This is a genomic window from Rhodococcus sp. PSBB066 (genome assembly GCF_017068255.1).
GTDB classification, from domain to species: Bacteria; Actinomycetota; Actinomycetes; order Mycobacteriales; family Mycobacteriaceae; genus Rhodococcus; species Rhodococcus aetherivorans.
In genome coordinates this window covers 1,821,961-1,879,631 of record NZ_CP070859.1, presented here as the reverse complement: position 1 = coordinate 1,879,631, position 57,671 = coordinate 1,821,961, and the positions used below count along the sequence as shown (strand labels likewise).

The 57,671-nt window shown below is 72.8% G+C and carries 46 protein-coding genes and 1 pseudogene (2 of these 47 only partly in view); 26 read left to right on the top strand and 21 right to left on the bottom strand.

Translation table 11 applies throughout. The features are described 5' to 3' along the window. The 3 genes from JYA75_RS08785 to JYA75_RS08775 form a co-directional block, all read left to right on the top strand. A protein-coding gene (locus JYA75_RS08785; protein ID WP_006940273.1) for an isochorismate synthase crosses the window boundary here: on the top strand, positions 1–676 show its 3' portion. 407 nt of this gene lie to the left of the window's left edge; only the last 676 of its 1,083 coding nucleotides appear in the window; its start codon lies off the left edge, out of view; the stop codon is at positions 674–676. 149 nt (positions 677–825) lie between these two features. Then, a complete protein-coding gene (locus tag JYA75_RS08780; RefSeq protein ID WP_006940271.1) occupies positions 826–999 on the top strand; it encodes a DUF2613 domain-containing protein in 174 nt (57 codons plus the stop codon). Positions 1,000–1,108: 109 nt separating this feature from the next. Next, entirely contained in the window at positions 1,109–5,305 is a 4,197-nt protein-coding gene (locus tag JYA75_RS08775) for an alpha-(1->3)-arabinofuranosyltransferase (RefSeq protein WP_239010550.1), read from the top strand. On the opposite strand, the gene JYA75_RS08770 is transcribed toward JYA75_RS08775, so the two are convergent. Further along, positions 5,241–6,410 carry an acyltransferase gene (locus JYA75_RS08770; RefSeq protein ID WP_029546051.1) on the bottom strand — a complete coding sequence of 390 codons (1,170 nt, stop codon included), beginning with the start codon at positions 6,408–6,410 and terminating at the stop codon, positions 5,241–5,243. The genes JYA75_RS08775 and JYA75_RS08770 overlap by 65 nt on opposite strands. A 191-nt stretch (positions 6,411–6,601) precedes the next feature. Here JYA75_RS08770 and JYA75_RS08765 point away from each other — a divergent pair, with 191 nt between their 5' ends. Further along, positions 6,602–7,822, top strand: coding sequence for a DUF3068 domain-containing protein (locus JYA75_RS08765; protein WP_029546053.1), 1,221 nt, complete (start codon positions 6,602–6,604; stop codon positions 7,820–7,822). A 100-nt stretch (positions 7,823–7,922) separates the two neighbouring features. Here JYA75_RS08765 and JYA75_RS08760 read toward each other — a convergent pair whose 3' ends face one another. Further along, positions 7,923–9,158, bottom strand: coding sequence for a polysaccharide biosynthesis protein (locus tag JYA75_RS08760; protein WP_029546055.1), 1,236 nt, complete (start codon positions 9,156–9,158; stop codon positions 7,923–7,925). Positions 9,159–9,245: 87 nt separating this feature from the next. On the opposite strand from JYA75_RS08760, the gene JYA75_RS08755 reads away from it, so the two are divergent. Beyond that, on the top strand, positions 9,246–11,003 hold the full coding sequence (locus JYA75_RS08755) for a hypothetical protein (RefSeq protein WP_203329884.1): 1,758 nt from the start codon (positions 9,246–9,248) through the stop codon (positions 11,001–11,003). Here the strand turns inward: JYA75_RS08755 and JYA75_RS08750 are convergent. Further along, a complete protein-coding gene (locus JYA75_RS08750) occupies positions 10,908–12,143 on the bottom strand; it encodes a glycosyltransferase family 4 protein (RefSeq protein ID WP_029546059.1) in 1,236 nt (411 codons plus the stop codon). The genes JYA75_RS08755 and JYA75_RS08750 overlap by 96 nt on opposite strands. 155 nt (positions 12,144–12,298) lie before the next feature. On the opposite strand from JYA75_RS08750, the gene JYA75_RS08745 reads away from it, so the two are divergent. From JYA75_RS08745 to JYA75_RS08720, 6 genes are all read left to right on the top strand, one after another. After that, the gene (locus JYA75_RS08745) at positions 12,299–13,054 is read left to right on the top strand and encodes a class I SAM-dependent methyltransferase (RefSeq protein ID WP_029546061.1); all 756 of its coding nucleotides are present in this window, start codon (positions 12,299–12,301) and stop codon (positions 13,052–13,054) included. Continuing rightward, positions 13,054–13,938 (top strand): ROK family protein, encoded by an 885-nt coding sequence (locus JYA75_RS08740; RefSeq protein WP_203329883.1) that lies wholly within the window; start codon positions 13,054–13,056, stop codon positions 13,936–13,938. The genes JYA75_RS08745 and JYA75_RS08740 overlap by 1 nt, the downstream gene beginning before the upstream one ends. Before the next feature lie 78 nt (positions 13,939–14,016). Further along, a complete protein-coding gene (locus JYA75_RS08735; protein ID WP_029546065.1) occupies positions 14,017–14,943 on the top strand; it encodes a dienelactone hydrolase family protein in 927 nt (308 codons plus the stop codon). A 69-nt stretch (positions 14,944–15,012) separates the two neighbouring features. Then, positions 15,013–16,167, top strand: a complete 1,155-nt coding sequence (locus JYA75_RS08730) for a phosphotransferase family protein (RefSeq protein WP_203329882.1) — start codon at positions 15,013–15,015, stop codon at positions 16,165–16,167. Next, positions 16,164–17,321: a hypothetical protein gene (locus tag JYA75_RS08725; RefSeq protein WP_203329881.1), complete on the top strand. Its 1,158-nt coding sequence runs from the start codon at positions 16,164–16,166 to the stop codon at positions 17,319–17,321. The genes JYA75_RS08730 and JYA75_RS08725 overlap by 4 nt, the downstream gene beginning before the upstream one ends. Positions 17,322–17,348: 27 nt before the next feature. Next, positions 17,349–18,797 carry an aldehyde dehydrogenase gene (locus JYA75_RS08720; RefSeq protein WP_203329880.1) on the top strand — a complete coding sequence of 483 codons (1,449 nt, stop codon included), beginning with the start codon at positions 17,349–17,351 and terminating at the stop codon, positions 18,795–18,797. An 88-nt stretch (positions 18,798–18,885) separates the two neighbouring features. Here JYA75_RS08720 and epsC read toward each other — a convergent pair whose 3' ends face one another. Continuing rightward, the gene (epsC, locus tag JYA75_RS08715; RefSeq protein ID WP_006940242.1) at positions 18,886–19,464 is read right to left on the bottom strand and encodes a serine O-acetyltransferase EpsC; all 579 of its coding nucleotides are present in this window, start codon (positions 19,462–19,464) and stop codon (positions 18,886–18,888) included. A gap of 7 nt (positions 19,465–19,471) precedes the next feature. After that, entirely contained in the window at positions 19,472–20,407 is a 936-nt protein-coding gene (cysK, locus tag JYA75_RS08710; RefSeq protein ID WP_203329879.1) for a cysteine synthase A, read from the bottom strand. 73 nt (positions 20,408–20,480) lie between these two features. On the opposite strand from cysK, the gene JYA75_RS08705 reads away from it, so the two are divergent. The 4 genes from JYA75_RS08705 (at position 20,481) to JYA75_RS08690 (ending at position 23,136) form a co-directional block, all read left to right on the top strand. Next, positions 20,481–20,648 (top strand): hypothetical protein, encoded by a 168-nt coding sequence (locus JYA75_RS08705; RefSeq protein ID WP_157127555.1) that lies wholly within the window; start codon positions 20,481–20,483, stop codon positions 20,646–20,648. 59 nt (positions 20,649–20,707) lie between these two features. Then, a complete protein-coding gene (locus JYA75_RS08700; protein ID WP_203329878.1) occupies positions 20,708–21,307 on the top strand; it encodes a hypothetical protein in 600 nt (199 codons plus the stop codon). After that, positions 21,307–22,473 (top strand): zinc-dependent alcohol dehydrogenase, encoded by a 1,167-nt coding sequence (locus JYA75_RS08695; RefSeq protein ID WP_006940237.1) that lies wholly within the window; start codon positions 21,307–21,309, stop codon positions 22,471–22,473. Before JYA75_RS08700 ends, JYA75_RS08695 begins: the two co-directional genes overlap by 1 nt. Before the next feature lie 186 nt (positions 22,474–22,659). Beyond that, positions 22,660–23,136: a VOC family protein gene (locus JYA75_RS08690; protein WP_203329877.1), complete on the top strand. Its 477-nt coding sequence runs from the start codon at positions 22,660–22,662 to the stop codon at positions 23,134–23,136. A 73-nt stretch (positions 23,137–23,209) separates the two neighbouring features. Here the strand turns inward: JYA75_RS08690 and JYA75_RS08685 are convergent, their stop codons facing one another. The 4 genes from JYA75_RS08685 to JYA75_RS08670 form a co-directional block, all read right to left on the bottom strand. Further along, complete coding sequence (locus JYA75_RS08685; RefSeq protein WP_029546116.1) at positions 23,210–25,039, bottom strand: phosphoenolpyruvate carboxykinase (GTP); 1,830 nt, start codon at positions 25,037–25,039, stop codon at positions 23,210–23,212. 278 nt (positions 25,040–25,317) lie between these two features. Beyond that, positions 25,318–25,668: a DUF6802 family protein gene (locus JYA75_RS08680; RefSeq protein WP_050035917.1), complete on the bottom strand. Its 351-nt coding sequence runs from the start codon at positions 25,666–25,668 to the stop codon at positions 25,318–25,320. Positions 25,669–25,678: 10 nt separating this feature from the next. Then, positions 25,679–27,118, bottom strand: a complete 1,440-nt coding sequence (locus JYA75_RS08675; RefSeq protein ID WP_203329876.1) for a hypothetical protein — start codon at positions 27,116–27,118, stop codon at positions 25,679–25,681. After that, positions 27,115–27,759: a hypothetical protein gene (locus JYA75_RS08670; RefSeq protein ID WP_185713095.1), complete on the bottom strand. Its 645-nt coding sequence runs from the start codon at positions 27,757–27,759 to the stop codon at positions 27,115–27,117. Before JYA75_RS08670 ends, JYA75_RS08675 begins: the two co-directional genes overlap by 4 nt. A 118-nt stretch (positions 27,760–27,877) precedes the next feature. On the opposite strand from JYA75_RS08670, the gene trmB reads away from it, so the two are divergent. From trmB to JYA75_RS08655, 3 genes are read left to right on the top strand one after another with little or no spacing between them, the layout of a single operon-like run. After that, complete coding sequence (trmB, locus tag JYA75_RS08665; RefSeq protein WP_170914039.1) at positions 27,878–28,660, top strand: tRNA (guanosine(46)-N7)-methyltransferase TrmB; 783 nt, start codon at positions 27,878–27,880, stop codon at positions 28,658–28,660. Continuing rightward, positions 28,657–29,349: an NYN domain-containing protein gene (locus JYA75_RS08660; RefSeq protein WP_006940232.1), complete on the top strand. Its 693-nt coding sequence runs from the start codon at positions 28,657–28,659 to the stop codon at positions 29,347–29,349. Before trmB ends, JYA75_RS08660 begins: the two co-directional genes overlap by 4 nt. A 9-nt stretch (positions 29,350–29,358) precedes the next feature. After that, complete coding sequence (locus tag JYA75_RS08655; protein ID WP_006940231.1) at positions 29,359–32,490, top strand: MMPL family transporter; 3,132 nt, start codon at positions 29,359–29,361, stop codon at positions 32,488–32,490. Positions 32,491–32,499: 9 nt separating this feature from the next. Here JYA75_RS08655 and JYA75_RS08650 read toward each other — a convergent pair whose 3' ends face one another. The 7 genes and pseudogenes from JYA75_RS08650 to JYA75_RS08620 form a co-directional block, all read right to left on the bottom strand. After that, positions 32,500–34,347 (bottom strand): DUF2339 domain-containing protein, encoded by a 1,848-nt coding sequence (locus JYA75_RS08650; RefSeq protein ID WP_006940228.1) that lies wholly within the window; start codon positions 34,345–34,347, stop codon positions 32,500–32,502. Between the two features lie 106 nt (positions 34,348–34,453). Further along, positions 34,454–35,739: pseudogene (locus JYA75_RS08645) on the bottom strand (VWA domain-containing protein). 116 nt (positions 35,740–35,855) lie between these two features. After that, entirely contained in the window at positions 35,856–36,500 is a 645-nt protein-coding gene (locus JYA75_RS08640) for a DUF1707 domain-containing protein (RefSeq protein WP_203329875.1), read from the bottom strand. A gap of 158 nt (positions 36,501–36,658) precedes the next feature. Further along, positions 36,659–38,068: an FAD-binding oxidoreductase gene (locus JYA75_RS08635; protein ID WP_203329874.1), complete on the bottom strand. Its 1,410-nt coding sequence runs from the start codon at positions 38,066–38,068 to the stop codon at positions 36,659–36,661. Positions 38,069–38,132: 64 nt separating this feature from the next. Continuing rightward, positions 38,133–41,006, bottom strand: coding sequence for a BTAD domain-containing putative transcriptional regulator (locus tag JYA75_RS08630; protein ID WP_239010549.1), 2,874 nt, complete (start codon positions 41,004–41,006; stop codon positions 38,133–38,135). Between the two features lie 120 nt (positions 41,007–41,126). Then, positions 41,127–41,756, bottom strand: coding sequence for a response regulator transcription factor (locus JYA75_RS08625; protein WP_203330164.1), 630 nt, complete (start codon positions 41,754–41,756; stop codon positions 41,127–41,129). A gap of 40 nt (positions 41,757–41,796) precedes the next feature. After that, positions 41,797–43,014 carry a DUF5931 domain-containing protein gene (locus JYA75_RS08620; RefSeq protein ID WP_203329873.1) on the bottom strand — a complete coding sequence of 406 codons (1,218 nt, stop codon included), beginning with the start codon at positions 43,012–43,014 and terminating at the stop codon, positions 41,797–41,799. A gap of 168 nt (positions 43,015–43,182) precedes the next feature. Here JYA75_RS08620 and JYA75_RS08615 point away from each other — a divergent pair, with 168 nt between their 5' ends. The 5 genes from JYA75_RS08615 to JYA75_RS08595 all read left to right on the top strand — a co-directional run bounded on the left by JYA75_RS08615 (position 43,183) and on the right by JYA75_RS08595 (position 48,528). Then, on the top strand, positions 43,183–44,655 hold the full coding sequence (locus JYA75_RS08615; RefSeq protein ID WP_029546144.1) for an adenylate/guanylate cyclase domain-containing protein: 1,473 nt from the start codon (positions 43,183–43,185) through the stop codon (positions 44,653–44,655). 70 nt (positions 44,656–44,725) lie between these two features. Beyond that, positions 44,726–45,859: a YbhN family protein gene (locus tag JYA75_RS08610; RefSeq protein ID WP_185713098.1), complete on the top strand. Its 1,134-nt coding sequence runs from the start codon at positions 44,726–44,728 to the stop codon at positions 45,857–45,859. 112 nt (positions 45,860–45,971) lie between these two features. Next, positions 45,972–46,526: a YceI family protein gene (locus tag JYA75_RS08605; RefSeq protein ID WP_006941512.1), complete on the top strand. Its 555-nt coding sequence runs from the start codon at positions 45,972–45,974 to the stop codon at positions 46,524–46,526. 79 nt (positions 46,527–46,605) lie between these two features. Next, positions 46,606–46,983, top strand: coding sequence for a DUF3054 domain-containing protein (locus JYA75_RS08600; RefSeq protein ID WP_185713099.1), 378 nt, complete (start codon positions 46,606–46,608; stop codon positions 46,981–46,983). Between the two features lie 78 nt (positions 46,984–47,061). Continuing rightward, positions 47,062–48,528 carry a peptide MFS transporter gene (locus JYA75_RS08595; RefSeq protein ID WP_006941500.1) on the top strand — a complete coding sequence of 489 codons (1,467 nt, stop codon included), beginning with the start codon at positions 47,062–47,064 and terminating at the stop codon, positions 48,526–48,528. Positions 48,529–48,535: 7 nt separating this feature from the next. Here the strand turns inward: JYA75_RS08595 and JYA75_RS08590 are convergent, their stop codons facing one another. The 3 genes from JYA75_RS08590 to JYA75_RS08580 form a co-directional block, all read right to left on the bottom strand. Next, positions 48,536–49,273, bottom strand: a complete 738-nt coding sequence (locus JYA75_RS08590) for a sulfite exporter TauE/SafE family protein (protein WP_006941495.1) — start codon at positions 49,271–49,273, stop codon at positions 48,536–48,538. Positions 49,274–49,327: 54 nt separating this feature from the next. Next, positions 49,328–50,968: an NTF2-like N-terminal transpeptidase domain-containing protein gene (locus tag JYA75_RS08585; RefSeq protein ID WP_082120283.1), complete on the bottom strand. Its 1,641-nt coding sequence runs from the start codon at positions 50,966–50,968 to the stop codon at positions 49,328–49,330. A 119-nt stretch (positions 50,969–51,087) separates the two neighbouring features. Beyond that, entirely contained in the window at positions 51,088–52,863 is a 1,776-nt protein-coding gene (locus JYA75_RS08580) for a penicillin-binding transpeptidase domain-containing protein (protein ID WP_185713101.1), read from the bottom strand. A gap of 230 nt (positions 52,864–53,093) precedes the next feature. Here JYA75_RS08580 and JYA75_RS08575 point away from each other — a divergent pair, with 230 nt between their 5' ends. Together JYA75_RS08575 and JYA75_RS08570 are read left to right on the top strand one after the other, a co-directional pair. Next, entirely contained in the window at positions 53,094–54,641 is a 1,548-nt protein-coding gene (locus tag JYA75_RS08575; RefSeq protein WP_185713102.1) for an ATP-binding cassette domain-containing protein, read from the top strand. Next, positions 54,638–55,459: an alpha/beta hydrolase gene (locus JYA75_RS08570; RefSeq protein ID WP_161996466.1), complete on the top strand. Its 822-nt coding sequence runs from the start codon at positions 54,638–54,640 to the stop codon at positions 55,457–55,459. The genes JYA75_RS08575 and JYA75_RS08570 overlap by 4 nt, the downstream gene beginning before the upstream one ends. On the opposite strand, the gene JYA75_RS08565 is transcribed toward JYA75_RS08570, so the two are convergent. Next, positions 55,456–55,854, bottom strand: coding sequence for a VOC family protein (locus JYA75_RS08565; RefSeq protein ID WP_006941490.1), 399 nt, complete (start codon positions 55,852–55,854; stop codon positions 55,456–55,458). The genes JYA75_RS08570 and JYA75_RS08565 overlap by 4 nt on opposite strands. A gap of 191 nt (positions 55,855–56,045) precedes the next feature. On the opposite strand from JYA75_RS08565, the gene JYA75_RS08560 reads away from it, so the two are divergent. Continuing rightward, on the top strand, positions 56,046–57,116 hold the full coding sequence (locus JYA75_RS08560) for a methyltransferase domain-containing protein (protein WP_185713103.1): 1,071 nt from the start codon (positions 56,046–56,048) through the stop codon (positions 57,114–57,116). Positions 57,117–57,122: 6 nt separating this feature from the next. On the opposite strand, the gene JYA75_RS08555 is transcribed toward JYA75_RS08560, so the two are convergent. Further along, positions 57,123–57,671: the 3' portion of a TetR/AcrR family transcriptional regulator gene (locus JYA75_RS08555; RefSeq protein WP_203329872.1), read on the bottom strand. It continues 57 nt past the right edge of the window; the window shows 549 of its 606 coding nt (coding positions 58–606); its start codon lies beyond the right edge, outside the window; the stop codon is at positions 57,123–57,125.

The following is a 57,671-nucleotide window of genomic DNA, read 5'->3' as shown; positions in this document are numbered from 1 at the left end:
CCACCCCACCGCCCACGTCTACGCGGCGGACCTGAGCGCCGCCGGCGAGCGGTACCGCGGCCACACCCTGGTCGGCGCGACGCCCGAACTGCTGGTCAGCCGCCGCGGCGACGCCGTCACGTGCCGTCCGCTCGCGGGCACCGCCGCCCGCTGCGCCGACCCCGGCGCCGACCGTGAGGCGGGCCGGCAGCTGCTCGCCTCGGCGAAGAACCTCGCCGAGCACGCGTTCGTCATCGACTGGATCCGCTCCCGCCTGACCCCGCTGTGCAGCGAACTGGAGATCCCGGGCACGCCCGTGCTGACCGCCACGAGCGACGTGTGGCACCTGGCCACCCCGATCACCGCCACCCTGCGCGACCCCCGCACGGACGCCCTGACGCTGGCAGCGGCACTGCACCCGACCCCGGCCGTGGCCGGCACGCCCACCGAGGCCGCACTCGCGGCGATCCGCAGCACGGAGGGCGACCGTCGCTTCTACGGCGGCGCCGTGGGGTGGTGCGACGGGGACGGCGACGGGGACTGGCTGGTGGCGATCCGCTGCGCCGAGCTCAGCGCCGACGGCAGGCGGGCCCTCGCGTGGGGCGGCGGGGGCATCGTCGCGGCGTCCGATCCGCAGGCCGAACTCGACGAGACCACCGCGAAGCTGCGCACGCTGCTCGGCGTGCTCGGCCTCTAGGCCGCCGCGAGTGGAGCAGGCCACAGTCGCACCCGTGCGGGTGATACCTTGACGCGGAGCGCAACGACGCCGGACCGGTTCCGGCACCGTCGCGCACGACGAATGTCGGCTGCACACGGAAGCCGACGACGGACGATGGGGAGATGGGTATGGCGAAGTTCCTGGGCCCGGGCCTGGTCAGCGCGGCGATCGGCGCCGTCCTCGGCGCCGTGGCGGTGTTCGGGGTCACGGCGGCGGTTCAGGAGAACACCCGCCCGGAGGTCGACCGCAGCGGCAACGCCGATTCCTCCCTGCTGAACCAGGTTGAGTACGGCAGCCGCTGACGGCGCCATCCACGCGACGAGTTCACGCACTTCCCACGGCGCGGTGCCCCACCCCGGTGGGGCACCGTCCGCCGACCCCCTCTCCAGGCGGTGGTTGTACGGGGCCGCCGTGGTGTCGCTGCTGTTGGCGTTCGCGCAGGCCCCCGGCCTGATCGTCGCCGACACCAAGTACGACCTGACCCAGAACCCCCTCGGGTTCCTCACCCGCGCCGCCCACCAGTGGAGCAGCCTCGCCCCGCTCGGCCAGGTCCAGAACCAGGCGTACGGCTACTTCTTCCCGCACGGCTCCTTCTTCGCCGTCGGCCAGCTCCTGCACGTCCCCCCGTGGATCACCCAACGGGTGTGGTGGGCGCTGCTGCTGCTCGCCGGGTTCTGGGGCGTGGTGCGGCTCGCCGAGGCGCTCGGCGTCGGCAACCGTGGTTCCCGGCTGATCGCCGCGGCGGCGTTCGCACTCTCGCCCCGCGTGCTGACCACCCTCGGATCCATCTCGTCGGAGACGCTGCCGATGATGCTGGCGCCGTGGGTGTTGCTGCCGCTCGTGCGCTACCTCGACGGCGACCGGGCGCTCCCGCACCGGCGGGGAGCACCGCAGCTCGCCGCGCAGTCCGCCGTCGCGGTGGCCCTCATGGGCGCGATCAACGCCGTCGCCACCGTCGCCGCGTGCCTCGTCGCCGGGCTGTGGTGGATCGCGCACCGCCCGAACCGGCGGTGGTGGCGGTTCACGCTGTGGTGGATCCCGAGTTGCGTCGTCGCGGTGCTGTGGTGGATCGTGCCGCTGCTGCTGCTCGGCCGGGTCAGTCCCCCGTTCCTGGACTACATCGAATCGTCCGGGGTGACGACGCAGTGGACGTCGCTGGCGGAGGTGCTGCGCGGCACCGGCAGCTGGACCCCGTTCGTCTCCCCCGAGCGCATCGCCGGCGCGGTGCTCGTCACCCAGCCCGCGGCGGTCCTCGTCACCGGCCTGCTCGCCGCCGCGGGCCTCGCGGGGCTGGCGATGCGGTCGATGCCCGCCCGGGGGCGGTGGGCGCTGATCCTGTTCGCCGGCATCGCCGGGCTGGCCGCCGGGTACGTCGGTGAACTCGGCTCGCCGATCGCCGAGCAGGTGCGGTTCTTCCTGGATTCGGCCGGCGCCCCGCTGCGCAACGTGCACAAGCTCGAGCCGCTGGTGCGGTTGCCGCTCGTGCTCGGGCTCGCGCACCTGCTGCGCCGGGTACCGCTGCCCGGCGCGGTGCCGTGGCGGCAGGCCCGGACCGCGTTCGCCCACCCCGAACGCCAGCCCATGGTCGCGTTCACCACCCTGATCCTCGTGGCGCTGACCCTCGCGACGTCGCTCGCGTGGACCGGCCGGCTCGCCCCGCGCGGTGCCTACGACGCGGTGCCCGGATACTGGCACGAGACCGCCGCGTGGCTCGACGAGCACACCTCGGCCCGCGGGGAACGGGCGCTGATCGTGCCGGGCGCCCCGTTCGGCAGCCAGATCTGGGGCCTGACCCGCGACGAGCCGATCCAGCCGCTCGCGTCGACGCCGTGGGCCTCCCGCGACGCCGTGCCGCTCGTGCCGCCCGGCGCGATCCGGGCCCTGGACGCGGTGCAGCGGCACCTCGCCGACGGCCGGCCCACCCCCGGCCTGGCGGCGACGCTGCGCGGCCAGGGCATCGGCTACGTGGTGATCCGCAACGACCTCGACCCGGAGACGTCGCCGTCGGCGCGGCCGGTGCTCGTGCACCGGGCGATCGAGGGCTCCCCCGGGCTCGTGCGGGTCGCCGAGTTCGGCAACGAGATCACCCGGAACTTCGAGGAGGGCTTCACCGCCGACTCCGACCTGCGACCGGCCTACCGGGCGATCGAGATCTACCGCGTGGACGTGCCCGGCGCGCCGGTCGGCCCGTACGCCGTGGACGCGGCGACCGTTCCCCGCGTCCAGGGCGGTCCCGAGGCTCTGCTGCGGCTCGACGACGCCGAGCCGGGGAACACCGGCCCCGCGCTGCTCGCGGCCGACGCGAGCCGTGCCGGCCTGCCCGTCGGCGACGTCGTCGTCACCGACACCCCCACCGACCGGGAGACCGACTACGGCCAGGTCGACCACCACAGCTCGGCGATCCGCGCCGCCGGCGACCCGCGGCGCACCTACAACCTCGTGCCGGACTACCCGGTGCCGGACACCGACCTCGTGCGCGCCGAGTGGGAGGGCGCGCGGATCAGCGTGTCCAGCTCCGCGTCGGACGCCACCCAGCTCGGCGGCACCTCCGTCGGCAGCGGGCCGGCGGCCACCGTCGACGGCGACCCGACCACCGGCTGGCACAGCAACGGCCTCGAGTCCGCGGTCGGGCAATGGCTGCAACTCGACCTCGACCGGCCCATCGAGGCCGGGCTGCTCCGGCTGAGCACCAGCCCCGGCGCGATCGGCACGCCGGTGAAATGGCTCGAGGTGACCACCGACCGCGGCAGCACCGCCGTGCGCATCGAGAAGCCCGGCCGGGAACAGACGGTGGCGCTGCCGCTCGGACGGACGACCTGGATCCGGATCACCTCCACCCGCACCGAGGACGGATCCGTGGGCAACCAGTTCGGGCTGACCGAGGTGGCGGTGGACGACTTCACCGACCGGGACAACCCGCGGCCCGTCGACATCCGGCAGCGGATCGTGCTGCCGGACGTCGCCGCCGGGGCCGCCGTGCGGGGCTGGAACCTCGGTCAGGAACTGCCCGGCCGCGGCAGCTGCGTCGACACCCCCGACCGGGTGCGGTGCGCGCGGGGCCTGGCCGTCGCACCCGAGGAGCCGAACGTCTTCACCCGCACCCTGTCGGTGCCCGACGCGACGTCGGTGGCGCCGCAGCCGTGGGTGCGGGGACGGCCCGGCCCGGCGCTCGCCGAGGTCGCCGCGCTGCCGGACCGGGTGGTCGCCCGCGGCGCCGCCGACGTCGTGGACCTGCAGGGCTCCGCGTTCGCCGCCACCGACGGTGATCCGCGGACGACGTGGACGGCGTCGGAGGAGGCGGTGCGGCCCGGGGCACCGCGACCGACCCTCACCCTCGACCTGCCGTCCCCGCAGCTGGTCACCGGCCTCGAGGTGGCGCCGAGCCCGGGACCGCTGCCGGCGCGGCCGACCCGCGTCGCCGTCGACCTCGGCAACGGCCCGCAGGTGCGCGATATCGAATCATCAACAGCGACAATCGATCTCGAACCATACGTCACGGACCGGGTAGTGCTCAGCCTGGTCGGCTGGGACGACGTGCTGGACCAGACCGTGCTCGGCTTCGCCAAGGTCGGCCCGCCGGGACTGGCGGAGGTGACCGTGCTCGGCCCGGACGGGCCGATCGGCCCGCAGGACCCGGTGTACGAGCGGCAGGTCACCGTCGGGTGCGACGCCGGGCCCGTGCTGACCGTCGACGGCCGCACCTACCGGACGTCGGTCACCGCGACCGTCGCGGACCTCGCCGCGGGGGTCGAGGTGCCCGCCACCCTGTGCGACGAGACCGTCGCGCCGCTGCCCGCCGGGCACGTCGACGTCGAGCTGGACCCCGGCCAGGCGTTCACCGTCGGGACGCTGCGGCTGCCGGTGCCCGGCGCCGTGAGCCCGCCGTCGCCCGAACCCACCGAGCTCGCCGTCGGCACCTGGACGGAGAACCTGCGCGAACTCGAGGTGCCTGCGGCCGAGCGGGAGCGGATCGTCGTCGTGCCGGAGAGCACCAACGTCGGCTGGGTCGCCACGGCCGCGGACGGCACCGAACTGACGCCCGTGGTGGTCGACGGCTGGCAGCAGGGCTGGGTCGTGCCCGCCGGGGCCGGTGGCACCGTGACGCTCGAGTTCGCCACCGACCGCTGGTACCGCCTCGGCATCTTCGGCGGTCTGCTCCTGCTGCTGCCGCTGTTCGCGCTCGCGGCCTGGCCGCGCCGGCGCCCCGTCGCCAACCCGGGGCCGCCGCCACGGGTGTGGGGCAGCACCACCGTCGGCTTCGCCGGCGTGCTGGCCGTCGCGACCCTCGCGGCCGGTGCGGTGGGCGCGGCGACGACGATCGTCGCGGCGGTGGCGATCGTGGCGGTGGGCGCGCGCTGGGGCCGCGACGTGGCCGCCCGCACGCTCGTCGTCGTGACCGGGGCCGCCACCATGACGGCGATGGCGTTGCTGTCCACCGGGCCGTGGCGAGCGCCGGGCGGCTACGTCGGGCACTCGTTCGCGATCCAGTTCGCTGCGCTGTGCGGGCTCGTCGCGCTGGGGCTCGCGGCGCTGCCGGTCTCGCTCAGGGCGCGGCGGAGTCTGCGACGCGTTCTGCGGTGGTCGCGACGCGGCGCTGGCGGCGCCTGACCTCCCGGCGCACCGGCTCCTCGACGAGCGCGTAGCTGACCGACGCGACGGCGATGCTCAGCACCAGCGTGACCGCGAGCACGAACCAGAAGTCGCCCTGGAACGGGATGAGCCCGAAGACCGGGAAGACGATGGACAGCACCGCCAGGTGCCAGATGAAGATGCCGTACGACCATCGGCCCACGGTCAGCGCCGGCCCGCTCGCCAGGATGCGGTGCTCGGCGCGCGGCGCGAGGACGAGCGGCGCCAGCAACGCGAAACTCATGAGCGCACCGAGGAGGATCTTGCCGTTGTACTGCCACGGCTCGAGCGTCACGAGCCCCTCCGGCCCACCGAGGGACGTGGTGGACAACGCGAATGCGGCCACGGCGATCCCCGCCATGAGCACCCGGTGGGAGGCGAGCCGGTGCACCCAGGTCCGTTCGCCCGACACGAGTTCGGCGAGCAGCATGCCGGCGCCGAACCACGGCAGATAACCCGGCAGCCAGTTGTCGTGGTTGATGTGGCCCGGGGTGGGGACCGGCAGCCACGCCCACACCAGCGACAGCGCGCTCACGGCGAGCAGCAGCGGGACGCGGAACCGGGCCCGGTCGCCGCGCAGCCCGGCGAGCGCCGCGGCGAACAGCGGCAGCAACAGATAGAAGGCCACCTCCACGGACAGGCTCCACATCTGGGTCAGTCCCTCGGTGAGGCTCAGCGGCACGAACACCTGCACCAGGGTCAGGTTCGCCAGCCACAGCCGCCAGCCGCTGCCCGCCCCGGGCAGCAGGAGCAGCACGACGCACACCACCACCCAGTACGCGGGCAGGATGCGGGTGGCCCGCGACAGCAGGTAACGCCCGGCGGGCGGCGCGGCCCCGAGACCACGCGCGGCCGCCGCGTGCGGCCGCCACAACAGGAAGCCCGACAACGCGAAGAACAGGGCGACGGCCAGGTCGAACCGGCCCCAGATGCGGCCGAGCACCGGATCGTCCACCGCCCCGGTCTGGAACGCCACGTGCGTGATCAGGACACCGACGGCGGCGAATCCGCGCATGCCCTCGAGCGCCGGCAGGAATCCGGAGATCGCGGAAGCCGGGGCGACGGGCGGGGTGGTGCTGGTCATCGAGGACAGTCTGCCCGGTGGGGTCGTGGCGGGGAAGCCGGGATCTCGAGTCCGCGCGGTGGCGCGCGCCGGGCGGCTGCCCTGTTAGTGTCTGGGCTCACGTGGTATTCGCGAGCCGGATGCCAGGCGATCCGTGCAGACCGGCTGCCGGTGGGGGTACTCGATGGAACCGTTGAGTGAGGAGACACAGCATGGCTGAGCGTTCGGGCTCGGGCCGGAAACTGGCATTGGCGTTGGTGGGCCTGGGCGCCTTCCTTATTGTCGCGGCGATACTGATCCCGACCTATACCGTCGGCAAGCTCGCCAAGACGCCGCTGGATCTCGAGGTGACCACGGTCGCCGAGGGCACCGGCGACATCCTCAACGCGCGGGCACTGCTGTCGGGGCGGGCGCAGGTCGACACCGACGTGCCGATCGTGGCGCAGCGGTTCGTCACCGTGGAGGAGCCGTCGGACGCCGACATCATGACCCTGCAGGCCGGCCAGACGGTCCGTCGCCTGGACATGCAGGGTGACACGGGCCTGGTCTCCGCCACCGTCGACCGGGTCACCGTGGACCGGGTCAGCGGCATGCCCGTCACCCAGGAGGAGAACCCGGACGCCGTCAGCACCATCCAGACCTCGGCGACGGCGCCGCCGGCGGAGATCCCGAACCGCGACGGCCTGCAGTACCGCTTCCCGTTCGGCACCGAGCAGAAGTCGTACCCGTACTTCGATCTGAACGCGCGCGAGACGTTCCCGATCGACTACATCGACGAGACCGAGATCAACGGCGTCAAGGTCTACCACTTCCGGCACGAGGTCGGGCCGATCGACCTGTCCACGGTCGATCCGTCGGTGCCGACCTACAAGCTGAGCCTGCCCGCCTCCACGTGGGGCGTCGAGGGCGGCGAGACGCCGGTGACCATGACCCGGTGGTACACCAACGTTCGTGACCTGTGGGTCGAGCCGGAGACCGGCGTCGTCATCAAGGGCCAGGAGCAGCAGTACCAGTACTACGCCCGCGAGGCGAACCGTCCCGAGGTGACGGTGCTGCAGGTGAGCCTGCCGTTCAACGAGGACACCATCGAGTTCCAGGTGGACCAGGCCAAGAACGGCATCGACACCCTCAGCCTCTTCGGTCGCACCGTGCCGATCATCCTCGGCATCCTCGGTCTGATCTCCCTGATCGCCGGCATCGTGCTCGGCCTGCGCGGCGGCAGCGGCCGCACCGGCCGTCCCGTCGCCGCGACGGGCGGCCCGACCGCCCCGGCCGGCCCGGCCCATGCCGCGCCGGGACAGCGCGACTGGACCAGCGACCGCACCGAGGAGATCCCCCGCACGGACGCTCCCCCGCAGCAGCGGGACTGGACCACCGACCAGACGCAGGAGATCCCGCGCACCGACCTGCGCAAGGAACCGCCGCAGCAGTAGGCACGAGCGCCGATGCCCCTCCCCGATCCGCTCGGGGAGGGGCATCGGCGTTTTCGTGGGCGCGCTCGTTCGGCCCGCGGCAACCGAATGTCACACGGGGTCAGTCGGATCGAACAGCTGTCACATTCGGCCCCGCGGGGTGGGCCGCGCGGACCGCCAGCACGGAGACCACCGTGGCGGTGACGGCCGCGACGGCCACGGCGACGAGCACGAACTGCCGGGTGGTGGACGCGACGGTGAGCATGAGGGTGGCCTCCACCGCGAGGCCGGCCCACGCGACGGCGGCGAGATGGGTGCGCTCGCCCGCGATCGCGGACAGCAGTGCCCCCTGCAGCACCGCCAGGCACGCGCCCTGCAGCGCGAACAGCCACAGCAGCGACTGCACCGGGGCGTACGCGTCGCCGACGAGCAGCGGCACCAGCGGCGCACACACCGCCGCCCCGGCGACGAGGACCGCGCCGATCCCGACGAGGACGGCCAGGGCGGACCGGACGGCGGCCGCGGACTGGGCGGGGTTGGCCATCCGCGGGTACAGCACCACCCCGACGGCCTGCGGCAGCCAGAACGCGACCTTCGTCGCGACGGCGCCGAGCGCGTACAGCCCGGCATCCTCCGGGTCGAGCACGGCGCGGGCGAGCAGCAGGTCCAGCGAGGTCAGGGCGATCAGCGCCAGCTGCACCTGGGAGGCGCGCAGTACCGCGGGCACGCCGACCGCCGGGGCGGCACCCGACTCCGGTCCCGCCGGGGAGCTCGACACGAGCGCGGCGGCCCCGGCCGCGACGAACCCGGTGCCGACCGCCCCGGCGAACAGCGCCGCCCCGGGCCCGCCGCCGGCGGCGAGCACCGCGACGGCGGGCACGACCTTCGCCACGCCGGCCGCGGCGAGGACGACACTGAGCGCGCCGAACCGTCCCCGCCCCTGCAGCAGGCCCTGCTCGGCGGCGAGCAGCACCAGCAGCGGCGCGGTGACGAGCGAGCCGAGGGCACCGGCGACGCTGGTGTCGAGGGCCCACGCGACGAGCGGCACGACGGCCAGCGCGACGAACCCGGCGAGGCCCGCGCAGCGGTACCCGAGACGGCGCAGGGACGCGGTGCCGGCACCGAGCACGGTCTCCCGGGCGACGACCGTCTGCAGCGCGAGCGCCGGCACGGCCAGCACCAACTGGGCGGCCAGCAGGCCGGCGAACTCGCCGTACCCCGCGGGGCCGAGCCACTGGGCGGCCGGCAGGTGCAGCAGGTAGGAGGCCAGGTTGGCGGTCATGGCCCCGGCGGTCACCATCGTCATCCCGGCGACGGTGGTTCCGGTGGCCGAGCGCGGCGTCTCAGGTCGCGGCATCGGACCATGGTTGCACGCCGCCGGGTGCGGGCGGCGAGGCACCGGATCCGGACCGGGGTGCCGGGGCGGGCTGGGTATTGTGCGGCCATGCCCAGGCCGGTGTCGCTGCGTCCCGCTGTCCCGGCCCTCTACAGCCTGGCCCTGGCGGTCGTGGTGCTCGGGCCGCTGCTCGTCTCCCCCGGTTACCTGCTGTTGCGCGACGCGGTGAGCACCCCGCGGTCCTTCCTGACGGATTCGGCGCTGGGTCTGACCGACGCCGCGGCGCGGGCGGTGCCGCAGGACGCGTTGCTGGCGACGGCGAGTGCGGTGGTGGACGGCGGTGTGGTGGTGACGGCGCTGCTCACCGGCGCCCTGTGGGCGGCCGGTTGGGGCGGCGCCCGCCTGGTGGCGGTGCTGTTGCCGGCGGCCGGTCTGCCGGCGCGGCTGGTGGCGGCGACGGTGTTCGTGTGGAACCCGTACGTGGCGGAGCGGCTGCTGCAGGGGCACTGGAGCCTGCTGGTGGGCTACGCGGCGCTGCCGTGGACGGTGGTGACGTCGGTGGCGGTGCGACGGGGCGCCCGCTCCGGGTGGGCGTCGCTGGCGGTGTGCCTGGGCGCGGCGGGGCTGACGCCGACGGGCGCGCTGCTGGCGTCGGTGACGGCGCTGGCCGTGCTGGCCGCCCCGGGCGGGCGGTCCCCACTGCTTCCCCGTCTCGCGGGCGCGGTGGCGCTGGCGACTGCGGTGGCGGCGCCGTGGCTGGTGGCGACGGCCGTGTCCGGCGGCGCGGGCGACGGGTCGGATCCGGCGGGGGTGCGGGCGTTCGCGGCGCGGGCCGAGCCCGCGCTGGGCACGCTCGGCAGCGTGGCGGGGCTCGGGGGCATCTGGAACGCCGACGCGGTGCCCGGTTCGCGGGCGACGGTGTGGGCGCTGGTCGGCACGGCGGCGCTGCTGCTGGTGGTGGCGTGCGGGGTGCCGGCGCTGTGGCGGCGCCGGCGCAACCCGGTGCTGGGGGTGCTGACGGCGCTGGCGGCGGTCGCGGTGCTCGGTCCGGCCCTCGCGGCGACGGGGACGGGGTTGCGGGCCGGAGCGTGGGCGATGGTGCACGTGCCGGGCGCGGGTCTGCTGCGCGACACCCAGAAGTGGGTGGCGTGGGCGGTGCCGCTGTACGCGCTGGCTGCCGCGGCAGGTGTCGGCACGGTGCGCGGGCGGTTCGGCGGCCGGGCCGGCGCCTGGGCCACGGCGGCCGCGCTGACCGTGCTGCTGGCCCTTCCGGATCTGGCGTGGGGCGTGGGCGGGCGGGTGCGGCCGGTGCAGTATCCGGACGCGTGGCAGCGGGTCGCGGCGGCGGTGCCGGCGGGCGCCGGCGACGTGGCGGTGCTGCCGGCCGGAATGTTCCGGCGATTCGAGTTCAGCGGCGCCGCACCGGTTCTCGATCCGGCACCTCGGATGCTGCGCGCGGACGTGCTGCAGTCCGGGGAGCTGATCGTCGCCGGCGGCACCGTCGCCGGCGAGGGTCGGGGCGCCGCGGAGGTGGAGCGCCTGCTGCTGGCCGGGGCGGCGCCGGCCGACCTCGCTGCCCACGGCGTGGGCTGGGTGCTCGTCGAGCACGGCACGCCCGGGGACCTCGGCGACTCGGCCCGCGGACCCGAGCAGCTCGAGCCGGTGTTCTCCGATGCCGCGCTGTCGCTGTACCGGGTGCCGGGGGTCGACGGGACGCGGTCGGACGACCGGACGGCGGCGATCGCCGCGCACGCACTGTGGGCGGCGGTGTCAGCAGGCGGGCTCGTGGGCCTGCTGGTCCTGCGACGGCCCGCCCGGCGCCGCGAGCACCACGGCGGCCTCCGCCGGGCGCGGGAACAGTCCTGAGACGCGGCGGCCCGCGGCCGTCGCGGCGAGCACCTCGTGCACCCCGTCGCCGGTCGCGGACCAGGAGAACTCTGCGGCCCGCACCCGGGCCTTGCCGCCGAGGGTGCGGCGACGATCCGCGTCGGCGAGCAGGTCGGCGACGGCGTCGGTGAGCTCGTCCGCGGAGTCGACGAGCACGCCGGTGACGCCGTCGATGATCGAGTCGGTCAGTCCCCGCGAGCTGCGGTAGCCGACGGTGGGCACGCCGTGCTGCGCGGCCTCGACGACGGCCAGCCCCCAGCCCTCCTTGCGCGACGGCATCACGTGCACCCAGGACCGGGAGAGCAGTTCGTGCTTGCGGTCCTCGGCGACGTGGCCGTGGAAGGTGACGGCATCGGTGATGCCGAGGTCCGCGGCGGCCGCGCGCAGGTTCCTCTCCCACCAGCCGCCGCCGATGACGTCGAGGTGCAGGCCGGGGACGCGGTCGCGCAGCGCGGCGACGGCGGCGAGGGCGTCCTCGATCTGCTTGTGCGGCACGAGCCGCGACAGCACGCACACGGTGGGGTGCGCGGTGCGGGTGTGTTCGTCGCCGGGCTCGACCCCGGCGGGGACGGCGTCGGCGCCGTTGCGGACGACGGCGATGCGGTCACGGTCGACGCCGAGGGCCATCAGTTCGTCGGCGGACGGCAACGACACGGTCAGGTACTGGTCGTCGCGGTGCAGGCGCGGCGACAGGGCGGACTCGATCCACCAGCCGAGCCTGGCCATGACGCGGCCGGCGACGGGCCACTGCTCACGGTGGCAGTGGTGCACGAGCACGGTCACGGGCGCGCCGGCGACGAGGCGGGCGAAGAACGGGATGCCGTTCTGGGTGTCGATCACCGCGTCGGGCCGGAGGTGGCGCAGCGGACCGAAGCCGAGACGGCCGGCGGCGATCGCGGCGAGGGCGCGGGGGTAGACGGTGAGCCGGCCGCCGCCGCGGCTGACGGTGATGCCGTCGATCTCGTCGCGGCCGGGGGCGCCGGGGTAGGCGGCGGTGCGGAGGGTGACGCGGATGCCGCGCGCGGCGAGCTGGGCGCCGACCTGTTCGAGGTAGCGTTCGCTGCCCCCACCCTGGGGATGCCCGGTGTCGCGCCAGCACAGCAACAGAACCTCGCGCACGTGGCGACCCCCTGTGGTTCGTCGTCGACGGTTGTATCCCGGAACACAGTAACGGGTGCGGGGCCGCCCGCGGTGGAGGGTTACCGGCGGGTAGTGCGGTGCGGTGGCCGCTATGGTTGCTCCTCGTGGTTGTTCCGACCCTGCCCGTCCCCCCGGTGGCTCGAACCTTCGCCCGGCGCGCGACCCTGCGCCGGTCCGTCGGGCTGCTCGGCGACTTCCGGCACGAGCAGTCCGCGCCCGAGTTGTTCTACGGGGCGCTCGCGCGCGACACAGTGGAACTGATCGGTGATCTGTACGCGGGCCTGACCGGCCGGGACCTGACCGGCACGACCGTCGTCGACGTGGGCGGCGGGCCGGGGTACTTCGCGGAGGTGTTCGGCGCGTCGGGCGCCCGCTACGTGCCGGTCGAGCCGGATCCGTCGGAGATGCACGCGGCCGGTCTCGCGGTGGGCGGGTCGATCCGTGGCTCGGGCCTCGCGCTGCCGCTGCGCACGGGATCGGTGGACGTGTGCTTCTCCTCGAACGTCGCCGAGCACGTGGCGCAGCCGTGGGTGATGGCCGACGAGATGCTGCGGGTGACGCGGCCGGGCGGGCTGACGGTGCTGTCGTACACCCTGTGGTGGGGCCCGTTCGGCGGGCACGAGACCGGCCCGTGGCACGCGTTCGGCGGCGAGTACGCGGCGCGGCGCTACGCCCGCCGGCACGGGCGGGAGCCGAAGAACCGGTACGGGGTCTCGTTGTTCGAGGTGGGTTGCGGCGACGGGCTGCGGTGGGCGCGTTCGACGCCGCACGGCGAGCTGCTGGCCGCGTTCCCGCGGTACCACCCGCGCTGGGCGTGGTGGCTGGTGCGGGTCCCCGCGGTGCGGGAGTTCCTGGTCAGCAATCTGGTACTCGTGCTGCGCAGGCGCTGATGGTCGCGCTCGCCCTCGACGTCGGCGGCACCAAGATGGCGGCCGCCCGCGTCCGCGCCGACGGCACGCTCGACGCACCGCGGACGGTGCCGACGCCCGCGGCCGGCGTGTGGGCGGCATGCGCGGAGCTGTTGCGGCGGGTCGCCGCGGGAGCCGAGGTGACGGCCGTGGGGATCGCGAGCGCCGGGCCGGTCGACGTCGGCGCCGGTGCGGTGGCGCCGATCAACATCGGCGAGTGGGCGGGCGGTTTCGGCCTGGTCGACGCCGTGCGCGGCCTGTTCCCGCGGTCGCGGGTGCGGCTCGCGGTCGACGGGGCCGCGGCCGCGCTGGCCGAGCACCGGCTCGGGGCGGGCCGGGGTGCGACGGACCTCGTCGGCGTCGTGGTCTCGACCGGCATCGGCGGCGGTCTGGTGCTGGGCGGCCGGATCGCCGGGGGCCGGACGGGCAATGCGGGCCACATCGGGCACATGGTGTCGAGCGTGGGCGCCGACCCGTGCGCGTGCGGGGGTGTCGGGTGCGTCGAGACCGTGGCGAGCGGGCCGGCCGCGGTGCGGTGGGCGCGGGAGCACGGCTGGTCCGGTGCCGACGGGGCGGCGCTGGCCCGCGCCGCGGGCGCGGGAGATCCGGTCGCGGTCGCGGCCCTGGGGCGTGCGGGGGCGGCGCTCGGGGAGGTGTTCGCGTCGGCCGCGGCGCTGGTGGACGTGGACCTCGTGGTGGTCGGCGGCGGGTTCGCGCAGGCCGGGGAGCCGATGTGGCGGCCGATGCGCGAGGCCGCGGCCCGGCACGCGCGGCTGCCGTTCCTGACCGGGCTGGAGATCGTGCCGGCGCGGCTCGCCGCCGTGGGGACCCTGACCGGGGCCGGGATCCTGGCCGTCGGGGACTGAGCTTCGGCGCGAATCGCCCGCACCGCGGCCCCCGTCGCGTCACAATACGAAGACAGTGTCCTCGGGACGGGAGCGGCCATGACGCCTTTCCAGCGCTACATCGCCGAGGAGATCGCGGTGGACCACGCCGACGGTCTGCTCACCCGCCGCGAGGCGCTGCGACGGCTGGGGCTGCTGGGGCTCACCCTCACCGCGGCATCCTCGCTGCTCGCCGCCTGCGCAAACGAGAACGGCTCGCCCGCAACGCCTTCCGCGACTCCGGGAGCGACCTCGGGCACTCCGGCCCCGACGTCGCCGGTGGCGCCGCCGGGCAGCGCAGATGCCGTTGCGACGGAGGCGATCACGTTCCCCGGCCCGGACGGGCGGACGCTGCAGGGTGCGTGGGCGCCGGCGGCGGACCCGCGGGGCGCCGTGCTCGTGGTCCATGAGAACAAGGGGCTCAACGACCACATCCGATCGGTGGCCGGGCGCCTGGCGGGGGCGGGCTACTCGGCACTCGCGATCGACCTGCTCTCCGAGGAGGGGGGCACAGCGTCGTTCGCCGACCCGGCGCAGGCCACGGCCGCACTGAGTACCGTTCCGCCGCAACGATTCTCCCAGGACATGCGCTCGGGCATCGACGAGTTGACGCGACGGGTGCCCGACCGGCGCATCGGGGCCGTGGGGTTCTGCTTCGGCGGCGGCATGACGTGGCTGCTGCTGACGACCGGCGACCCGCGCCTCGCGGCGGCCGTCCCGTTCTACGGACCGCTGCCCGACGGCGCCGACTTCGCCGGGTCGCGGGCCGCCGTCCTCGCGGTCTACGCCGAACTCGACCAGCGGGTGAACGCGTCGCGGGACGCGGCGACCGCCGCCCTCGAGCGCGCGGGCCTGGTGCACGAGGTGGTGACCTACCCCGGCGCCGACCATGCGTTCTTCAACGACACCGGACCGCGGTACAACGCGGACGCGGCCGCGCAGGCATACGACCGCATGCTCGCCTGGTTCGGGACACACCTCGGCTGACCCCTTCCGAAAACTTGTAACGTGTTCTAGTGTTCGAGGTCACAGCCCCGGTGGCCGGAAGGAGAGCGCGTGAGCATCGACCCCGACGCGTCGGCGCACGGCGCCCAGGACGGCTCCGCCCACGATGCCGAGGTCGCGCGCCCCCGCGACTCCCGCCGGGATCCCGGACAGGTCCGCGAGAACCTGCAGCGCTGGCTCGCCACCAAGGTCACCGCCCCCGTCGTCGAGAACGTGCACCTCCCCGAGACCACCGGCATGTCCAGCGAGACGCTGCTGTTCGACGCCCGCTGGGACGGCACCGACCATCCGCTCGTCGCCCGCGTCGCCCCCGCCGACACCACCGTGCCCGTCTTCCCCGCCTACGACCTCGAGGGCCAGGCCCGGGTCATGCGCGCCGTCGGCGAGCACTCCACCGTCCCCGTCCCCCCGGTGCACTGGTACGAGCCCGATCCCGCGCCGCTCGGGGCCCCGTTCTTCGTCATGACCCGGGTGGCGGGCCGGGTGCCACCGGATGTCATGCCGTACAACTTCGGCTCCTGGGTCACCGAGGCCGGCGACGCCGAGCGTGCCGCCATGCAGGACGCGTGCGTCGACGTGCTGGCCCGGATCCACGACGTCGCCCCGGTGGCCGCCGGGCTGGGACCGGCCGGCACCGTCACCGACGCCGTCCGGGCGCACCTGGACCGGCAGCGCTCCTACTACGAGTGGACGACCCGCACCGGTGGTCCCCGCTCCCCGCTCGTCGAACGTGCGCTCGCCTGGCTCGACGCCCGTTGCCCCGACGACCGCTCGCCCGCGGTGCTGCGCTGGGGCGACGCGCGGATCGGCAACATCCTGTTCGACGGTTTCCGGCCCGTCGCGGTGCTCGACTGGGAGCTGGCCACCCTCGGCGCCCGCGAGATGGACCTGGCCTGGATGACGTTCCTGCACAGGTTCTTCGAGGACATCGCCGCCACGGCGGGGCTGCCCGGCCTGCCGGGCTTCCTGCGCCTGGACGACGTCGCCCGCGCATACGCGCAGCGCACCGGCCAGGTCCCGCGCGACCTGCACTTCTACACCGTCCACGCGGCGCTGCAGCACGCGATCATCATGCTGCGCATCCACACTCGCGCGGTGCATTTCGGCCAGGCGCAGCCACCCGGCGATCCCGACGACGCGATCATGCACCGCGCCGCCCTCGAAGCCATGCTCGACGGCACCGACCGGCAGGGGGCGGCGCCGTGAGTTCCCTCTCCCCCCTGGACGACTACCCCGTCCACCAGACGGCCGAACCGATCCGGCGCGTCGCCACGTCCGACCGCAACTTCTACGACCGGTACTACTTCAACTGCTACCCCGCCGACACCACCGACCTGTTCCTGATCGTCGGCATGGGCCAGTACCCGAATCTCGGTGTGGCCGACGGTTTCGCGGTGCTGCGCCGCGGCGACGACCACCTCGTCGTGCGGGCCTCGCGGGCCCTGGGGACCGATCGCACCGACACCACCGTCGGCCCGCTGCGGGTGGAGGTGCTCGAGGGGCTGCGGCGGCTGCGGGTGGTGCTCGAGCCCGGCCATGCCGAAACCGCCGACCTGTCATTCGATCTCACGTTCGACGGGGTCGTCCCCGCCACCGAGGAGACCCCGCAGCGGCTGCGCCGGCTCGAGCGCGTCGTCATGGACACGTCCCGGTTCGTGCAGACCGGCCGGTGGGCGGGCACCCTCACCGTCGACGGCCGGACCCGGCAGGTGGACCCGGGCACGTGGCTCGGCAACCGCGACCGCTCCTGGGGGGTGCGGCCCGTCGGGGAGCCCGAGCCGCCCGGGCGCACGGCCCACGAGGGCACGCCCGGATTCTTCTGGATCTACTCGGTGATGCAGTTCGACGACGACACGATCGTCACTATCGTGCAGGAAGACGACCACGGCCGCCGGCTGGTCGAGGAGGCGGTCCGGATCCGGCCCGGCGCCGAGCCCGAATGGCTGGGCCGGCCGGAACATCGGCTGGTGTTCGCGCCGGGCACCCGCAACGTCACGGGGGCGACGCTGACGTTCCACCGGCCCGGCTGCGAGGCGGTGACCGTCGAATGCGAACTGCTGGTGCCGAACCTGCTCGGCATCGGCACCGGGTACGGACTCGAACAGGACTGGCGGCACGGCATGTGGCAGGGCGAACTGGTCGTGCAGGCGCTGCGCCGCGACGTCCGGGAGATCGATCCGGCGCTGCTGATGTTCTGTCCCACCGACCATCTCGCGCGGTTCCGGATCGCCGGGTCGGACACCGTCGGCACCGGACTGTTCGAGGTCGCCGTGATCGGACCGCACCGGCAGTACGGCTTCACCGGGTTCGCCGACCCCCACCCCGCGCACGACAACGACCGAGCGACATCCGACCAGTAGAAACCAGGACCGTTGAGGAAAGAGAACATGACCGACTACGACAAACTGTTCATCGGCGGCCGCTGGGTCGCCCCGTCGACCGACGAGCGAATCGAGGTGTTCTCGCCGGCCACCGAGGAACGCGTCGGTTCGGTGCCGGTCGCCGGGCCGGCGGACATCGACGCCGCCGTCACCGCGGCCCGTGCCGCCTTCGACGACGGACCGTGGCCCCGCACCTCACCGTCCGAGCGGGCCCAGGTACTCGCCAAGGCCGCCAAGCTGCTCGAGGAGCGCAGCGCCGACCTCGCCGCGTCGCTGTCCGCCGAGATGGGTCAGCCGCCCGCCTCCGTGCAGATGATGCAGGTGACGCCGTCCCTGGCGACCATCAACTACTATGCGGGACTTGCCGATTCGTTCCCGTGGACGGAGGAGCGCACCGGCGCCTTCGGACGCTCCCGGGTGACGCGCGAACCCGTCGGCGTGGTCGCCGCCGTCATCGCCTGGAACGTGCCGCTGTTCCTGATGATCAACAAGCTCGGCCCGGCCCTGCTCGCCGGCTGCACCGTGGTCCTCAAGCCCGCGCCCGAGTCGCCGCTGACCACCAACGCGGTCGCGGAGATCTTCGCCGAGGCCGGGCTGCCCGAGGGCGTGCTGTCGCTCGTCCCGGGCGGCGCCGAGACCGGCGAGTACCTCGTCTCGCACCCCGACATCGACAAGATCACCTTCACCGGCTCGACCGCCGTCGGCAAGCACATCGGCGAGATCGCGGCCCGGAACCTCAAGCGCTGCTCCCTCGAACTCGGCGGCAAGTCCGCCGCCATCGTCCTCGAGGACGCCGACCTCGACTCGACCGTCGCGATGCTCGTGATGTCGGGCCTGATGAACACCGGGCAGGCCTGCGTCGGCCAGACCCGCATCCTGGCGCCGCGCTCGCGCTACGACGAGGTCGTCGAGAAGATGGTGGCGACCGCGGCCTTCTTCCCCGTCGGCATGCCCGACGACGCGGCGGCGCAACTCGGGCCGCTGATCTCCGCGAAGCAGCGCGACCGCGTCGAGGGCTACATCGCCAAGGGCACCGAGGAGGGCGCGCGGCTGGTGCTCGGCGGCGGCCGGCCCGCCGGGCTCGACAAGGGCTGGTTCGTCGAGCCGACGATCTTCGCCGACGTCGACAACTCCATGACCGTCGCGCGCGAGGAGATCTTCGGTCCCGTTCTGTGCGTGATCCCCTACGACAGCGTCGACGAGGCCGTCGAGATCGCCAACGACTCCGACTACGGCCTCGCCGGCTCGGTGTACACCACCGACGTCGAGAAGGGCCTCGAGGTGGCGTCGCGGGTGCGCACCGGCACCTACGGCATCAACTGGTACGCCTTCGACCCGGGCTCGCCGTTCGGCGGCTACAAGAATTCCGGCATCGGCCGGGAGAACGGACCCGAGGGCCTCGAGGCGTTCTGCGAGACCAAGTCGGTGCTGTACCCGCCCGGCTACGGCGCCTGAGTTCGTAGGTGGCCGAATGTCACATCGCGTCGGTTGGATAGACGCGATGTGACATTCGGCCCGGCCGGCTGCGGGTGCCGGCGAGACCTCAGATGTACATCGCAGGATCGATGTAGCAGGCCGGGTCCACGAGTTCCTCGTGCTGCTTGCGGGGGCGGATCGTCGCCGGGATGCCGACGGCGATCGAATCGGCGGGCACGTCGCGCGTGACCACCGCGTTCGCGCCGATCGCGACGTCGTCGCCGATCACCACCGGCCCGAGGACCTTCGCCCCCGCGCCGATGGTGACCCGGTTGCCGATGGTGGGGTGCCGCTTGGTCCGCGCCAGCGACCGCCCGCCGAGCGTGACGCCGTGATAGATCATCACGTCTTCGCCGATCTCGGCGGTCTCCCCGATCACCACGCCCATGCCGTGATCGACGAAGAAGCGCCGTCCGATCGTCGCGCCGGGGTGGATCTCGATGCCCGTGAGGAAGCGGGTGAACTGCGCCAGGATGCGGGCCGGTCCCCGCAGCGCCGGCCGCGCCCACATCCGGTGTGCGAGCCGATGCGACCAGATCGCGTGCAGCCCCGAATACACGAGGGCGTTCTCCATGTCACCGCGCGACGCCGGATCGTGGCCGCGGGCCGCCTGCAGGTCTTCCCGGAGGGTGCGCAGAACACTCACGATGCGTTCAGTCCCGGATGTGCTCGAACAGCGGAGTGGAGATGTACCGCTCACCGAAGTCGCAGACCACGGCGACGATGAGCTTGCCGGCGTTCTCCGGACGCTTCGCCAGCTCCAGAGCGGCCCACACGATCGCGCCGGACGAGATGCCGCCGAGAATGCCCTCCTGCGTGCCGAGATCCCGGCCCACGCGGACGGCGTCGTCGAACGAGACGTCGACGATCTCGTCGTAGACCTCGCGGTCGAGCACGTCGGGCACGAAGTTCGCGCCGATGCCCTGGATCTTGTGCGGGCCCGGCTGTCCGCCGGTGAGGATGGGCGAATCGATGGGCTCGACGCCGACGATCTTCACCTCCGGCTTGTATTCCTTGAGCCTGCGGCCCGCGCCGGTGATCGTGCCGCCGGTGCCGATGCCGGCGACGAAGATGTCGACCGCGCCCTCGGTGTCCTTCCAGATCTCCTCACCGGTGGTCTGGTAGTGGATCTCCGGGTTCGCCGGGTTGGCGAACTGGCGGGCGAGGATCGCGTTCTCGGCCTTCGCGACGATCTCCTCCGCCTTCGCGACCGCGCCGGCCATGCCCTCGGAGCCGGGCGTCAGGACGATCTCCGCGCCGAACGCCCGCAGCATCACGCGACGCTCGGTGGACATCGTCTCGGGCATCGTCAGGATGACCTTGTAGCCGCGCGCGGCACCGACCATCGCCAGCGCGATACCGGTGTTGCCGCTGGTCCCCTCGACGATGGTGCCACCGGGGCGCAGCTCACCGGACTTCTCGGCGGCGTCGATGATCGCCACGCCGATCCGGTCCTTGACGCTGTTGGCCGGGTTGTAGAACTCGAGCTTGACCGCGACCTGGGCGCCGAGACCCTCGGTCAGCCGGTTCAGCCGCACGATCGGGGTTCGCCCGACCAGCTCGGTGACATTGTTGTAGATACCGCTCATGGGCCCGATCCTCCTCCCGGTCGCAGTGCCGACCGGATTGGTTCCGTCGTCACCTATTGCATCATTCCGGCGGATGTCCGATTCACGTGGGGAGCCGCACAGCGGTCCGGCCGCCCGGGGACCCACCGGTTTGCCCACCCTGCTCCCGCGGGTAGCCGACGTCATGACTCGTCACCGGCACGCCCGGAACGTCGCCGGCCGGCCGGTCGCAGCCCTGCAGGACAGCACCCCGCTGCGGTAGGGCGTCGCCCACCAGACCCGGCACGGGGCAGGCCCGCCCGCGCCCGGAAGGAGAAACCCGTGTTCGACATCGTCAAGACCGTGGAGAGATCCGGGCGGCAGATCGAGGGGGTCGTCCGTCGCGTCGTCGAACGCACCGGCTCCCACCCCGGTCCCCAGCAGACCGTCACCATCGGCGCACCCCGCGAAACGGTGCAACGGTTCTGGCGCGAGCCCGCCAATCTGTCGCAGGTGTTCGGGGAGCGCACCTCCGTCGCCGCGAGCGGCCCCGACCGCCTCCGGTGGACCTTCGAACTCGGCGCCGACCCGATCACGTGGGAGACGCGCGTGCTCGAGAGCGACGGGGAACTGCAGTTCGTCGCCACCGACGCCGGCGACTCGTCGCAGCCGCCCCGGATCCTGCTGTCGTTCGCCACCGCCCCGCACGGCCTCGGCACCGAGGTGAGCATGCGGGCCGACACCCCGGTGCCCGGCCTGATCACCGGCGCGGCCACGTTCACCGCCCTGTACCGGGCCCGCGCGCTGCTGCAGACCGGCGAGATGCCGACCCTGCGCTGCAATCCCAGCGCCCGCGGCAATGACAGCGCCCGCGGCAATCACAGCGCCCGCGGCAGCTCCGGTGCCTCCGGACGCGACTCCCGAACGGAAGGATCCCACTGATGCGAGCGCTGTGCTGGATGGGCGTGAACGACCTGTCCGTCGAGACGGTCGAGGACCCGAAGCTGCTCAACCCGCACGACGTGATCGTGGAGGTCCGCCTCACGACCACCTGCGGATCCGATCTGCATTTCATCGACGGCTATCTCCCCGGCATGCGGGAGGGCGACGTGTTCGGGCACGAGTTCATGGGCGACGTCGTCGAGAAGGGCGCGGAGGTCACCTCCGTGAACGTCGGCGACCGCGTCGTCGTGCCGTCGTTCATCGGGTGCGGCGCCTGCTGGTACTGCGACCACGACCTGTACTCGGCGTGTGACACCACCAACCCGAACGCTGCGATGCAGCAGCCGCTGCTCGGCTACCCGTCCGGCGGCATCTACGGCTACACCCACCCGTTCGGCGGATACCAGGGTTCGCACGCGCAGTACGTGCGGGTGCCGTTCGGCGACGTCAACTGCTTCCCGATCCCCGAGGGGATCACCGACGAGCAGGCCCTGTTCCTCTCCGACGCGGTGCCCACCGGATACATGGGGGCCGACTTCTGCGACATCTCCCCCGGCGACACCGTCGCAGTGTGGGGTGCCGGGGGCGTGGGCCTGATGGCGGCCGTGAGCGCCCGGATCCTCGGCGCCGAACGAGTGATCGTCGTCGACCGCCTGGGCGAACGCCTCGACCTCGCCGCCCGGCTGGGGCTGGAGACGATCGACTACTCCGCCGAGGACAGCATGCAGGAGGCCCTGCGCGAGAGCACCGGCGGCCGCGGACCCGACGCGTGCATCGAGGCGGTCGGCATGGAGGCCCACGGCACCGGCCTGATGCAGATCTACGACCGCGTCAAGCAGGCGCTGCGGATGGAGACCGACCGCGCCACGCCGCTGCGGCAGGCGATCATGGCGTGCCGCAAGGGTGGGGTGGTGTCCGTCCTCGGGGTCTACGGACTCACCGACAAGTTCCCGATGGGCCTGCTCACCAACAAGAGCCTGACCCTGCGCACCGCCCAGCAACACGGACAGCGGTACGTCCCGCGGCTGTTCGAGCACGTGCAGGCCGGCAAGCTCGACCCCAGCCTGTTGATCACCCACGACATGTCGCTCGAGGACTCGGTGCGCGGGTACGAGATGTTCAAGGACAAGAAGGACGGCTGCGTGCGCGCGGTGTTCCGGCCGTGACCCCGGTGCCGGGCCGGCGCCCTGCAACGGGCCGGCGCCCTCCAACGGGCCGGCGCCCTGCAACGGGCCGAATGTCACACACATTCGATCGAATCGAACCTGTGTGACATTCGGCCCACCACCGCTGTCCCGGGGAATGTCGGAAATGTTCAATACGGCCGGCGGAGACGACGCGAGACTCGTCGCATGACGCATTCCGTGAATCCGATCCCCGCCGGCTACACCTCCCTCACGCCGTTCCTCGTCGTCGACGGCGCGGCCCGGGCCGTCGAGTTCTACCGCACGGTCTTCGGCGCCGAGGTCGTCGAACGAACCGACGGGCCCGACGGCACGATCGCGCACGCCGAACTGGACTTCGGGCACGGCCGGCTCCAGCTGAGCGACCCCGCGCCGGCCATGGGGCTGCGCGCGCCCGACGGGACGAACACCGTCGACCATTCCTACGTGCTGTACTGCGCCGACGCCGACGCGACGTTCGCCCGCGCGGTCGAGCAGGGTGCGCAGGTCTTCGAGGAACCCTCGACGTTCGTCACCGGAGACCGGTTCGGGACGATCCTCGACCCGTTCGGGCACCGGTGGGCGATCATGACGCGCGTCGAGGACGTCGCGCCCGAAGAGGCACGACGTCGCATCGACGAGTGGCTCGCGAGTCAGTCGTCCTGAGCATCCCTGAAACGCCGAATGTCACATCGGATCGATACAAGCGATCCGATGTGACATTCGGTCGATCAAGGCGTCAGGCGAGGCGCTGCTTCAGGGCCTCGAACTCGTCGCGGATGCCGGAGGGCACCTTCTCGCCGAGGAACTCGAACCACTCCTCGATGAGGGGCAGCTCTTCCTTCCACTCCGCCACGTCGACCTTCAGCGCCTCGTCGACGTCGTCGCGGTCGACGTCGAGGCCCTCGAGGTCGAGGTCCGCGGCGGTCGGCACGAAGCCGATCGGCGTGGTCTGGGCGCCGGCCCGGTGCTCGATGCGGTCGACGATCCACTTGAGCACACGGGAGTTCTCACCGAAGCCCGGCCACAGGAAGCGGCCGTCGTCGCCGCGACGGAACCAGTTGACGTAGAAGATCTTCGGCAGCTTGTCCGCATCCGCGGACTTGCCGATGTTGATCCAGTGGTTCAGGTAGTCGCCGGCGTTGTAACCGATGAACGGCAGCATCGCCATGGGGTCGCGACGGACGGTGCCGACCTTGCCCTCGGCGGCGGCGGTCTGCTCGGACGACAGCGTCGCGCCGAGGAAGGTGCCGTGCTGCCAGTCGAGAGACTCGCTCACCAGCGGCACAGTCGTCTTGCGACGACCGCCGAACAGGATCGCGGAGATCGGCACACCCTGCGGATCGTCCCACTCGGGGGCGAGGATCGGGCACTGCGACATCGGCGTGCAGTAGCGCGAGTTCGGGTGCGCGGCCGGGGTGCCGGACTCGGGAGTCCAGTCGTTGCCCTTCCAATCGATGAGGTGCTCGGGATTGCCTTCCAGGCCCTCCCACCACACGTCGCCGTCGTCGGTCTGCGCGACGTTGGTGTACAGCGTGTTGCCGGCCTCCATCGTCTTCATGGCGTTGGGGTTGGAGCCGTGGTTGGTGCCGGGGGCGACGCCGAAGAAGCCGTACTCCGGGTTCACCGCATACAGCCGGCCGTCCTCACCGAAACGCATCCAGGCGATGTCGTCGCCGAGGGTCTCGGCGCGCCAGCCCGGGATGGTCGGCTGGATCATCGCGAGGTTGGTCTTGCCGCAGGCACTCGGGAACGCGGCCGCCACGTAGTAGGCCTTGTCCTCCGGCGAGATCAGCTTGAGGATCAGCATGTGCTCGGCGAGCCAGCCCTCGTCGTGCGCCATGGCCGAAGCGATACGCAACGAGTAGCACTTCTTGCCGAGCAGGGCGTTGCCGCCGTAGCCGGAGCCGTAGCTCCAGATCTCCCGGTCCTCCGGGAAGTGGGTGATGTACTTGGTGTCGTTGCACGGCCACGGCACGTCCTTCTGGCCGGGCTCGAGCGGCGCACCCACCGAATGCAGGGCCTTGACGAACGGCTTGTCGGTGCCCAGCTTCTCCAGGGCCGCGGTACCCATGCGGGTCATGATGCGCATGGAGACGACGACGTACTCCGAGTCGGTGATCTCGACGCCGAGCTTCGGGTCGTCCGCGCCGAGCGGGCCCATGCAGAACGGCACCACGTAGAGGGTGCGCCCGCGCATGCTGCCGCGGTACAGCTCGGTCATGGTCGCCCGCATCTCGGCCGGATCCATCCAGTTGTTGGTCGGTCCGGCATCGACCTCGTTGCGCGAGCAGATGAAGGTGCGCGACTCGACGCGCGCGACGTCCGACGGGTCGGAGTTGCCCAGGAAGGAATTGGGCTTCTTCTCGTCGTTGAGGCGGGTGAAGGTCCCGGCCTCGACCAGCTGGGTGGTCAGCCGGTCCCATTCCGCGTCGGACCCGTCGGCCCAGACGACCCGGTCGGGCTGAGTGAGTTCGGCGACCTCCTGTACCCATGCGAGCAGCTCGGCGTGCTGGGTCGGGGGCTTGCCATCGGTGCCGTTCAGACCGGGAATGGTCACTGAGGTCATCAAACTCTCCTGGGGTGCGCCGGAACCGGATCCCTCCCCCGACCTGCGACGAACCGTCCCAGGGACCAGCGGCGGACCCGGACTCCCCCTCTCGGCAGGGGTACCACCCGCTTCCTCCGTGGCCGAACGGACGAGGCGGGCGCCGGATGTCCTATTCATAGAGGTTAACGCCGGACTTCGGGGTGATGGCAATCGGGGCCGGTCGGAAATGTCACAGAAACGATTCAGAGGGCGAACACAGTACCCGCCTCGCACGCCCGGGGCACGGGCGATTTGCCTCACTTTCCTCGATCGAGGTGACCTTCGTCAATCCGGGTCCAGTGCTCCGCACCGTCGACGTCGCGCCGGAACTGCCACACCCCGAACCGCCCGTCGTCGCCGAGTTCGGTGACCCGGTCGAACCACCCGTCGGCGTCGGTGTCCGATGCGACGACGAGTGCGTCCGCGGTGGCGAACGTGACGGTGTCGAGCAGCCCGTCGCCGTCGACGTCCACGGCCGGCGGCAGCGCGCCCGGTCCGGCCGGGTCGAGCAGCGCGGGGGCCAGCCCCGGGCCGAACGCGGGACGTCCCGGGACGGGCACGTCGGGCTCCCACACCTGGTCGTCGGTGCCGGCGAATCCGTCCACCATCGCGCGCTCCTCACTGCCGTGTCACACCATCGGACGCTGTCGTCCCGTTGGACGCGCCCGGCCGGCCGGCGGTTCCCGCCCGGGTGAGCACGGCGAAATCGCGCTCGCACGCCGCCAGCTGCCCGGCACGGTCCTCGGCGCGACGTCTCAGCTCGTCGTCGAGGGCGGCGATGCGGTCGCGCGCCGTGGCGAGTCGGGCGGTGCGCGCGACGGCGAGCGCGGACCCGAGCCGGGCCTCCGCGTCGACGATGCGCTCGAGCGCGACGGCCTCGAGCTCGGCGCGCACCTCGACGAGTTCCTCGAGCGCCCACCTGCGCATCCGGTCCCGTTCGGCGAGCCGTCGCCGCACCCGCACCAGCCACCACGCCGCCGCCGCGCCGAGCAGCAGGCTCAGCGGTACCGTCGCCAGCTCGAGCGTGGGCACCAGGGACAGCGGGGACACCGCGACGCGTCCCAGCCCCGCCCCGGCCGACGCGCCGATCAGCACGGTGAGGCGGTCCTCCACGGGACGTCGCGGGGACGGCGGCGCGGACCGCGGGGGCACGGTGGCCGGGCCGGCCGGCTCCGGGTCACCCGGTCCGATCCGGGCCAGCCGCTCGGTGACGACCGTGCCGACCCGGGCGTGCAGGTCGCGGACCACGTCGTCGAGCAGGTGCGGCACGTGCGCCGGGTCCACCGTCTCGATCGCGTCGCGAAATTCGGCGGACGCCGCGCGCACGGCCGCCGCGACGGCCTGCGCGGTGTCGATGCGGGCCCGTTGCAGCTCGGCGCGGAGCCCTCCGTCGTCGGCGGGAGTGGTGGCCCGCAGGCTCCACCGCGCCCGTTCGGCGCGCAGGGCCCCCGTGTCGTCGCCGGCGCGCAGGGCAGCGATCGCCTGCACCACGAGGTGGCGGGTCTCGGCGACGACGGCGCTGCGCAGGGCCCGGCCCGCATGCGGACCCGGGACCAGCGCCGCCGTGAGCGCCTCGTGCAGGTCGACGATCCCGGATTCGAGCCGCAGCACCGCTCCCGCGTCGCCGCCGACAGCACGGGCGCGGGCGGCGAGCGACGTCCCGACGGGCAGCAATGTCACCGGACCGAGCCAGGGTGCGTGCCGTTGCAGCAGCGCGACGTCCCGCTCGTGCACCACCCGCCAGTCCGGGTGCACGTCGGTTCCGGTGAGCGCGCACACCACGCGGCCGCTGCCGCGCCCGGCGGACTCGAGGACGGCGAGTTCGGTCCGGCCGAGGTGGGCCGACGCCTCGAACACCATCAGCACGACGGTCGCGGGACCGTCATGGACGTAGTCGACGGCCGGGCCGAGCGCGGTGAGCTCGTCGACGAGCGCCCCGCGGCCGCAGCCGTCGACCCCGGCCACCCGGATCCGCGGCGGGTCCGACGTGGCGTGCAGCCGCGCCCATCCCTCCGGGTTCCAGCGGCGCACGACGTCGCCGACGTCGGGCGGGATCACCGCGACGATCCGGTGAGGTCGTCGAGGGCGGCCTCGATGACGTCGCGGGCCCGCGGGCCGGCACCGATGCCCGCCAGGTCGCGGGCGAGCACGGCGTCGCGACGGCGGCGCGCGGAACCGAGTCGTTCGACGACCGCCGCCGGCCCGGAGCCGGGCGTGAGGACCGGCCGTCGCACGTGCGCGGCCGCGCGGGCGAACGCGGCCTCGGCATCCTCGAGTCTTTCGGTCCGATCGAGCACGACGACGAGGCGTTCGTCGTCGCGTGTGACGAGCGCCGCCGGATCGGCGGAGCGGACGAGCGCCGCCGGATCGGCGGGGCGGACGAGTGCCGCCAGATCGGCGGGGTGGACCCGCGCCGCGAGCACGAGGAGGACGACATCCGCGTCGAGGACCGGTTCGGGCCGGTCCGGCGAGTCGAGCTCCACGGTGTCGACCAGTGTCGACGCCGCGACCGCCGCCTCGACGGCTGCGCGGAGCGCGGGACGGACGGCGCCGCCGCGACCCGCGATCTGCACCCGCAGCGGGGCGTCGTGCCGGTCGAGGGCGCGCTGCACCTGTCGGCCGGCCCGGGCGTCGAACCGGCCGATGTCCTCGACGATCTGCCGCCACCGCGCGTGCGCGGTCCCCGCATCCCCCACCATGACCACCCCCGTGTGTCGCCGCCGATTCTGGCAGAGGCTGCCGTCGACGGCAGCGGCCCGGGGGCACCCTGAGAAAACCCGGCACCCTGAGAAAACACTGTGGTCACTTCAGTCCCTCCTGCCACACACCCTCCCGATACGCGACAATGGTCGGGTGAACGACGCCGATCTGGACACGACCGAGACGCTGGAGCAGCGCCCGACCCGAGGAAACCGTCTGTACCCGCGGGTGACGAGTTTCCGCTCGCGGCGGGGCGCGCTGACGCTCCCGCAGCAGGAGTCGTGGGACCGCTGCTGGCCCGAGCTGGGCCGCGACGTCGGCGACGACCGGCTCGACGTCGACGCCTGGTTCGGCCGCTCGGCGCCGGTCGTCCTGGAGATCGGCTCCGGCACCGGAACGGCCGCGGTGACGATGGCCCGGACCGAACCGCACGTGAACCTCATCGCCGTCGAGGTCTACAAGCCCGGCATCGCGCAGACGCTGCAGCAGATCGAACGGACCTACGACACCGACACGCCGATCCGGAACCTGCGGATCCTGCGCGGCGACGCGGTCGAGGTACTCGAGCACATGGTGGCCCCCGAGTCGCTGACCGGGGTGCGGGTGTTCTTCCCGGACCCGTGGCCCAAGGCCCGCCACCACAAGCGCCGCCTGCTGCAGCCGCCGACGTTCGCCCTGATCGCGAGCCGGCTGCAGCCGGGCGGCGTGCTGCACGTCGCGACGGACCACGCCGAGTACGCCGAGGCCATCGCCGAGGCGGGCAACGCCGAGCCGTTGCTGACGACGCTCGACTGGGAGTCCCCCATCAGCCACGAGCGCCCCGTCACGAAGTTCGAGGACAAGGCGCAGCGGGTGGGCAGCAGCATCACGGAGCTGGTCTGGGGGAAGATCAGGGCATGAGCGTCCACGAAGAACTGTCCGACGTGTCCGCGGCCCCCACGACGGACGGCACCGAGCGGCACGAGCGGGTGCTGCTCGTGTGGGACGCGCCGAACCTGGACATGGGTCTCGGTGCCATCCTGGGCGGCCGGCCCACCGCCGCCTACCGGCCGCGGTTCGACGCGCTCGGACGGTGGCTGCTCGGCCGCACGTCCGAGCTCTCGCGCACCACGACGGCCACCCTCGACCCCGAGGCGACGGTGTTCACGAACATCGCGCCGGGCAGCGCCGACGTCGTGCGCCCGTGGGTCGAGGCGTTGCGCAACGTCGGCTTCGCGGTGTTCGCCAAGCCGAAGATCGACGAGGACAGCGACGTAGACTCCGACATGTTGCGGCACATCGCGCTGCGACGCAGTGAGGGTCTGGCGGGGGTGATGGTCGCCTCCGCCGACGGGCAGGCGTTCCGGGAACCGCTCGAGGAGATCGCCGCGACCGGCGTGGCGGTGCAGGTCCTCGGTTTCCGCGAGCACGCCAGCTGGGCGGTCACGTCCGAGGTGCTCGACTTCGTCGACCTCGAGGACATCCCGGGGGTGTTCCGTGAGCCGCTGCCACGCGTGAGCCTGGACTCGCTGCCCGACGAGGGCGCCTGGTTGCAGCCGTTCCGACCGCTGTCCGCCCTGCTCGTGGGCCGCAAGAGCGTGGCCGAATAGGAGAGTTTCGTGTTCGACCGCTGGGGAGAGCTCGTCCACCGTGCGCGCTTCACCGTCATCGCGGTGATGGTGGCCGGTCTGCTCGGGCTCGCCGGGTACGGCGCGAGCCTGAACGATCATCTCAGTCAGAGCGGCTGGGACGATCCCGGCTCGGAGTCCGTCGCTGCGGCGAAGCTGGCCGACGGCACCTTCGGCCGCGACACGAACGGCGACGTCCTGGCGTTGTACACGGCGCCGGAGGGCAGGACGGTCGACGATCCGGAGTTCGCGGCGAAGGTCAAGGACAGTCTCAACTCGCTGGTCGCGGACCATCCGGATCAGATCCTGAAGATCAACGGTGCGTACTGGCCGACGAACGGCGCCCCGGCGGTGCCGGCGCTGGCGGACCAGTCGCGGCAGCACGCCGTGGCGTCGGTCGCCATCGCGGGCGACAACGACACCGAGCTGACCAACAACTTCCGTGACGTGAAGGACGAGTTCCTCATCGACGGGGTCGACGTGCAGCTCGCCGGCCTGCAACCGATCTCCGGCGCCCTCAACGACACGATGGCGCAGGACATCAAGCGCATGGAGCTCCTCGCCATCCCGGCGGTCGGAATCCTGCTGTTCTTCGTCTTCGGCGGCGTGATCGCGGCCGCGATGCCGCTGATCACCGGCGGCCTGACGGTCGTCGCCGCGAACGGCATCGTGCGGCTCATCACGAACTTCACCGAGGTCAACTCGTTCGTCGCGCCCGTGGTCTCGCTGATCGGCCTGGGCCTGGCGATCGACTACGGCCTGTTCATGGTGTCCCGGTTCCGCGAGGAACTCGCCGAGGGCTACGCCGCGTCCGCCGCCGTGCGCCGCACGGTGATGACGGCCGGGCGCACCGTGGTGTTCTCCGCCACGATGGTCGTCACCAGCCTCGGCGGCCTGCTGCTGTTCCCGCAGGGCTTCCTCAAGTCCGTCGCGTACGGCGCGATCGCGACGGTGACGTTGGCGGCGATCACCTCGATCACGCTGCTGCCCGCCATGCTCGCCATCCTCGGCCGGAACATCGACAAGTGGGGCTGGTCCCGGTTCGGGCAGATCCAGTCCAACGAGCAGGTCGAGAACAGCATCTGGGGACGGATCACCCGGTGGGTGATGCGCAACCCGCTCAAGGTCACCATCCCCACGGTGATCGGCCTGCTGCTGCTCATCGTGCCGCTGACCGGCATCAAGTTCGGCGGCATCAACGAGACCTACCTGCCGCCCGACCATCCGACGCGGCTCGCCCAGGAACAGTTCGACGAACTGTTCCCCGGCCAGCGCGCGGAGCCGGTGCGCATCGTCGTCCGCGGCGCCGAGGGCGGCGACCTCAACGAGATCATCCAGACGGCCAGCGCGGCCCCCGGCCTGGTGGAGAAGTTCACCATCGAGGGTCCCGCCCGGGACGGCGTCCGCGTCGTCAAGGCCGGGCTCGAGGACCGCAACAACTCCGCCGAGACCATCGACTACCTGCATGCGGCGCAGTGGCCCGACGGCGTGGAGGTGCTCGTCGGCGGCACACCGGCGATCGAACAGGATTCGATCGCCGCGCTGATGAACACGCTGCCGCTGATGGTGACGGTGGTCGTCGTGCTCACGACCCTGCTGATGTTCCTGGCGTTCGGGTCGCTGGTGCTGCCGATCAAGGCGGCGCTGATGAGTGCGCTGGGCCTCGGCTCCACCCTCGGCATCCTGACGTGGATCTTCATCGACGGTCACGGGGCCGGGCCGCTGAACTTCACGCCCGGTCCCATCATGTCGCCGGTGCTCGTGCTGATCATCGCGATCATCTACGGCCTGTCCACCGACTACGAGGTCTTCCTGCTCTCCCGCATGGTCGAGGCCCGCTCGCAGGGGGCGAGCACCACCGAATCCATCCGGATCGGCACGGCGCACACCGGCCGCATCATCACGGCCGCGGCGCTGATCCTGATCGTCGTCACCGGCGCCTTCGGCTTCTCCGAACTGGTGATGATGAAGTACATCGCCTACGGCATGATCGCGGCCCTGATCATCGACGCCACGGTGATCCGCATGCTGCTCGTGCCGGCGACGATGAAACTGCTCGGCGACGACTGCTGGTGGGCACCGGCGTGGATGAAGCGGATCCAGGCCAGGATCGGGCTCGCGGAGCCGATCCTCGACAACGAGCTCATGCCGCAGGATGTGCCGGAGCTGATCACGGTCGGCATGTTCGGTCCGGCGACCGTCGCGGCCACCGGGTCGCACCGCCTGCCCACCGTCGCCGGCGTCGCCACGGACGATCCGATGACGCAGCCGCTGCCGAAGATCGCCGCACCCCGCTCGGCCGCCGAGCAGCGGCGCGTCCGCGACCTGCAGCCGCCACCGCGCCGGTCGGCCCCGCCACGCGCCCCGCGCCCGGCCGAGCCACCGGCACGGGCACCGGAGGACCGGGACCGGCCGCCCCGGCGTCGTCCGGCCGGGGCGACCCCGGCGGCTCCCGGGGCACGGCCACAGCAGCCGGCGCCGGCAGCGCAGAATCCGTCGGGCCGGATCCCGGCGCCGAATCGGCCCGCTCCCCCGCAGGACCGTCCCCGCCCGCCGGCACCCGAGCCGCAGCAACCGCGCACCGAGCGGCCACCGGCCCCGCAACCGCAGGCGCAGGGTCCCCTGCCCCAGCGCCCCCGCCCGCAGCAGGCGCCGTCGCAGCAGACACCGTCGCAGCAGACACCGTCCCAGCCCCCGCGAGAAGTGCCGGGCCAGGTCCCGCCCGTGCAGGACCAGCGGTCCTCCCCGCCCGCCACACCACCGCTGCCCCGCCGGCAGCGCGGCGACGTGCCGCCCCCGGTGACCCAGACGTACGTGCGGCCGCAGGTTCAGCCGCAGCCGCGCTCGTCCGGCGCGCCCACCCGGGACCCGCAGGCAATCGAGAACTGGCTCTCGCAGCTGCGACGGGCCAACCCGCGGACGGCGGATCAGCCGGTCGCGGGCGACCGGCCGTCGACGACGCCTCCGGCGCAGGACAGCGTCCCCGCCGGCAGGGCCGACGACGCCCCGGCGAACCGACCGGAGACCGACGCGCAGGATTCGCAGCGCGGCCGGCACGGCGGTGCCGAGAACAGCCAGTCGATCAGCGTGAGTGAACTCATCGCGCGGCAGCGCCGCCGCTGACCGAGCGGGTCACTCCTCGCCGGGTCCCGGCTCCGCCGAGCCAGATCCGGTCTCCCGGCCGGAGCCGGTCTCCGGGGCGGCGGAGCGTCCGGCGAACGCCTTGGCGTACCGGGTACCGGCGGCGAGCAGCAGCAGGCCCACCACGATGAAGGCGACGACCCGCCACACTCCCTCGAGGGCAGCGAGGTCGAACAGGAAGAGCTTCGCCAGCGCGGCGCCGGTCAGCGACAGCCCCGCGGCCAGCGCGGCGTGCGCGTACTCGGTGCGGGCGAGGCCGAGCGCCAGCATCGCGGTCGCCGCGATCATCCAGCAGATGGTCGCCGCGGTGTGCCCGGCGACGAATCCGGCGTCCGCACCGCCCAGGAGGACGCCCGCGGTCACCAATGCCGTGGTCACCGCATACAGCACCACGAGTGCCGCACCGCTCCACATCCACGGGACGCCGCGTTCGCGGACGAGCCGCAGTCGCGTCGCCGTCCACGCGAGCAGCAGCGTCACCGCGGCGAGCAGGACGGCCGTGACGAGCGTGGCCGCGTCGAGGCGGTCCACGGCCAGCTCCCGGTCGGTGAGGTTCTCGAGTTCGGCGCCGTCGTAGAACATCGCTCCTCCGAGCACCCAGAAGCCGAGGCCGGCGACGTACAGCAGGCGCGACCGCATCGACGCGGCCGCACCGGCATACCCGGCGGCGACCGCGAGCAGCACCGTGGCAGCCGCGTCGGGGCTCGCGCCCGCGAGGCACGCGTGCAGCAGCGCGAACGCCGCCACCGCGACGGACGCCACCCGCAGCGGACGCGACCGGGGCCCGGCGAGGGCGAACAACACGAGGTACCCGGCGGCGGCCGTGCCCTCGAGCGCGACGGCGGGCCACCGGTCCAGCCGCAACCCGACGGCGAGCAGCGGCAGCGCCGCCACCGCCAGGCACACCGCGGCGACGACGTCGCCCGGCTCCCGGCGCAGCAGCAGCACCGCGGTGCCGGCGACGAATGCGGCGACCGCCACCGAGAAGCCGACCAGCCAGGCGAGCTCGCCCCGCTCGGCAAGCTCGGCCCCGGCGATCGACACCAGCAGGACCGCGGCGATCGGCACGACCCGCGCGAGATGCAGCAGCGCCCAGTTGCGGTGCCACTGGGCCGGAAAGCTCGCGACGAGCAGCACCAGCAGGAAGCCGAGCAGCAGCAACGGATCACCGTCCGACAGGGTGGGCGCGAGCAGCGCGGCCCCGAGCACGAGCAGCACGGCCAGAATCCGGTCCGACCAGCGCACCGCGAGCGCGACCCCGGCGCCGGCGACGACGAGCGCGGCGGCCAGACCGACGACCGCCGGCACCCACCGGTAGTAGGCGGTCGCGGCGAAGACCACCAGGTAGCCGCCCGCGAAACCGGTCGCGGCCAGGGCGGCACCGCCGACGCGTCCGCCGTCGCGGCGGTGCACCCGGATCCCGGCGGCCACCAGCGCGGCCGACAGCACCGCACCGGAGACGACGCGGGGCACGGGACCGAAGACACCGGCCTGCGCGGCGAGCACGAGCAGCATCACCACGCCGATGAGGGTGACCGCCACCCCGGCGACGGCGAGCAGACGGCTGATCACGCCGTCGCGCTGCCACCACGGTTCCCGCGCAGGCGCCGGCGGCCGCGGCGGGGCGACGGACGGGACCGGCGGCGGTGGTGGCGCCGGGGCCCGCGACATGGGTGGCACGGGCGCCGGGGCCGGCGCGACGACGAGGCGGTCGAGCTGGGCCCGCAGATGTGCGACGTGCGCGCCGACGGCGTACAGGTGCTGTTCGAGCGCGTAGCACTCGCCGGACAGCTGGGCGACGAGCCGCGGATCGAGGCCGGGCGGGGTCGGCGTACTCATCCCTACATGGTCCGCGGAGCGGCGCCCGCGGGCATGAGTATCACTACCGGACATGCGGGCTTGTGCACCGCCCTCATCGTAGTGTTGGTGCGGACCCCGTCGCAGTTCAGCCCACGATGCGCGCGGCGCGCGCCGCGCGCAGCCAGTCGGGAAACTCACCCAGCAGGCGCCGATAGAGTTCGGCATCGCTGACCTGGGAGATGTCGTCGACGCTGAAGAACCCGGCGTTGTCGACCACCCGCCCTCTCATGGTGTCGAGTTTTTCGAGCACGCCGTAGTTCGCCTTGCCGAGGCCGACGAACTGCCAGAAGGCGGGCAGACCGGATGCCTTCTTCATCAACGCGGTGATCGGGCCCTTCTTGTGGAAGCCGCCGTCGGTGAAGAACAGCACCAGCGTCGGCATCGACGCCCCCGCGGTGAGGGTGGAGATGATCTCCCCCATCACCGGCAGCTCGTCGTTGTAGCCACCGATCTGTTCGTAGTCGATGCCCCCGTGCACCCCACCGAGATGCAGATACGTCGCGCACCAGGACTCGACATCGTGGACGGCGATGTCCGGCAGCCGGGCGAACGAGACCGCAACAGGTACGGCTCGAGGGTGCCGTCGTCGTCGACCTGCACCGCGATCGGCACCATCCTCTCGACGACCTGATGGATGCGTGCGCTGGTGTACTCGCGGTGCATGCTGCCGGTCTTGTCGATCACCAGGACGACCCGGGCCCGCACCCCGGCCGCGCCCTTGTCCAGCAGCACCTTGGCGACTTCCCGCTTGCGCAGGTCCAGCCTCTGCCGCTTCTCCAACGAGAGTTTCGCTTCGCCGGCGACGGTGCGGACACCAGCGCTGTCCACGACCGCAGGCGGCGGGGCCACCGCGGCAGGTTCGGCACTGGCGGGTTGATCGTCGACCTGCACCCCATGGTGGACCACCAGCGCCGACAGGCCCGTGTCCCACCCGGCGGAGACGTTGCGAAGCTTCCACGCGCCGTTGCGGCGATAGATCTCGAGCAGGACCGCCGCCCGCTCGGTGCTCAACCCCAACGCGGGCGCCGTCGTCTCGCCCGCCGGGTGGGCAATCTGCACGCCCAGACCGGGGACGGCGGACAAGCTGCCCGGCACACTGTCGTCGAGGGCGACCGCGACCGACAGCCGCTCGATCCCCGCGGGTATCGCGGCCAGATCGACACCGATCCGGTCGGCCGCGACCAACCGGACCGCGCCCTCCGGGGAGGCCGGCTGGTTGAAGAACACGAAATCGGCGTCGCTACGGACACGCTGGTCGGCGCCGAGTTGGAACACCATCAGATCGACCGTGCCCTGCCGGGCACCTGCCACCGCGACCGTCACCGGCCCCGAGGGGATGGTGGTGTTCTCGCCACGCGCAAGCTCTGCCATAAGCGTTCCGGCCCGGGCGGGCCGCTTCCTTTCGTCGCACCAACACGCATTGGGACCGACACGGGTGCGCCTCCACCGACCGACAGGCCCGACGCTCCTCGAGGACCGCCGGCCGGCTAGCCCAGCAGCTTGCGCAGCGTCGTGCCCAGCGGGTGCTTGACGTTGACGGAACCGAGGCGGACGGTGCCGACGACGATCAGATGCAGCGGGCCGAACGGGGGCCCGTTGCGCACCTTCGACTCGGCGCTCGCGGCGACGGTGTCGAGGCCGTTGATGTCGGCCGTGGCTTCGGCGGGAACGATCAGGGTGATGGAGCTGAGGTAGTCCTCGACCTGGATCCGCACCACCTGGGTGCGCATGACGGCCTCGGTGAAGTCGAGGGTCACCGAGGACATCAGGGTGTCGAGCCGCAGCACCGGTGGCACTTCCCACCGCCCCTTGCGGCTGAGGTTGGACAACCGGCCGCGGATGGTGGGTGTCTGCAGATGCGAGGGCGGGGCGGGGGGCACCGGCCCGGCCATCGGCGGCGCCGGGGCGGGGGTGGGCTGCATCGGATGTGGCAGGTACTCGGGCCGCACCTGCATTCCGGGCAGGTCGACGAGCACGGCGTTCAGTTCTCCGCGGGTTCTGGCGGCCAGCGCCGTGTCCATCCGCTCGGTGAACTCCCCCAGCGACAGCATCCCCTGCCCGACCGCGCGCTGCAGCAGCGTCCCGACGTGTTCGCGCTCGGCGTCCGAGACACGCAGATCCCTCGACTCCATGATCATCAGGGTAGGCGCTGGCGCGCCGGGATCATCAGGGTAGGCGCTGGCGCGCCGGGATCATCAGGGTAGGCGCTGGCGCGCCGGGATCATCAGGGTAGGCGCTGGCGCGCCGGCCCGACGGTCGTGGAGCCGAGGGACGGACGGATGCGGTCGGCTCAGATCGCCGTTGCCGCCCATCGCGCGGCGGGCGCGAAGACGCCGCTGGGATCGTATGCCGCGCGGATCTCGGCGAGCCGGGTCCGCTGGGCGGGGGTCCACGCGTTCGCCACCCGGGCGGCCGGGGGCCCGTCCACGCCGCCCGCGAAGTTCATCAGCGCACCGCCGGTGGCCCACGGCGCCATCGCCCCGACGACGGTCTCGAGCGCTCCGGGCACCGCGTCGGCGATGGGCGGCACCAGCACCCCGACGGTGAACAGGGTGAACGCGGCGTCGCGGCCCGCGACGGCGTTGGGGGTCTCGGGCGGCACACCGAGCGCGCCGCCCATGGCCCGGACCTCGGCGAGCGCGATCGGCAGCGCGCCGGCGGGACCCGCGACGGCGAGCAGGGCGTCGAGGGCGGCGTCCGGCAGCTCCCGCAGCAGCGCCGAGCGCTCCATGCCTGGCATCGGGTCGGTGGGGTCGGCGTGGATCGAACCAAGGGCGGGGTAGACGATCTCGGTCACGGTGTCGAGGACCGGGGTGGCCACCGCGCGCAGCGGGGCGAGCAGGGCGCCGGCGTCCTCGGCGTCGTCGACGTGCGCGAACCGCACGTGCACGGCGGTGCGGCCGCGCAGCGGCTCGGGCAGTTCCGGGAGCGGCGGGAAGTTGACGATGGCCAGCGAGCTGGACACCGAGGTCGGCGCCGCGGAGATCCAGTCCCGCCAGCGGCGCAGCACGGCCGGGGCGTCGGCGATGTCGTAGAAGAGGCCGCCGCCGTCCAGGGTCTGGATGGGCAGGAGTTCGAACGTCATCTGGGTGACGATCCCGAATGCCGCGCCGCCGCCGAGCAGGGCCCAGAACAGGTCGGGTTCGTCGTCGGGGGTGACCCGCCGCAGCTGCCCGTCGGCGGTGACGACCTCCATCCGCAGGACCCGGTCGGCGGCAAACCCGTGGGTGCGGGCGATCGGGCCGAGCCCGCCGCCGAGCGTGTACCCGACCACCCCGACGCCCGGTGCCGAGCCGGCCAGCGGCGCCAGCCCGTGCGGGGCCGCGGCGTCGAGCACCTGCTGCCAGCGGACCCCGGCCTCGACGGTGGCGGTGCGCTCGGCGCGGTTGATGCTCACCCCGTCGAGGAGGGCGGTGTCGACCAGGATGCTGTTCTCCGGCGCGGGGGCGGCGCCGTGGCCGGTGGCCTGCACCGCGACAGCCAGCCCGTTCTCGGCCGCGATCCGGACCGCGGCGGCGACGTCGGCGGCACTCGAGGCGACCACGACGGCGGCGCTGCGGTGGACGGTGGCGAGGTTGAAGCCGGTGGCGGACAGCCGATAGCCCTCGTCCTCGGGGGCGTGTACGACACCGGCGACGGCGGTCCGAAGCAGGTCGACGACGGACGTGGGGGCCAGGGTCTGGGGCGTCGGGTGGGACATGGTGCTCCTCGGAAGGATCGGATCTCGGTCCCTTCCAGGACAACCGCCACCGCTTAGCTGCCGCTTAGCTCCGGCTGCGCACCGACGTGCCCCGTCCGGCACAGCCGGCCAGCAGCGCGCTCACCTCGTCCCGGTCCAGGCCGGCGCCGAGGCTCGCGCACCGCTCGAACTCGGCGTCACCGAGCGCGTCGCGGACGACCGCCGCCTCGCGCGGCCCGTCGACCGGATCCATCACCTCGGGCAGGAAGCCGATGCGGCCGCCGAGCGCCCGGACCGCCCCGAGGAGCATCGCGCCGACGTCGGGAGTACCGAGCCGGGCCACCAGGGCCGCGGCGCTGTGGACGAGCACCAGCCACGACGTCACATCCCGCTCGGCCTCGAGGACCGGCTGCATCACCCGGACCGCGTCGAGCGCCGCGTCCGTGTCCCCGACGTCCATCGCCGTGCGCATGAGTGTCCACGACGCCGAGCCGACCGCCCAGCCGTGGCCGCAACGTTCGGCTGTCGCGACCGCCTCGCGCAGCACCTGCTGCGCCCGTTGCGGCTGGCCGAGGAAGCGCAGGATCATGCCCTCGATGAGCAGGGCGTCGGCGCGCTGCCACACGGCGCCTTCCCGGCGCAGGACGTCCGCACTCTCGTGCGCTGCGTGCAGGAACTCGTCGGACGGGCCCGTGATCGCGGAGCAGTACGCCCACCAGGACCGCATCCACGCCTCGGTGACAATGTCGCCGCCCCTCCCCGCGGCGTCGGCGGACCGTCCCAGCACGGCCGCCGCGCCGGCCGCGTCCCCGGCCAGGTAGGTGAGTCCGCCCAGGCCGGTCAGCGCCGACGACAGGGTTGCCGCTGCGACGGCGGTACCGGTCCGCTCGACCGCGCCCAGGGCTGCCGATATCAGCTCCAGACCTTCCCGGATGTGCCCCCGCCGATACCAGAACCAATAGAGGGCCCCGGCGAGTTCGAGCGCGTAGACGGGATCACCGGCGGCCAGCGCGGAGGCCGCAGCGGCACGGTGCTCGGCGATGTCCGCCGTCAGGGCGTCGAAGGTCTGCCGTGCCCGGGAGCCGCGCAGGTGCGGCACCGCCGTGAGGGCCCGCCGCAGCACGAACCGGCGGTGCACGTCGGCCATCCGGTCCCGTTCGGCCGCGTCCGCGCGGGCCAGGGCGAACTCGCGGATGGTCTGCAGCATCGAGTACCGCCGCGGCGACGACGACAGCTCCACCCGCAGCAGCGACCGCCGCACGAGGGCCGTCAGCGGCGGCAGGACGCTCAGCGGCGGCGTGCTGCCGTGCACGGCGGCGGCACCCTCGATGTCGAAGCTGCCCGCGAACACCGCGACCTCGCGCAGCAGCCGCGCCTGCTCGTCGTCGAGGAGCCGGTAGCTCCACTCGATCGCGTCGGCCAGCCCCCGCTGCCGCGGCGGAGCGGTGCGGGAGCCGCCCTGCAGCAGCGCGAACCGGTCGCTCAGCCCCTCGGCGATCTGCTGCTCGGACAGCACCCGCAGCTGCGCCGCCGCGAGCTCGATCCCGAGCGGGATCCCGTCGAGCTCGGTGCAGATGCGACGCACCGGTTCGGTCACCCCGTCGTGGATCGTCCAGCCCGGCACCACCCCGGCGGCCCGGACGCCGAACAACTCGACGGCGGCGCACTCGTCCAACGGCGGCACCTCGTAGACCCACTCCCCGTCGAGGCCGAGCGGCTCCCGGCTCGTCGCCAGGATCCGCACGCCGGGGCAGCGCTCGAGCAGCGCCGTCACCAGCTCCGCCGAACCGTCGAGCAGATGCTCACAGTTGTCCAGCACGAGGACGCACTCACGTGGGGCGAGCACCGTCGCCAGGTGGTCGACGGTCCCGGGGCCCAGGATCTGCAGGGCCGACGCCACCGTCGCGGCCACCAGCGCATCGGCCCGCACGGCCGCCAGGTCCACGAACCACGGCCCGTCGGCGGGACGTTCACCGCCGTTGCGGCACACCTCCACCGCCAGCCGCGTCTTGCCGACCCCGCCCGGCCCCACGAGCGTGACCAACCGTTCCCCGGCCAGCGCCGCGCCGACGTCCGCGAGCTCACGGGCCCGATCGACGAGGGCGGTGCGGGGCGACGGCACGTTGGAGGTCGCGCTCGGGGTGCCCAGCGCGGCGGCGGGCCCCGGCGAGACCCCGGCGGTCCCGAGCAGCCGGACGTCGTCCTGCCGCAGCACCGCCGTCTCGAGTTCGCGCAGCCCGGTGCCCGGCTCGATGCCGAGTTCGCCGTCGAGCACGGTGCGCACGCGGCGCAGCGCCGCCAGGGCGTCGGCCTGCCGGCCCGCCCGGTACAGGGCGACGACCAGCAGTTCCCAGGCCCGTTCGTCGAGCGGATGCGCGGCGACGAGCCGCTCGGCGGCCTCGACGACGTCGTCGGAGCCGCCCTGGTCCAGCCGGATCTGCAGCAGGGCCTTGCGGGTGCGCAACTCGATCGCCGTCAGCCGCGCGACCTCGGGGCGCACGAACTCGGCGTCGGCGACGTCGGCGTAGGGCGACCCCCGCCAGCACGACAACGCGGTCGCGTAGGCCTCGGCCGCGGCCTGAGCGGCGCCCTGCTCGCGCAGCCGGTCGCCGCGCGCGACGAGGTCGGCGAACCGCACGGCGTCGATCTGCTCCGCGGCGAGGGCGAGCCGGTACCGCGAGCCCTCCCGGACGATCACCCCCTCGTCCCCGCGCGGTCGCTGCGGGCTGAGCCGGTCGCGCAGCTTGGAGACGGCGAAGTGCAGCGAGCTCGTCTTCGGGTCGTCGACGTCGTGCCAGACCTGTTCGAGCAGCCGCTCCCCCGAGACGTCGCCCGGGAACGCGACGACGAGGGCGGCGAGCAGGGCACGCTGCCGGATGCCGCCGAGGTCGATCGGTCGTCCGTCGACGGTGGCGGCGAAGCCTCCCAGCACGCCGAGCGCCACGCCAGGGGAACTCATCCCGCCCGCCTTTCGATCGCCCCGCCTTTCGATCGCTCCGCCTTTCGATCGAGCACGCCACCGCCGCACCGGAACTGCGGGAGCGGTCGAATTCTAGAGGACCGGTGCGGCTCCGGTGCGCTAGTCCAGCCCCTGCTCGATCGCGTAACGGGTGAGCTCCACGCGGTTGGCGAGCTGCAGCTTGCGCAGGGTCGCCTGCACGTGGTTCTCCACCGTGCGGTGACTGAGCGTGAGCCGCGCGGCGATCTGCTTGGCCGACAGTCCCTTGGCGACGAGTCGCAGCACCTCGGTCTCGCGCTCGGTGAGGGTGGGCGGGGCGGGCGCGCGCCGGTCGGCGGCCGACGACATGCGGCGGTACTCCCCGAGGACCAGCCCGGCGAGTCCGGGCGTGAACACCGCCTGCCGGGCGGCGGTCGCCCGCACGGCCTCGACCAGCTCCGCGGCCGACGCGCTCTTGACCAGGTATCCGGACGCGCCGGCCTTCACCGCACCGAGGACGTCGTCGCGTTCGGAGGAAGCGGACAGCACCAGCACGCGGCTGGCCGGGGAGACCCGGAGCACGGCGACGGTGGCCTCGGTGCCGGTGCCGTCGGGCAGCGACATGTCCATCAGCACGACGGTCGGCTGCACCGCCGCGGCCCGGCGCGCGGCCGCACCGACCCCGTCGGCGGTGGCGACGACGCGGAAGCCGGCCGCGTCGAGGTCCCGCGAGACTCCGTCGCGCCACATCGGATGGTCGTCGACGATCATCACCGTGATCGGCCCGTCACCGTTCGCCGCGTTGCTGCCCTCACGCACCTCGTGCTCCTCTCCTCGGCACCCGGATCTCCCATTCGGTGCCCTGGCCGGGCGAGCTGTCGAGCACGGCGGCGCCACCGAGCCACTGCGCGCGGCCGACGATCGACTTCGACACGCCCATCCGCCCCTCGGCGCGGGCCTCGGCGAGACGGCCGTCCGCAATGCCCACCCCGTCGTCGCGGATGCTGAGGATCACCTCGTCGCCGAGGTCCTCGACCAGCACGTACGCCTTCGCCCCTGCGCCCGCGTGCAGCGTCGTGTTGGTCAGGGCCGTCGCGGCGATCGCCGCCAGTTCCGCGGCGCGGACGCGGTCGAGCAGGACCGGGTCGGCGGGCGCGGAGACGGTGACGCCGGCACCGGCCTGCGCCCGCAGCAGCGCCCGCAGGTCCACGAGCTCCTCGCCCCGGTCGAGCTGGGTGTCCTGCTCGGAGACGAGCATCCGCAGCGCCGCCTCCTGTTCCCCGGCGAGGCGGGCGAGTTCGGCGGCCTCGCCCCCGAGCGCGGTGCCGCGGCGCCGCACCAGGGCCAGCACCTGCAGCACCCCGTCGTGTACCTCCCGGGCGAGCCGGTCGCGTTCCTCGGTGGCGGCCGCCACACGCACGGCCTGTTCGAGCTGCCGGTGGGCGCGCCGGGCGGTGGTGGTGGCGAATCCCATCGCGACGCCGACCGCGACGAGCACGGGGGCGGTCGCGTCGCGCCACAGGTCGAGGTTGACCTGGTCGCGGACGACGGCGCTGACCGTCGCCATCGCCAGCGCCGACGCGACTCCCGCGGCGGGACCGCCCAGGATCGCGGCCGACAGCACGGCGTTGGCGACCCACAGGGTGGTGGGCAGCGTCTGGTGGGCGCTGTACCAGTCGTGGCCGGCGACGAGCCGCGTCGCGCCCATGAGCGCGACCGCGACGACCTGGTCGATGCCGACCACCACGGCGCGCTGCCCGACCCCCTGCGCCAGCAGCACCGCCGACACGCCGGACCACACCGCCAGCAGGGCGACGAAGAACCAGCTGAGCCGCGGCGACGTGTAGTGGGCGACGGTGGAGAACTGGGAGCTGACGGCGTAGACGACGGTGACGAGCCGGAACACCTGCGCGGCCCGCCACAGCGGCGCATCGGGGTCGGCGCCGACCTGGCGCCGGGCGGGCGGGGACGGTTCGGCGGGCACGGCGGCGCGGCGCGACAGCCTGCCGTCGGCTCGGCGCCGGACCATGTGGATGCTCCCTTTCCCGGTCGGTGATCGCGCTGAGAGTAGCCGCCCGAAACGCCCGGATCACGACCATGGCGCGTTGTGACGGTGGGCACAGTGGTTTGATTTGATGTCGTGTTGGGGTCCTATCGAGCCGTCGCGGCGACGTTGCGCAGTCGTTGGCCGCTCTATATGGCCTCGATGGGCGCCTCGAACCTGTTCGGCGCGCTGCTGGTGTTCGCGTTCGTCCGCTACGGCATCCCGCTGTCCGAGAACGAGAACATCATCGCGGACCGGGTCCGCAACTTCGCGGTGTTCGCGGTGTATCTGGTGTTCGCGGGGATCGTGAGCCTGACGGCCGCGGCCCTGATGCTGCGGTCGGTGGTGCGGTGGCAGCTGCGCGGCGGCCCGCCGACCCGATCCGAGCAGATGTCGGCGCTGCACGCGCCGTTGCGTCAGGCGATCGTGCACCTGATCCTGTGGATCCTCGGCGGCGTGCTGTTCGTGTTCCTCACCGCGGAGGAGATGCCGGAGCTCGCCGTGGCGGTGGCGATCACCGTCGCGATGGCCGCGACGAGCACCTTCGGCTTCACCTACATGCTGGGCGAGCGGATCCTGCGGCCGGTCGCGGCGCGGGCCTTGAGCGAGGGGGAGTTCGACCGGACCCTGGCGCCCGGCGTCGGCACCCGCCTCGCCATGACGTGGGGTCTCGGCACGCTGATGCCGGCCGGCGGCATCGCGCTGCTGTGCGTCACCCAGCTGACCACCGACGTCGAGTTCCCGCCGGACGCGATGGCGTGGGCGGTCCTCGCGCTGTCGATCATGGCGATCGGCCTGGCCGGGGTGCTGTCGTCGCTCACCGCCGCCCAGCTCTCCGATCCGGTCAAGCAGCTGCGCTGGGCCATCGAACGGGTCCAGCGCGGCGCGACGGACGTGCAGGTGGAGGTGTTCGACGGCAGCGAGATCGGGCGCCTGCAGGTCGGCTTCAACCGGATGATGGCCGAGTCCGACGAGCGGCGGCGGCTGCGGCAGCTGTTCGGTCAGCACGTCGGCGAGGACGTGGCGCGCCGCGCCCTCCAGTACGGCACCGAGCTCGGCGGGGAGACCCGCTACGTCGCGGTGCTGTTCGTGGACATGGTGGGCTCGACGGCGACGGCGGCCGAACGCCCGCCCGGCGAGGTCGTCGAGCTGCTCAACGAGTTCTTCCGGGTCGTGGTGGACGTCGTGGACCGGCACCACGGTTTCGTCAACAAGTTCATGGGCGACGCGGCGCTGGCCATCTTCGGTGCTCCGCTGGACCGTCCCGACGCGCCCACCGCCGCGCTCGCGGCGGCCCGGGAGCTGCGGTTCGCGCTGGACGAGATCACCGATCTCGACATCGGCATCGGGGTCTCGGCGGGGCTGGCGGTGGCCGGCAACATCGGCGCGGCCGAGCGGTTCGAGTACACCGTCATCGGCGATCCGGTGAACGAGGCGTCGCGGCTGACCGAGCTGGCGAAGCTGCGTCCGAGCCGGGTGCTCGCGTCGTCGAGCGCGCTGTACTTCGCCGACGACGAGGAACGCGCCCACTGGGAACTCGGCGACGAGGTGCAGCTGCGCGGCCGGCGCCGGGTGACGCATCTCGCCTGGCCGGTGCGGTATCCGGATTCGGGCCACGACGAGTGACGGACGGCCGGGGCCCCCGGCGACGAAAAGGACGATCCGCCCTCCGGCCGGCTTGGCTACGCTGAATCCTGTGGCGCAGCCCCGACGTGACCCGCCCGCACCCGACGCCGCGCGGCGCCGGGGCCGCTTCGGGTGGGTGAAGTGGCTGCTCGCCGTCGCCCTCGTGGCCCTGCTGGTGGTCGAGGGCATCTACCTGTGGCCGACGCTCAGCGACTCCTGGCGCGCCCTGACCGAGCTGCACTGGGGCTGGCTCGCCGCGTGCATCGTCGCGCAGGCCCTGTCGCTGAGCGGCTTCGCGGAGGTGCAGCGGCGGCTGCTGCGGGCCGGTGAGGTCGTCGTCGGGCACCTGCGTTCGGCGTCGGTGATCTATGCGAGCACGGCGATGGCGGTGACGCTGCCGGCCGGTCCGGTGTTCTCCACCGCGTTCACCTACCAGCAGACCCGACGCTGGGGTGCGACGCCGGTGGTGGCGTCGTGGCAGCTGGCGGTCTCGGGGGTGATCGCGGCGGTGACGCTCGCGGCGGTCGGCGTGGGCGGGGCGTTCGCGGTGGGCACACGGGTGAGCCCGGTGACGCTGGTCCTGTCGGTCGCCGGCGTGATCGCGCTGGTCGTCGCCGTCCGGTACGCCTCCCGGCATCCGTCGTCCGTCGAGTCGGCCGGGGAATGGGTCCTCGCCCGCGTCAACCGCCTGCTGCGCAAGCCGGCGGACACCGGGATGGAGAAGTTCGAGCAGATCCTCGGGCAGATCGAGGCGGTGCACCTGGGTCGCCGCGACGGGCTCGCGACGATCTGCTGGTCGGCCGTGCACCGGGTCTTCGACGTCGCGTGCCTGGGGTTCGCGTGCTGGGCGGTGGGCGGTGAGCCGTCGCTGCCGGGCCTGCTGATCGCGTTCGCGGCGGCCAAGGCGGTGGGGAGCATCCCCCTGGCGCCGGGCGGGCTGGGGTTCGTCGACGGCACGCTGATCGCGACCCTCACCGCGGCGGGGATGAGCGCCTCGCAGGCCCTGGCAGCCGTGTTCGTGTACCGGGGCGTCAGCTTCCTCCTGGTCGCGCTGGTCGGCTGGACGGTGGTGGCCGCCAAGTTCCGGTCGAGCCAGCACGACGAGCACATCGACGCCGATCTCGAACGCGAGGAACACGCCCGTTCGGTGCTCGAGCGACGGCGCGGACGGGCCGCGAGCGAGGGCACCGCCCTGCCGGAGTGACGAAGTGTGTTCCACCTCACATCCGAAGTAGTTGCGGAATCAATCATTCGATGCGATCGTTGAGTACATCGAAGGTTGAAACTTCAACCAAAACTCGACTCGGAGGAATCCCATGACGACCGCTACCACCACCTTCCCCGGACTCACCGCCGGCACCTGGGCCATCGACTCGGTCCACTCCACCGTGGGCTTCACCGTCCGCCACCTCGTCGTGAGCAAGGTGCGCGGCACGTTCAACGACTTCTCCGGCGCGATCACCGTCGCCGAGGACGGCACCCCCGCCGTCGCCGCCGAGATCCAGGTCACGTCCATCGACACCAAGAACGCCGACCGCGACGCCCACATCCGCTCCGCAGACTTCTTCGACGCCGAGCAGTTCCCCACCGCGACGTTCAAGTCCACCGGCGTGCGCGCCGCCGGCAGCGACTACGTCGTCGACGGTGAGTTCACCCTGCACGGCGTCACCAAGCCGGTCGAGCTGAAGCTGGAGTTCAACGGCGTGAACCCGGGCATGGGCCAGGGCCCGGTCGCGGGCTTCGAGGCCACCACCGTCCTCAACCGCAAGGACTTCGGCATCTCGATCGACATGCCGCTCGAGGGCGGCGGCGCCGTCGTCGGCGACAAGATCACCATCAACCTCGAGATCGAGGCCGGTCTGCAGGCCTGATCCGCCGCACCCGCACGACACGCGAGCGCTCTCCGTCCCGGAGGGCGCTCGCTTTCGTCGGCGACCTACGCTGGACGACGTGAAGAAGTACGCACCGGCCCTGCTCGACGTCGTCCTGGTCATCGTGTTCGCCACCCTCGGGCGCGCAAGTCACGACGAGGGGCTGACGCTGGCGGGACTGGCGAACACCGCGTGGCCGTTCCTCGGCGGCCTCACCGTCGGATGGCTCGCGACGGCGGCCCTCTACAAGGAGAAGTTCGATCCGTGGCTGGTCGTGCCGACCGGCGTGATCGCATGGGTGTCCACCGTGGTCGTCGGGATGCTGCTGCGCGTGATCACGGGCCAGGGCACAGCCGGTTCGTTCATCGTCGTCGCGTCCATCGTGCTGGGCGTGTTCCTGCTCGGCTGGCGCCTGCTCGCCGGGCTGTGGCTGCGGCGCCGCGTCGACGCCGCCTGACCCCGGCCGCGCGGAGGTGACCCTCCGCACCGCCGAAAGCCGCGCGCCGGAGGTGGCCGCGGTGCCAGAGTGACAGCCATGAGCGAGACCGCCGCGCCCCCCGATCGGACGAAGGAACGCACCTTCTTCGGCCAGCCCTTCGCGCTGGCCAACCTGTTCGGTGTCGAGATGTGGGAGAGGTTCTCCTTCTACGGCATGCAGGGCATCCTGATCTATTACCTGTACTACTCGGCGGCCGACGGCGGACTGGGGATCAGCGAGCTCGCCGCCACGTCGATCGTCGGGGCGTACGGCGGCACGGTCTACCTGTCGACCATCCTCGGCGCGTGGATCGCCGACCGGCTGCTCGGCTCCGAGCGCACGCTGTTCTACAGCGCGATCCTCATCATGCTCGGCCACATCTCCCTGGCGCTGCTCCCCGGCCTCGGCGGCGTGGCGGTGGGCCTGGTGTTCGTCGCCGTCGGCAGCGGTGGCCTCAAGGCCAACGCCACCTCCCTGGTCGGGGATCTCTACGACGAGCAGGACACCCGGCGCGACGCCGGGTTCTCGATCTTCTACATGGGGATCAACCTGGGCGCACTGATCGGCCCGCTCCTCACCGGCTGGGCGCAGACCGAGCTGGGCTTCCACTACGGCTTCGGCCTGGCCGCCATCGGCATGGCACTCGGCCTGATCCAGTACACCCTCGGCCGCAAGCACCTGCGCGGGATCGGCGCCACGCCGCCGCACCCGCTGCCCGCCGACCGGCGCACCAGGGCCGCCGGCGTCGCCGTCCTGGCCGTCGCGCTGATCGCGGCGCTGTTCGGCACCGGGCTGGTCACCGTCGACAACCTGTCGGACGTCGTGGTCGCAGCGACCGTCGCCGCGTCCGTCGTCTACTTCGTCGTGATCCTGTCCAGCCGGCAGATCACCGCCGTCGAACGCAGCCGGGTGATCAGCTTCGTCCCCATGTTCCTGGCCAGCGCGGCATTCTGGTCGCTGTTCCAGCAGCAGTTCACCACCGTCGCGGTGTACGCCGACAAGAGGCTCGACCGCAACCTGTTCGGCTGGGACTTCCCGCCGGCGTGGGTGCAGTCGATCAACCCGGTGTTCATCATCGTGTTCGCGGGCGTGTTCGCCGCCGTGTGGACCCGGCTCGGCCCGCGGCAGCCGTCGTCGCCGGTGAAGTTCGCGATGGGCACCGTGATCATGGGCATCGCATTCCTGTGCTTCATCCCGATGTCCGGCGGCGGCCCCAACAGCGCCCCCCTGCTCGGCCTCGCGGGCATCCTCCTGCTGTTCACGTTCGCGGAGCTGCTGCTCTCCCCCGTGGGCCTGTCGCTGGCGACGAAACTGGCCCCGCGCAACTTCCACACCCAGATGGTGGCGCTGTTCTTCCTGTCGGTGGCGCTCGGCACGGCCATGGCCGGCACCCTCGCCAAGTACTACGACGAGGCGAACGAGAAGCCGTACTTCGCCTGGGTCGGCCTCGGCTCGATCGCGATCGGCGTCGTGCTGGCGCTGCTGTCACCGTGGATCCGGCGGATGATGCGCGGAGTGCACTGACCGGTTCTCACCGCACCGCCAGCCACACCGCGAGCCCGAGGCCGGCGAGCGCGACCGTCACCCGCAGCACCTCGGGTGGGATGCGCCGGACGACGGGCGGCCCGCACCAGCCGCCCGCGACGGCGCCGAGCGCCATCGCGGCGGCCGCACCCCAGTGCACGGGGCCGAACACGGCGAAGCCGATCGCAGCGACGAGGTTGGCGACCCCCAGCAGGTAGCTCTTGAGGATGGTGGCGCGCCAGATGTGCTCGGAGGTGCAGATCAGGGTGAGTGCGAGGAAGACGACACCCGCACCCGCCCCGAAGTAGCCGCCGTACACCGCCACGACGAACAGCAGCGCCGAGTACGTCCGGGGCAGGTCCCGGCTCCCGGACAGGGCGCGGATCCGGGGTTGGGCCAGCAGCGCGAGGGAGGCGAACGCGACCATGTAGGGCACGACCGTCTCGAAGGACCCCGCGGGCGCCCACATCAGGACGACGGCACCGACGAGGCCGCCGAGCGCCGAGTACAGGGTCCACCGCCACAGCCGCGGGCCGGTGTCGACGACCTCGCGGGTCGAGTTGGCGAGCGCCCCGACGCCGACCCCCACCATCGCGACGGTGTTGGTGACGTTGGCGGCGACGGGCGGCAGCCCCGCGGCGAGCAGCGCGGGGTACGAGACGATGGACGCGAGGCCGGTGACGAACCCGATGAGCCCGGCGAAGAACCCCGCGACCGCGAGCAGCAGCAGGTCGACAGGGGTCACGACCGACAAACGTACCGGGGTCCGCTTCGGCCGGTCCGCCGAGGGCGGCAGCGGTCAGCGGTCGGCGGGCGGCTTGCCCAGCTCCCGCAGGAACATGTCGGCCATCTTCACCGCGCGGTCGCCGCCGTCGGCGTTGGCGACGAACACCGCGAACGCCAGGTCGCCGGTGTACCCGTAGAACCAGCGGTCGTCACCGCTCGCGGCCGCGATGCCGGACAGACCGGGGTGCCCCTTCAGGAACGATGCCGGGCCGCTGCGCACGTTCTCGGCCATCGCGGCGCGCAGCGCGTCGGTCACGTGCGGCGGCAGCGGTTCGGCGGCCTCCCCCACCGTCGCGGGCTTGCCCTGCACGATCGCGGGCAACGGCGCCTCCCCCCGCGCGACGGACGCGGCGAGCAGCGCGGCACCGAACGGACTGAGGAGCGCCTCCCCGCCGCCGTCCGAGCCGGAGAACTGCACCACACCGGACCGGTTCTCCCCGATCTGCGCGGTCTCGAAGTCGAAGCCGGGGACGTCGTAGTCCAGGCCGAGCCCGAGCCGGCGGGCGGTGTCGGCCAGATCGTCGGTGCTCACCGAGGCCGGGTCGACGCCCCGGTCCAGGCCCGCGGCCAGCCGCACCGGATCCAGCGTCTGCCCGGCCGGATACAGCCCGCGGGAGGCGACGGGTCCGAGTTCCATCGCCCAGTTGTTCACGTCCAGGGCCAGGACGCCGCCGGTGGACGGCTGGATCGCCACGATCGCCGCCGGGGTGCCCACGCTGACCACCGCTTCCTTGGCGGCGAGCTGGACGTGCGCGTCGAGGGTCGCCTGCAGGTCCGGCGGCGGCGGGCCCTGGAAGCCGGCGACCTGCACCGGGTCGGCGCCGGGCTCCTCGAGGGTGACGGCCCACCCGGCGGTGGCGTCACGCTCGAGCTGCCAGGCCGCGCGCAGCGGGTCCAGCAGCGGCGTGGAGATCCGCCGGTCCGCGCTGATCAGCGTCGGGGTCTTGACGACCACCACGCCGGGGATCGGAACGATCTCGTCCTCGAGGAACTGGTAGTCCTGGTCGCGCAGCTTCACCGCGGTGATGCGCGCACCGGGGTCCGCCGCGAGGTTGCGCTGCAGCAGGTCGGCGGTGATGACCGGCGCGACGGGTTCGAGCACCTTCGCCAGCCGCGTCGTGGTGTCGACCGGGTCGGGCATGAGGGCGGGATCGACGACGACGGCGTTGATGGTCTGCTCGGCCATGAGCAACTGACCGGTGCGGTCGAAGATCTTCGGCGGCGCGGCGTCGGTGCGCACGTGGTGCACGGTGCGGGTCCGGTTCAGGTCGGGCACCAGCACCTGCGGGTCCCAGGAGATCCGCCAGCCGACGGCGAGGTTCTTCGCCACGCCGTCCACCTGGTATCCCCAGTCCTTGCCGGGTCCGAAGTTCCAGTCGGCGCCGAGGGTGAAGAACCCCGTCTGCTCGTTGAGTTCGACGAACTGGGCGACGTCGTAGTCGACGCTGCCGTCCTTCAGGCCCTCGAACATCTGCCGGATCGACGCCTCGGCGGCGTTCGGGTACGACGTGAGCGCGGCGGCGCCGGCGGCGTCGCCCTCGTTCAGTTCCGCGACGAAGTCGTCGACGAGTCGCTGCGCATCGCTCCGGGGTTCACCGAACACGCACGACGCCATGCCGGCCGCGAGAACCACGACGGAGACCAGGGCTGTCACGCGGCCGCGCCCCCTGCGCCAGTCCCGAAAACCCATAACGACCAACCTTCACTTCTGTCACTTCAGTAACAAGCACGCCCTGCCTACGATGCGATCACGATTGCGCCACAAGCCGCGCATCACCCCCTCAGCAGGCGTCCCGCCACGTCCACTGCCGGCGCCGAACTGCCCGCTCCCGCAACGAAAACCGCGAACGCGAGGTCTCCCTGCGAGCCGACGAACCAACCGTGGGCACCGGTGCCATCACCGTACTCTGCCGTCCCCGTCTTACCGACGAGTTCGGGTAGGTCCCGCAGCGTGCTCGCGGTTCCACCCGTCACAGTCTCCCGCATCATCGTCCGCAACGCGGCAGTGACCTCCGCCGGCGCGGCACCAGGGGTGCGATCGGCCACCGTGGGCCGGCCCTCGACGAGCATCGGCAGCGGCGTCGAGCCGTGCGCGATGGACGCCGCCACGAGTGCCATACTGAACGGTGACGCCGTCACCCGGCCCTGGCCGATCGCGGACTCGACGCGCTCCGCCGGGGTCTGCGCCTCGGGCGCGCTGCCGGTGACCGTGACCAGTCCGGGCGTGACGTAGTCGACCCCGAGCCCGAACTGCAGGGCCGCGTCGGTGAGCGCGGTCGCCGGCAATCCCACCGCGAGCCGGCCCATCGTGGTGTTGCACGAGAAGGCGAAGGCCGTGTGCAACGGGACCGGTCCGAGGTCGAAGCTGTCGTCGTTGGGGATGACGCGACCCTCGATGTTCGCCGTCCCGGGGCACGGCACCACCGTGTCGGGGGTCACGGCCCCGGCCTGCAGGGCGGCCGAGGTGGTGACGGTCTTGAACGTGGAACCGGGCGGATAGAGCCCCGTCAGCGCGATCGGTCCCTCGGCGTCGGCGGCGGCGTTCTGGGCCACCGCGCGTACCGCCCCGGTGGACGGTTCGATCGCGACGATCACCGCCGGTTGCGGCAGCGGCGCCAGCACCGCCTCGGCGCGGGTCTGCAGACCCAGGTCGAGCGTGGACCGCAGGTCCGGCGCCGGCGGACCGTCGGCACCGGCGACGCGGCGGGCGCTGCCGTCTTCGGACACCGTCTGCACGGCCCAGCCGGCGGACGCGTCCTGGCCCTGCTGCCACAGTTCCCCGAGCCCGGAGAGGACCGGGGACGCGAGCGCGCGGTCGACCGTCAGCAGCCGGGTCTGCCGGACGAGGGTCACGCCGGGCAGCGCGGCGAGCCGCGCCTCGATCGGCGCGATGTCCGCGTCGCGGAGGGTCACCGCGGTCACGGGCTTGCCCGCCGCCGCGGCGACGTCGGCGGCGAGCGACTCGGCGGTGACGGTGGGCGCGGCGGTCGCGAGCAGCGGCGCGACGGCCGCCGGGTCGGCGGTGGCATCGACGTTCACCAGCGTCACGACCTGCTGTTCGAGGATCGGCCGCCCGCCACGGTCGAGCACGGACGGCGGCGGGCCGACGGTCGTCGTGTAGCTCAGCGTGGTGCCGGCGGTCAGGCCCGGGGCCAGCACCGCCGGGTCCCACTCGATGCGCCAGCCCTCCGCGTCGACGTCCAGGGCACTGCCGGACGTGCGGTACGACCAGTCCCGGCCCTCGGCGAAGTGCCACGCGACGTCGAGTTCGAAGGTGCCGCCGTCGCCCGTGCCGGCGAGCTCGAGGTCGGGCCGGACCCCGCCGAGCCCCTCGAACACGCCGTCGATCGTGGCGGCCGCCGCCGCGGGATCGGTGGTGAGCTCCGCCGCGGCCCGCACGTCACCGGCCTCGAGCGCCGCGGCGAACTCCCCCACGACCGTCTCGGGCTGGTCGGGCCCGAAGGAACACCCGGCGGCCGCCAGCGCGGCGGCGACGGTCAACAGGAGCGGAACCGGTCGGCGTCGGAGGAGTGGCACAGCAACGATCATGCCCGAAGCCGGACGGTGCCGTCGTTCACCACCGCCCGCACGTTGCGTACACGCTGCCTGTAGTGACGCGGCCCCCAATTCGGGAAAATCGATTGCCGGCCCCACGGACGCTGTTCTACCGTCGGTTCCTGTCACATTCCCGTCGATCGGAGAAGGCCGTTGCTCCTGTAGAGGTTTCGCCCGCCGCGCCGCACCTGCGCGCGGTACCGTCACCTACTCCGGGAGCAGCCATGTCACACCCTTCCCCGTCCTCGGGCCTTTCCCTGTCGGACCTGACCTTCGCCTGGCCGGACGGCACCGCCGTGTTCGACGGTCTCGACACCACCCTCCCCGCCGGGCGCACCGGACTCGTCGGACGCAACGGGTCCGGCAAATCAACTCTGCTGCAGATCATGTCGGGTGAGATTCAACCGACCCGGGGCTCCGTCACGGTGCGCGGCCGGGTCTCGCGGCTGCCGCAGGACGTCATCCTCGATCCACACCGCGCCGTCGACGCCGTCCTCGGCATCGACACCGTGCGCGCGGCGCTGCGGCGCATCGAGGCCGGCTCGACCGCCGTCGAGGACTTCGACGCCGTCGGCGAGCGATGGGACATCGAGGAGCGCGCCCTGGCCACCCTGCACCGCCTCGGCCTCGACCGAATCGTCGCCTCCCCCAGCGACTTCGAGCGCACCGTCGGCACCCTCTCCGGCGGCGAGACCGTCCTGCTGGCGCTCACGGCACGCCTGCTCGACGAGCCGGACGTCCTGCTGCTCGACGAGCCGACGAACAACCTGGACTCGGCGGCCCGCGCGCGGCTGTACGACGTGCTGCGCGAGTTCGCCGGCACGCTCGTCGTCGCGACCCACGACCGCGACCTGCTCGAGCGGGTCGACACCGTCGCGGAGATGCGCGACGGGCGGCTGCGGCTGTTCGGCGGCAACTACAGCGAGTACGAACGCATCGTCGCGGCCGAGCAGGAGGCGGCACTGGCCGCGGTGCGCGACGCCCGGGCGGACGTGCGCCGGCAGGCACGCGAGCTGAGCGACTCGCACATCAAGCTCGCCCGACGAGAGCGCTACGGCCGCAAGATGTTCGAGAACAAGCGGGAACCGAAGATCGTGATGGGGGCCCGCAAGCGGCAGGCCCAGGAGTCGGCGGGCCGGCTCCGCCGCGAACACGAGGGCAAGCTCGCCGGCGCGCGCGAGAACCTCGAGCGCGCCCAGGGCACCGTGCGCGACGACCGGGAGATCCGGGTAGACCTGCCCGAGACGGAGGTGCATCCCGGTGCGCGCGTCGCCGAGGGGCCGCTCGAGATCGTCGGCCCGGAGCGGATCGCGCTGCGCGGACCCAACGGCTCGGGCAAGACGACGCTGCTGCGCGACATCGTCGCGGCCGGTCCCCGGGTGCCGTTTGCGGTGCTGCCGCAGCGGCTGGACGTCTTCGACGAGTCGCTGTCGGTGGCGGACAACGTCGCGCTGCGGGCCCCGCATGCGTCGCCGCAGCAGGTCCGGGCACTACTCGCCCGGTTCCTGTTCCGCGGCGCCGACGCGGACATGCCGGCGGCTGCCCTCTCGGGCGGCGAGCGACTGCGGGCGGCGCTGGCGACTCTGCTCGCGGCGGACCCGGCTCCGCGGCTGCTGCTCCTCGACGAACCGACCAACAACCTGGACCTGCCCAGCCTGACGCATCTGGTGCAGGCACTGCGCGCGTACCGGGGTGCCTTCGTGGTGGTCAGCCACGACGAGCGGTTCCTGGCCGACATCGGGGTGACCCGGTCGGTCAGACTGGAGCGGTGAGCCACGCGATCAACCCCGTCGACGGAACCCGCATCGCCTTCACGGTGATCGAATCGGACGCCGGCGCCGGCAGCCCGTCGCTGCTGCTCGCGCACGGCAGCGCCCTGTCGTCGGCCATCTGGCGGGGATTCGGATACGTGCGCCCCCTGCGCGAGCGGTACCGGCTGATCCTGCCCGACCTGCGCGGTCACGGCCGCAGCGACAAGCGGCACGTCCCCGACGCATACGCGATGGACCTGATCGTCGGGGACGTGCTGGCGGTCCTCGACGCCGCCGGCACCGAGCGCGTGCACTACCTCGGGTACTCGTTCGGAGCGCGGGTCGGCTTGTCCCTGGCGGTGCGCGACGCCGGCCGGCTGCAGACGCTCACCGTGGGCGGCGGCAGTGCCCGCGCGCAGGCCGGGGCGTTCGATCGCCTGTTCTTCCCGGGATGCGCCGACGTGCTCGGGCACTACGGGATCGACGGGTTCCTCGAGGCGTGGGCGGAACACCTCGGTTCGCCCGTCGATGCCGCGACGCAGGCCGCGTTCCGGGCGAACGACGCCGCCGCCCTGGCCGCGTACATGCGACGGTCGGATCGCGAACCCGGGATCGACGACGCCGACCTCGCCGCCCTGGACGTGCCGACGCTGGCGTTCGTCGGTTCGGAGGACCGCGAACGGATCGACGACACCCGCGAGCTGTCGCGGACGATCCCCGGTGCCCTGCTCGCGGTGATCCGGGGATACGACCACGCCACGACGATCGCGGCGGCGCCGGAGGTGCTGTCGGTGGTCGGACCGTTCCTCGCGGCGCACGCCGGCCGATCGTCCGGCTAACTCACCGAGGGCGCCTCGTCCATCCACTGCACGAGCTGGTAGACGATGCCGTTCGGGTCGCGCATCTGGAAGTACCGCTCGCCCCACGGCTCGGTCTCGATCGGCGTGACGATCGGAACCCCCTCCGCCCGCAGTCGTTCGTACTCGTCGTCGATGGCGTCTACGACGAACGCGACGAGCGTCCCCTGCCCGGCGTCGCCGGCGATGCTCGCGGGCTTGAAGGTGCCGAGCCCGGTGCGCAGGAAGACGAGGCTGAAGCCCGCGTCCTCACGGGTGAGCGAGACGAACCCGTCCTCGGCCATCGTCTCGGTGAACCCGAGGTGACGGGTCACGAAGTCGGCCGACGCGGCCACGTCGGGAACGTTGAGGGACAGGGCACTGGCGGTGATCTGCAAGGTGAACTCCTTCCGGTTGCACGACTCCGAACGTCCAGGGCCCCCGTCCGGTTCCCGCGCCCCGCTGCGGGGCCGAATGTGACACCGGATCGACGAGGTGTCACATTCGGCCCCCATGGGGGCGTTGTCCGCCGCCCGGAACCGGAGGACTCTCGGAATCACCCCTGTCCCTCTCATCCGGAGGCCCCACCGTGACGCACACCGTTTCCCCCGTCGACACCGTCGCCCAGCGCGTCCTCGACTCGGCGCTCGGCGCCGTCGATCTGATCGCGATCTATCTCGGCGACCGGCTCGGCTGGTACCGCAGCCTCGCCGCCGACGGTCCCGCCACCTCCGACGAGCTCGCGGCGCGGACCGGGACCGACCCGCGCTACGCCCGCGAATGGCTCGAGCAGCAGGCGGTGACCGGCCTGCTCGAGGTCGACGACGGCGATCCGCCGCGCTTCACGCTGCCGCCCGCGGTGGCCGAGGTCCTCACCGACGAGCACAGTCTCAACTATCTCGGACCCCTGGCCCGCATGTTCGCCGGGGTGTCCGCGCAGCTTCCGGCCCTGCTCGACGCCTACCGCACCGGGGGCGGCGTGAGCTGGGCGCAGCTCGGCACCGATGCCCGCGAGGGGCAGGCGGACATGAACCGGCCGTGGTACGAGAAGGCGCTGCCGGGCGCCCTGGCGTCCGTGCCGGACCTCGACGCGCTGCTGCGCCGACCGGATGCCGAGATCGCCGACATCGGCTGTGGCGGTGCGTGGTCCACGATCGCGCTGGCCCGTGCGTACCCGCAGGCCCGGTTGTTCGCCATCGACATCGATCCGGCGACCGTCGCCCTGGCCCGGACGAACGTCGCGGCCTGCCCCGACGTCGCCGACCGGATCACCGTTCTCGAGACCGACGCGGCGAGCCTGCCCGACGAACGCTTCACGGCGGCGTTCGCCTTCGAGTGCGTCCACGACATGCCACGTCCCGTCGAGGTGCTGTCCGCGGTGCGCGGCTCGCTCGCGGCCGACGGGGTCATGGTTGTCATGGACGAGGCCGTCGCCGACCGGTTCACCGCACCCGGCGACGAGGTCGAGCGGCTGATGTACGGGTTCAGCATCTCGTGCTGCCTGCCGGACGGCATGAGCCACCCGCCGAGCGCGGGAACCGGCACGGTGATGCGTGCGGACACCCTGCGCCGGTACGCGCTCGACGCGGGCTTCTCGGACGTGTCGGTGCTGCCGATCGAGGACTTCGGGTTCTGGCGGTTCTACCGTCTGACGCCCTGACCGGCCTCAGCACGACGTCGGCTGGCGCGCCTCCGACAGCAGTGCCGTGACGGTGTGCTTCATCAGTTCGGCGGCCTCGGCCACCGGCAGGTCCAGCACATCGCGCAGCGCCACCCACGACGCCCAGGTGCTCGCCACCGCCACGGAGCGCACCAGCGTGGCCCGGCGCGGCGCGTCGAGCGCGGCGAGTTCCGCCGCGAACAGCTCGTCGACCTCGTTGACCACACGTGCGATGTGCCGCAACCTGTTTCGCTGGATCCTCTTGGACTGCGGGGCCCGGATCGCCGACGCGCGCGCGAACGGCGCCATCAGCTCGAGCAGTTCGGCGCGCTGCCGGCAGAACGCGTCGATCCGCTCGTCGAGCGGCAGGTCGACGGGGACCGGGGCGAACGCGGTGTCCTGCCGCCGCAGCAGCTCCGTCCCCGTCTCCTCGAACAGCGTTTCCAGATCGTTGAAGTTCGCCCACAACGCCCGGAGCGAGACCCCGGCCCGTGCGGCGATCTGCGCACCGGTCGGTTTCAGCTCACCGGCCTCGATCAGGGCGATGTGCGCCTC

Bases quoted from the DNA above. Each gene is read 5' to 3' on its own strand.
- JYA75_RS08580 (WP_185713101.1), bottom strand. From the start codon at position 52,863: ATGATCGTTGCTGTGCCACTCCTCCGACGCCGACCGGTTCCGCTCCTG.
- JYA75_RS08770 (WP_029546051.1), bottom strand. From the start codon at position 6,410: ATGACCAGCACCACCCCGCCCGTCGCCCCGGCTTCCGCGATCTCCGGA.
- JYA75_RS08680 (WP_050035917.1), bottom strand. From the start codon at position 25,668: ATGGTGGACGGATTCGCCGGCACCGACGACCAGGTGTGGGAGCCCGAC.
- JYA75_RS08650 (WP_006940228.1), bottom strand. From the start codon at position 34,347: ATGAGTACGCCGACCCCGCCCGGCCTCGATCCGCGGCTCGTCGCCCAG.
- JYA75_RS08705 (WP_157127555.1), top strand. From the start codon at position 20,481: ATGTCCGATTCACGTGGGGAGCCGCACAGCGGTCCGGCCGCCCGGGGA.
- JYA75_RS08605 (WP_006941512.1), top strand. From the start codon at position 45,972: ATGACGACCGCTACCACCACCTTCCCCGGACTCACCGCCGGCACCTGG.
- JYA75_RS08670 (WP_185713095.1), bottom strand. From the start codon at position 27,759: ATGGTGGGGGATGCGGGGACCGCGCACGCGCGGTGGCGGCAGATCGTC.
- JYA75_RS08735 (WP_029546065.1), top strand. From the start codon at position 14,017: ATGACGCCTTTCCAGCGCTACATCGCCGAGGAGATCGCGGTGGACCAC.
- JYA75_RS08780 (WP_006940271.1), top strand. From the start codon at position 826: ATGGCGAAGTTCCTGGGCCCGGGCCTGGTCAGCGCGGCGATCGGCGCC.
- JYA75_RS08695 (WP_006940237.1), top strand. From the start codon at position 21,307: ATGCGAGCGCTGTGCTGGATGGGCGTGAACGACCTGTCCGTCGAGACG.
- JYA75_RS08595 (WP_006941500.1), top strand. From the start codon at position 47,062: ATGAGCGAGACCGCCGCGCCCCCCGATCGGACGAAGGAACGCACCTTC.
- JYA75_RS08620 (WP_203329873.1), bottom strand. From the start codon at position 43,014: ATGGTCCGGCGCCGAGCCGACGGCAGGCTGTCGCGCCGCGCCGCCGTG.
- JYA75_RS08575 (WP_185713102.1), top strand. From the start codon at position 53,094: ATGTCACACCCTTCCCCGTCCTCGGGCCTTTCCCTGTCGGACCTGACC.
- JYA75_RS08625 (WP_203330164.1), bottom strand. From the start codon at position 41,756: ATGATCGTCGACGACCATCCGATGTGGCGCGACGGAGTCTCGCGGGAC.
- JYA75_RS08640 (WP_203329875.1), bottom strand. From the start codon at position 36,500: ATGGAGTCGAGGGATCTGCGTGTCTCGGACGCCGAGCGCGAACACGTC.
- JYA75_RS08755 (WP_203329884.1), top strand. From the start codon at position 9,246: ATGCCCAGGCCGGTGTCGCTGCGTCCCGCTGTCCCGGCCCTCTACAGC.
- JYA75_RS08685 (WP_029546116.1), bottom strand. From the start codon at position 25,039: ATGACCTCAGTGACCATTCCCGGTCTGAACGGCACCGATGGCAAGCCC.
- JYA75_RS08765 (WP_029546053.1), top strand. From the start codon at position 6,602: ATGGCTGAGCGTTCGGGCTCGGGCCGGAAACTGGCATTGGCGTTGGTG.
- JYA75_RS08615 (WP_029546144.1), top strand. From the start codon at position 43,183: ATGGCCTCGATGGGCGCCTCGAACCTGTTCGGCGCGCTGCTGGTGTTC.
- JYA75_RS08630 (WP_239010549.1), bottom strand. From the start codon at position 41,006: ATGAGTTCCCCTGGCGTGGCGCTCGGCGTGCTGGGAGGCTTCGCCGCC.
- JYA75_RS08635 (WP_203329874.1), bottom strand. From the start codon at position 38,068: ATGTCCCACCCGACGCCCCAGACCCTGGCCCCCACGTCCGTCGTCGAC.
- JYA75_RS08690 (WP_203329877.1), top strand. From the start codon at position 22,660: ATGACGCATTCCGTGAATCCGATCCCCGCCGGCTACACCTCCCTCACG.
- JYA75_RS08740 (WP_203329883.1), top strand. From the start codon at position 13,054: ATGGTCGCGCTCGCCCTCGACGTCGGCGGCACCAAGATGGCGGCCGCC.
- JYA75_RS08760 (WP_029546055.1), bottom strand. From the start codon at position 9,158: ATGCCGCGACCTGAGACGCCGCGCTCGGCCACCGGAACCACCGTCGCC.
- cysK (WP_203329879.1), bottom strand. From the start codon at position 20,407: ATGAGCGGTATCTACAACAATGTCACCGAGCTGGTCGGGCGAACCCCG.
- JYA75_RS08720 (WP_203329880.1), top strand. From the start codon at position 17,349: ATGACCGACTACGACAAACTGTTCATCGGCGGCCGCTGGGTCGCCCCG.
- JYA75_RS08660 (WP_006940232.1), top strand. From the start codon at position 28,657: ATGAGCGTCCACGAAGAACTGTCCGACGTGTCCGCGGCCCCCACGACG.